This window comes from Escherichia sp. WS338 (assembly GCF_046486405.1).
In the GTDB taxonomy this organism is placed as follows: domain Bacteria; phylum Pseudomonadota; class Gammaproteobacteria; order Enterobacterales; family Enterobacteriaceae; genus Escherichia; species Escherichia coli.
In genome coordinates, this window is the sequence record NZ_JBJQLL010000024.1 from 1 (window position 1) to 57,671 (window position 57,671).

The following is a 57,671-nucleotide window of genomic DNA, read 5'->3' on the forward strand; positions in this document are numbered from 1 at the left end:
AACCATACGAATCGCCCGCTGACGGACTTCGGGGGAAAAACGAGTATTTTTAGTCATCCTGTTTACCTCTTTCTCAGGGAGTTTAGTCTCCAGGATTTCCGGGGCGGTTCAGTTACCGGTGCAGACGAAATCATAATTTTCGTCAGTTGCGAACGCTCAAAATTAGAGGACATACTCGTCTCCTGAAAATAAAAAACCCGCCAGCGGCGGGTGGGTAAAATCATTAACGACCTCAGGCTATTACCTGAAATTCAAGCGTGGCTCTGCTCAGACGGGAATCAGGATCATAACCCTGAGTTTTAGAAATAACGGAGGGTGCAAGTTGCCTTACCGCATCAAGCGCCTGCTCACGGATATCATCTGCGTCATCAGGTACTGTTGCCCAGACATCGATCTGCACGGTAATTCTGGATTCAGCCTGACCATCAAGCACATCAGACGCAGTGTCAGACACCACAGAAAATACCAGCCATGGCGGAGATACCGCAGGCTTTCCCTCCGTCAGCGGGACCACATAAGGATAAACCTGTCCTCCGGCCAGTTGAGACAGCAGGGAATACAGTGTGGTCTCTCTCATTTACTTAAGACCTCATCAATAGCCTGATTCATTCGCTGTATGGCAATCTGTGCTGCCAGTTCCTCTGTCGTATCGAAAGCCGGGCGAATGAACGGATGCGCGGGCATGTTTATCGTTCCCAGCTCCACAAAGCGCCAGTAAAACGCATTTCGGGGATCACTGGCTTTCATGCTGTTATCACTGTTTCCGGTCCGCAGGTTCCGTCCACGAATGTGGACACCCGAGATAATTTCCCCCCGACGCTTTGAACGCTGAGTGAGAACAACCACATTTTTCTTCAGTTTCCCGGTTCGCTCCGGCGCACGTTCAACAACTGCATCCCGCATAACTTCAGCACCGGCACGGGTGGCATCGCGCAGTACCTTATTGTTTTCTGCCCTGCTGAGCGTCTCCAGATCCCGTGCAATATCCGCCAGACCTGAAAAATCAAGACTGAAATCCATCACACATTCCCCTTCTGAGAACAGAGTATCTCAAGCCGTGTGGCACGAGCATCCGGTATCGGCGGACCGTCTATACTCAGAATCGCGCCTTTGAATGCACCAGTCAGCACTTTCAGACATGAAGTTGCTGTTACATCTCGCCGGAATCTCATCCAGACCCTCACTGTAGCCTGAGCAGTTTCTGCGCCTCCGGATATTCTCTCCCTGCCACTGATCCCCTTAACTTCTGCCCATATGGTTGCCCCCTCCGTCATTGTTTCCACAGGGTGCCCTGACGGAGACCGAACGGTGGTGGCATTCAGAATAACCACACGATCACGTAATCTTCCTGCCTGCATGAATCCTCCTATGTTCCGGGATGAAATCGATACATCCGCAGTCCGGTATAGAAAAAATCAGGCACTGCATCCTGCATTTCCCTGTTCTCGTACCAGTAGCCAACCAGTTGCATAAGACGCAGTTTTATCAGAGGTGTTATTACAAGCCCGGTCGTATCCTGCTCAGAAACAGTTTCATCGTAAAGCGTCCGGTTTAAAAACTTTTCAGCCTCTTCCCTGGCAGCAGCCAGATACATCATAAGAAGAGAATTCTCCTGTTCATTGTCATCATCAATCCGGCACTGAACACGAAGCTCTTCCAGAGTGGGCATCATTTGGGCAACCTCTATGAATGCTGTTTTTTAGACTTATCAGCCCCCCGCGCAACAGGTGTTCTCTTATCAGAGACAATCCCAGCTGCAGTGGCAATTTCGCGTACCCGTTCGGGTAATTCTTTATCTTCATACTCACCGGCCCGAATAATCTCAACACGCATACCGTCCGGTGACCATTTCAGATCTTGTTTCAGGATCATGATTCTTTCACCTGTCAGAACAGGGGCGCACTTCTGCGCCCCCTGAATGATTACGCTGCTGCAATCTTCAGCAGTTTGATGGCCTGCGAATCGACCAGCATCCCGCCGGTGCGCTTGGTGGTATAAAAACCGACAAACGGTTTATTGGTGTACGGGTCACGCAGAATGCGGGTGCCGATACGGTCAACGATGGTGTAACCCCGTTTGAAGTTACCAAATGCAATGGCTTTCGCATCAGCGGCGATATCCGGCATCTGTTCGTTTTCAGCGATACCGTAACCCGCCAGAGAGGACGGCTGCCCCAGTTCCAGCCCCGGACGCCACAGATAGTTACCCTCGCTGTCTTTAAGCAGACGGATGGCAAACAGGCTGTTGTTGTTCATCATGAACTTCGCGCCAGTGCGGTGTGCCTTACGCAGCGTGTAAATCAGTTTGATAATGGCATCTGCGGTCACTGCCGTCGCTTCGCCGGATACAATATGCTGAAGTTTGCCGAACGCCCGGACCTTGTCGGTTTCATCAGTGGACTCATACGCCAGGAACCCTTTCGGCTTCTTGGTACCATCGCCGGTGGTAAAGGCAATTTCTTCCTGTTCGGCAAATTCGGTTGCCAGCTCGCTGTTGATCCAGGCCTCCACGTTGAAGAAAGCATCATCTAGCATTTTCTGGGTGGCCTGCGGGTTACCGTAGATTTCCCCCATGAAAGGTTCAATCAGTCCCAGTTTTGAGGTGGCAGTCTGGGAGCGCGCGTCAGTCTCGCCAACCCATCCGGAAGCCGTGCCGCCCAGATTCACCAGTTTTTTGTAGTCGGAACCGCCAACGGTGATCACCGTGGCTTCCTGGCGCATCACCACTTCATCTTTCAGCAGATTGAGAATGTTGCGATCCAGTTCTTCCGGCACGGCATAGCCGCCGTCTTCATCGGTGCCCACCTGTAATGCCTTACGCTCCAGATCGCGCAGACCATCTTCACGGCCTTTACGCAGGAAGCCCACAAACGCTTCTTTATGCTCGGTGGCCAGTTTATTTTGCGCACCACCTGCCGGACGTTTCAGCTCAAGCAGCTCTTTTTCAAGATCGCTTTTGAGATTTTCCAGCTCGCTGAGTTTTCCGTTCAGGGTTTCCACCTGCCCGGCAAGTTTGCCTTTTTCCTGCTCAATCGCCTCAACGCGCTTGTCGTTCTTTGCTTTGAAGTCGTCAAACTTCTGCTGCAGCTCCTGCGCGACCTGTTCGACATCTTTAATATCAACCGCCATCGTATTTCTCCTGATTAGAAGTTCAGATTTTTCAGTGCATTCAGTGCAGAGCCCACATCCTCAGCGTCGCGCAGGGACAGTGCGCCATAGCCCCCGGCCATGAATGCTTTGGCCTGGGTACGGGAGAGTCCGACATCACGCAGGACTCTTTCGATTTTTTTCTGTTCGGGGATTTCCCCGCGGGCCAGTGCGTTCTTGACGTCGCTGATCCGCGCCTCGTCGTTAGACGGGAACGTCACCAGGCTGACTTCCCAGAGGTCGATTTCTTTCAGCAGAAAGGCTTCTTTGCTCCGGTCGTATTCCCAGTCTTTCAGGACGTACCCAATAGAAAGGCCGGTTAACGAACCGGCCTTCATGTGTGCATGTGCGCGTTTTGCGAGGGGATCATCATCAATAAGCAACCGTCCCCTGACGTAAAGCCCGACATCGTCTTCCTTCATTTCGGTGTAAACACCGATGGGTTCATCCATGCGGTGCTGCCAGAGCAGCGCAGGTAACGCTTTTCTGTCACTCCACGCCCGCAGGGAAGCAGCAAATGCCCCGGACATCACCACATCATCGTGGCTGTCCTTTACACCAAAGACGGAGCCATACCCTTCAAACTCACCGGAGTCACTGACAGATTTCAGACTCAGCGGTACATCAAGACGTTGTTTCGTCTGCATTGGCGTTATCCTTCTGCTTACCGGCTTTACTGCCATCGGAGGGTTTCGTGGTCATGTTCATCGGGGTGAGATAGACATCACCACCGGGACGCGGATTCATATCTTCCAGGTCGCGGCAGTCATTAGGAGAGTAAATTCCCCAGTTGATCCCGGTGGCGTAGGCTTCAAAACGGGACTTCATATCCCCGCGCAGTAACGCCCCGGCGTTAAATTTGGCGTAATAAACGCCCTGCTTACTTTTTCGTACCAGTCCGGTGTTGATCCGCTGCTCAATGCGGGTCAGATACGGCACCAGTGAATAGTTGATAAATCCCAGCCCCAGCTCTTCGATATTGTTGAAGGTGGCGCGATCGGTGTTCTGCACCATGTGCAACGGCACCCGAAACAGACGACAGATTTCTTCAAGCTGAAACTTGCGGGTTTCCAGGAACTGGCTGTCCTCGGCGTTCAGCGCCATCGACTTCCAGTCCAGCCCCATCTCAAGGATCATCGGGCGGTGAGCATTGCCAAGCCCGGTGTGACGCTCCTCAAAATCTTTCTTCAGGCGCTCGTAAGCCTGATCTGACAGCGTCTGCTCTGTACGCAACACACCGGACGTCACCGCACCATTGCTGAACAGTCTGGCCCCGTGCTCTTCGGTCGCTGCCGCCAGCGATATTGCCTCGCGGGCATAGGCGATGGGATTCAGCCCCACCAGTCCGTCCAGCGTCAGCGTGCGCACATGCCAGATATCCTCCTGGCTCAGTACATCCGTGGAGCCGTCCGGGAATGTGACCTGATAGACCGGCTCCCAGCTACTGTTAAGCTTCGGTACCACACAGCCAGGATCGACGGGCAGCAGTTCAGCCACTTCGCCAAATGCTTTCACTTTGTAGGCGTAAAAGTTTCCCCTCAGGCACAGACAGGTGACCACCAGCTCCCAGAACTCCTGCGGCGTCATATATCCATTGGGATGCGTGGAGATCAGCTTATGCAGACGTTCGCCGGTGGCTCTCTGTTTCAGGCTGCCGTTCAGGTGATACAGATTGCAGGGCAACATCCCGACCGACTCTGCCAGCACCCTGACGCAGGAAAAAACCGCCGTCAGTCGCATGGCCCGCTGGCTGCTGATCTGCTTTCCGGTATAGGTGTCGTATGACAGCCCGATAGCATCCGCCAGCTCTGCTGGCGTGGTCACCGGCGCGTCACTTTTTCGTTGAAATAATCCCGAAAAGAACACTATTTACCTCCGCCGACAGACGGCTGTGTACGGTCGAGATATCGCGCCACCAGCCACGACCAGAACAGGCACAGCGCCCCGGCAACAACAAAACCCGCCGGGGGATAAATCAGCCAGGCACCATACGCCAGCAAAAGCGCACCCAGCACGCCCACCAGTGGCGCGAGAATTATCAGAAACATAATGACCTCGGTTAAAGCGAGCGGATGCCCACGCTGACCAGATGTTCAGACAGATCCGGCTCCGGTTCACCACCATTGACCAGCATCCGGCTCATTGCTGTAAACATCGCAACAGGGCCGTCGATTTTGGCTTCCAGCGTGGATTTATTCGGGAAGATATTGTCGTTTTTGTCCGGTTTTACCGTAACGTTAGACATCATCCAGTTCATGACCGGATGATTGCTGTGATGGAAACGTCCGGCATAGACCAGTGATTCCGTTTCCTTCATGGCCTCTGACAGATTGCGAACCGTCTGCGGAACCTCCACCAGCGGTATCCCTTCTTCAGCCAGTGCTAGGCTGAACTGCATCGCGCTCCACGGGTCAAATCCCAGTTCCCTGAGGTTTTCACCACCAATCCATTCCAGTAAGTCACTTTTTATCTGAGCATGATCGATAACATCACCATCCGTCAGAATCAGCTTATCCATCTCCGCCCACTTCCGGTAAAGTTCTGCCTGCTGCCGCGAGCATCGTTCCAGCCGTCCTTCCGGGAGCCAGAATTTAAAATCGGCATGAACATGCCCGTTATCCGTTCGCCAGAGTTTTGCCGCCGCACAGATATCAATCTTATGAGCAAGGTCAACGCCGACCCACATGGGATACGTTTTCAGCTCATGTCGCGGGGCAATGTATTCGCACTTCTCCCACTTAATCATGTCCATCCAGGCAGACTCTGCTGTTACCCACACATTCATGTGTTTGGTAAAAAAATTCACCCGCGCAGAGACCTGTTCTTTCGCTTTTTTCGCCAGACGACGCAGATCATCCCAGCGTTTACAGATGCCCAGGCCAGGATTCGCTTTCTGCCAGACCGTTTCATCAAACGGATCATCTCCCTCATCGAGGGTGTAAATAATCGCAAAGTAGGAGTCGTCTTTTACAGCGCCCTCCACGTCGCTGTTATAGCCACGCAATACCTTGATGGCATAATCACGCTGCTCGTAACAAATCCCTTCCTTGTTAAACCCTGCCGTGGTGATACCAAATAAAAGGGACTGCAGACGGGCACCGGTTGCCGTTTCCAGAACGTCCCACACGTCACGGGTTTTATGTGCATGCAGCTCATCAATAATGGCGCAGTGGATGTTCAGACCATCCAGGTTGTTTGCATCCGAAGAAAGCGGTTCAAATTTTGATGCGCTCTGCTCCTGGTAAATCGCCAGCTTGTTGAAATCAAACAACCGCCCGAGTGTCGACCGGGCTTTTCTGACCATATTTTTGGCGTCTTCAAACACGATTCTGGCCTGGTCACGCGTGGTTGCGGCTGAATACACCTCAGCACCGCCTTCACCATCTGCCCCCGTCATATACAGACCGATACCCGATGACAGGGTTGATTTTGCGTTTTTACGGGCAACTTCGTTGTATGCTGTCCGGAACCGGCGCACCATCACCGGGCGCCCGCTGCCATCGCTGCGCATGACAACTTCCCCGGTCTCTTCATTGACCAGCGGAATGACAAAACCAAAAATATTAATGAGGATAAATACATGCCAGTCCATCAACTCAATAGGCTGGCCTGCCAGCGCCCCTTTTACATGAGGCACAAATTTGTAGAAATTCAGGATGTGCTGCGCACGTGGTTCACTGAAATAAATCCCCCGCTCTTCGCCGTACTTTAGATCATCAAGAAAACGCTGGCAGGCCAGGCGGACAAATTCGCCAGCAACAATTTCTCCTGCAACAACACGTTCGGCGTAGCGGATCCCGTCAGCCACTTTTGCCATCAGTCTCTCGCTTTTAAAAGCTCCGCCAGCGGATCAACATCATCCGGTCCGGCAATATTTACTTTAGCCCGGCTTGCCGGTGACATACCAAACTCTGCAAGCATTGCCCGGATCCGCTTCCAGGCATCCGCTTTCATTGCCGCCGCGGGGTGCGCCTTAATCAGTACATCACCGCTCTGCGTTTCCGTGCGGTAGGTATACCCCTCAACATCGAGTGTTTCGCAGTGATGCCGATATTCGGTATAGGCTTCCACCAGCAACTCGAGTGCACGCGCATCAAGCTGAGAAATGATCCCTTCCGCATTCAGCTCTTCCGCCATTCGCCTGAACCAGTACTTCCCCTGTGCCCCTAAATGCTGCGGAATTTTAGGGAGACCTTTTTCATCCTTTTTAGCGGTTTTTTTTGAGTCTTTAACGGGGCGCTTTGAGGGGTTGCCTCGTATCAAATGCAGGCGTGGCGGGGTTTTCGGAGGTCCTGACATAATCGGTCTTACCTATCAATCGTTTGTTCACATTTCCAAAAAAAGTTTTCGAACCTGCGGCGATGTGAGGAAGGGTCAGGCGGCGGTACTGAACAGCCAGGGTTGCAGAGATTTGACCCGCCCCTCCCCTGCAGATGGGAGCTGTTATCAATTGATGCGTTCGCGCGCTGTTTTTGCTTTATGACAGGGCCAGCACAGACTCTGCAGGTTACTGTCTGCATCCGTGCCACCATGAGCTTTCGGAATGATGTGGTCCACAGTTCTGGCTTCAACGGCTCTCCCATTGCGCAGGCAGTTCTGACACAGATGATTATCACGCTTCAGTATGCGCGCACGTATGGCATCCCATTTCGAGCCATAGCCACGCTGGTGGCGGCTCAGTCCGCGTTGATGCTGTACCCATCCTTCGCCACGATGTTTATCGCAGTAACCAGAACTGTCTGTGGTTGTACCTGCACATCCACGCTTACGGCAGGCGCGTGGGATTAGTGCTGGCATGTTTCGCCCTTATATAAATCAAAGGTGACCTGCATTGAGTATCTCCATGGAATAGATTTGCTGCTGATATGAGACAGATCAATAGACTTCATGAGCCAACGGGTGTAGATATTACTTTTTACTTCAGAGGGTTAACTCATGGATATTAAAGATAAAATCAATACCATTTTGTTATGTGACATTGCCATCCACCTAGGTATCGAAACTGATATTGATCCACAGCTTGTTAAATATGCTGTGTCATCTGGTAATGATTGGGTTATCAAGGCCGAATATTCACATTTGGATGTTGACGAACCAAGTAAAGAAGATCGTGATTTTGTTACTGCTGTCTTGAATATGTATCGCGGACTTTCCAATGCTTTCAGGAAACTTAGTGATGACGAGCAAAAAGAATTAGTCCGTGACCATCATCTAAAAATACATGATGGGGCAATTCAGCTCCCAGGTTTCGACGGTAATAATGAATGCGATTACTTCAGTATCATTGAGGCATATCAGAAAATTGATCGCTTCCCCGAACAGAAACAGCCCATTGCCAATACTCATTCACGTACAGAACATCTCTATAACGCAATGCTTGATGAGTTTAAGAAAATTGACGCTGTAAATCGAAGCTGGGATTTATCGAAGGAAGAACTGGCATCCATTCTTTCCACAGCTCCACGCAGTTTCTAAGTGCTTTAGGCGGGTTTCCAACCCGCCTTATTATGCTCGTATATAGAGAAGGAAGCACCCAAATTAACCAGCGCGGATTTCTTTTCCTCAATACGGCTGTTAAGTTCAGCAACTGCATGCGGGCGTATGGCCTCAAGAAAAGCACTATATTGATAGGCAGACTGGATTGTCACACCAAGCCCTGCACCACTTTCCAGTATACCTTTCTGTCGCTGTAGCTCTTTCATCTCGTTATAGATGTAATGTGCGTTACTTAGGTTTTCTACGTTCACGCCCTAAGTTCTTCCTGCAGTTAGCCTGCACTGATTTGTTATGCGCCAATATGTCCCGCTTCGTCTGTTGCATTATCATAAGTAATAGCGTAGGTTGACACCTTGGCTCTCTTTCGCCACCGGCGAATCTTTAGCGGATTATCCTTGGCCGGTTTTTATCTGAGACATTGCTCACGAATGTATAGCTGTGCCCCTTCCAGTTGCTTCTGCATCGTCATCAACCGTTCTCTGAGGGTGAAATAATCCCGTTCAGCTGTGTCTGCCAGTCTGGGGCTGGTTGCATTATCCACGCTGGTGGGTCCGGTGGCTTCACGCACGGCTGCGGAGCAACTGGCATTGACCCGCAGGCGCTTACGACCAGCGGCAACATCAGCGCGCAGAGTTTCATTTTCAGCTTTCGCATTGGCTAATTCTCTCGAGTACTTTGCATCGAGCGCAGCAACATCACGCTGACGCTGCTGCATGTCAGCGATGGTGGCGGTCAGCTGCTTCAGCTCACTGACTTTTTTATCACGCTGTTCTTTGTAGGTGATGGCGTTATCACGGTAATGATTGACCGCCCACGACAGGCAGACGATGATGCAGATAACCAGAGCATAAATAATCGCGGCGACTCTGCTCACTGATCTATTCCCCAACAGGCTAATGCGCTTTCTTGGTCACGACGAATAACCTGTCCATAGCAGTTATTTGAACGTATGCGGCAATCGCGCCCACCATCTTTTATCCACCAGCGAATCGCCTCGCATGCGCCCTTACGATCACCAGCATTCAGCCGCTTATAAAACGTCGATGGAAAACACTTACCGGGGCCAATGTTATAGGGACAAAATGACGCGATACCCGCTTTTTGTGGTTCGGTCAGTGGTACTTTAATATTGCGCTCCACCCATGCCAGCGCCTTATCACGCTCAATGGCGTTGACCTGGTCGCATTTTTCCTTCGACAGTTTCATACCGGGAAAAACGGGTTTTCCATCCACCATCGTGGCACCCCGACAGATGGTCCAGATGCCGGAACCATCGCGGTATGCCGTTGTGTGGTTACCTTCTTTTTCATCCAGAAACTGGTCGAGAATATCAGGCGCGGGCGCACCGACGGCAATCAGTGCCAGAACGGCAGCCGACAGGCCGTATCTGATTTTTGCGTTCATGGATATTTATCAGGATTTATCGGTTTCTGCCCACGGACAGGTTTATCTGTTCCGGTCAGTGACTTAAGGTTGTGATTCCGGAGGAGTCTTCAGAGAACCAGTAATTCTTCCTGGTAGCTTTCCTTTGTAGGTTATCCACACATTCTGCGCCTCTAAAATTACGGGGCGCGTTTCTGGCAACAGCTCGTCCCCTTCACATAACCCGGCAGCAACATCCAGGAAGACCTGTCTGATGCTCCTTCTGGCTGCTGCCTCATAAAACTCCAGCGCGGCACCTTCAACACGGTCCAGCGAGATGTCCAGGTCAAAAATTTCACCGTCAAAGCGTTTTTTGTCCCGTAACGCTAAAGTTACCGTAACTTTATTCTCAAAATTGCGGATCCCTTTCACAATCAGTTCATAGTTTTGAGTCATTGAATTACTCTCCCCGTGCAGCCTTACGCTTGTCTTCTCTGATTTTGAAGTACAGATTTGTCAGATAAGTCAGGAAGCCCAGAACCAGACTCCCCAGTACACCAATCGCAGCCCACTGTGACGGACTGACCTGATCAAGCCACTGTAAAAACCAGTAGCCAGCACTGCCTGCGGAGGTGCCGTAGGCAATGCCCGTTGAAATTTTGTCCATGGATTTCATAGCCTCACCTCCGCAAATAACGGATGGCGTAGTTTTACACTGAGAAATGAAAGGGATTTGAAAAGAAAAAACCGCAAAAACGGGCGAAACGATATATACAGTAAGGAAAGCACTCTATCCAACAAACCACCCACAGTTAATCGGAATAAAAGCAGAGTGCTTATGAATGATCGCCTGCCCGAAGGTTAGTATTTCTGCACAGCAATTTTGCAAAAAAAGCGATCATTCATAACTTAAACGTCTTTCAGTCACTCCGGGATTTCCCATCATCGCAGACTGAAAGACTCTAACTGGAGCGGGCAGCGGGAATCGAACCCGCATCATCAGCTTGGAAGGCTGAGGTAATAGCCATTATACGATGCCCGCATATGGTGCCGACTACCGGAATCGAACTGGTGACCTACTGATTACAAGTCAGTTGCTCTACCTACTGAGCTAAGTCGGCACTGGACCGCCACCGGGGACTCGAACCTCGCACACTCAACTTAAAGGGTTGACGCTCTTTCCTGATGAGCTAGTGGCGGTTGGTGGCCCTTGCTGGATTTGAACCAGCGACCTGGCGATTATGAGTCGCTCGCTCTCACCACTGAGCTAAAGGGCCGGGCGCAGGATAATAACGTTACGAAATCAATGTTGCAAGCATTCAAAAATCACCTGGTTAAAAATCACCCTTACCTCCTCCACCAGCGCATTCACCATAATTATCAGAGATAAACGACAAAAAAACGCACGGCAGCGGTTTTAAGCTGTATGCCGAAGTGACCACTCTTAACACAATAAACAAGAAAATGCGGACCGCGTTAGTGATTTTATCTTCTTTTCTAGGTAAATTAAGTCTCTACAAATTTAGCCATCAACAAGATATGCATTAATCAATGAGGCATAGCAAGGACCGTCATGGAGAAGTCAACTTCCTTTAAGGTGTTTTATGACGCCAATGATAAAGAATTGTCAAAGCATGCTATTGACGCTGAAACACTTGGTAAATCAATACTTTCCATGACAACTCTTATTAATAAAGCTGATAGCTTGTTAAATGAGGGCAACAAATCTGTAAAAATTTTAGTCACTGCCCCCATCCAGAAAGGATCTGTGGGTATTGCATATACTGTAGTGCAACTCCTACCGCATGCAATTGACGTTCTGCAAACTATCGGGATTGTTGGAACTGTGGGCGCAACAGCTCATGCCACCGCTTTATCGTTAATAAGACAATTAGGCTCAAAAAAAGTTGTTTCGATTACCAAAAAAGCAGGAACAGATAAGGCTGTTCTTGAATTTGAAGATGGTGAGATTGAATGCTCATCAGCAGTTGCAACCTTGGTAACTGAGCCAACAATTCGGGATGCGTTGATTTCTGTTGTTCAGGCTCCTTTAGATGGTAAAGACTCTCCCATTTTTAAAATTGTAGATGAGAATGATAAAGTTTTGCTCAAGCTTGAAGGAGAGCAAACTGAAGAGATTAAACCCCTTCCCAGAGGGACGCTTTTGACCAAAACAGTTGAAGAAAAAGAGGTTAATGTAAAATTTACCCAAGTTAACTTTCATAGTGAGAAGGGGTGGAGGATGGACTACAACCAAGATGAGCACTCCGTACTACTTACAGACTATGAGTTTTTAGCTAAAGTAAGGCAAGCAGAGGGAACGATCACTAGTGAAGATATGTTTTCTGTGCTTCTAGAAACAACACGTACAACTTCCGCACGAGGACAAACAGAAAAGTATGTTATCAAGAAAGTACTTCGTCATCGCGTGATTCAAGGGAAAAAATTGATCTAGCTTTGGTAGAAACTAATGATTCAGCAACAGCTTTTACAAATCGTTTTTTGGTTGGGGGTGCTTGTAAGTCTCCCGACCTTCTATCGCTTTGTTTATGCTGGTTCCGCGTTGTTGTGGCGTAAAATTTTTCCTACAAAAATCGTAGAACTAAGGTTTTACAGTGCTGAACGCATGCTTGAAAAAACGATTACTATCCACTTAGATGCTAAAGATGGAAAGAAGATCGTTGAGCTAATTGATGATGCAACCGCGCACAGGCAGTCAAATAATGAGCGGTGATAAAAAAAGCATTTTAAGTAGTAATTCTGGTCTAACAACAGGCGGGATTGGCGCAGTTCTAACTACATTGGTACCACTATTGGCGCCTGACCCTAATAGTGAATGGAGAGCTTTTTTGTATGCCCTCGCCCCATTAGTGTCAGCAATGCTAACCTACATTATGTTGTATGTTATCAATCGACATGGACTTGAGTCTCCAGCCGAAGCCGCCCTAAGAAATCGCCTTGAGCGAGATTTAAAAGGTATTGATGAGCAACTGAAAAGCCCTCATCTAAGCGAGAAATTTAAAGCTGAGCTTATTGCTGATCGGGAAGAAACTGTTAGAAAGATTGTTAACATTGGTAAGAATGTAGAAGTTTTACCTATTGAAGTTACTAAAGAAGAATAAAACGGCCCTTAGGCCGTTTAGAATATTCAAGAGGTTCACAATTCCATCTCGAGACGAACATCAAGCATTGAGAGACAGCCATCGATAAAGCCCTCTGCCATCTGGATCTCTATCCGTATCAATTTCTCATCTTTTTTACGTGCCTTTGCAATCTTCCGTTTCGAGATGCCGTATAGGTAATGAGCCACAATCAGAGAATGTTCGTACGGTTTTTTCTTTTTTAGTAAAGCAAGGCAGCTCTCAATGATAAGAGCGTCATCGTCTGTACAAGAAATTCGTGTTTTACTTATCTGCGGCATAAGCCCCTTAAAACCAGCTGCTATAGGTGAATAGTCTACCCCAGAGCTATCACTCGCAGCCCATGCCCCCCACCGCTCAAGAACCATCTGAATATCACGCACCATCTTTACTATCTCTTATTACGTAAATCTTCACGCCCAACCGACCACCAGGAACGAGCTGACCGCGCACAATATTGATTTCATCAAACTGCTCGTCGTCTATAAGTAGTCCGGCATGCGTCAGCGCATCCAGTGGTGCTTTCAGGATATTGTCCAGGTCACGACGGCGCTTATCCGGTGGCTCTGCAATCACCTTTATCGCCAGCCTTCCGGACAGGTTTGATTTTAACCGCTGCCGGCGAACAATTAGCGCCACATCACGGCGATAACGCTCACCGACTTTTGATACAAAATATGTGTTGCCACGACGTCGCCAGTAAGTATTCACCGTCGGCGGATAAGGCAAAACAAACTCAATACGCATCAATAACCTCTTTTACCCAAGCACGCCGGTTGCAAAGGCGTGATCAAGAAAACGAAAAATTAAATCAACCTGGGAACCATGCTTTTCTTCGAACGCCAGCGGATCCGCATGAAGTTCGTTGTGATGTTCCCGGCACAACGGTAGCGTGAAAATATCGTGGGCCTTTGTTCCCATCCCTCCCTGACCGTGACCAATCAGGTGATGGGGATCGTCGGCTGGCTGACCACAACACGCACACGGCTGTGTCTTCACCCAGCGCGTATATTTCTCATTTACCCAACGGCGACGTTTAGGTCGCCTCATGAAAGATTCCGGAGAGTCCGGATCAACGGCAATGCTGACCACCGCCTTTTCCAGTGGTGGGTTCTGTTGCTGGTGGAAGTGAGGCAACGGCGCAAGATTTTTTGTGCGCTGCTTTAGTATGCTGGTGGCGGTCTGCTCTCCCGGTACGATGTCGCTTTCGCGGTACACCGCGCGGATTTTTTCCGCACGTAACCCCAGAGAACGACGTAATACTGCCTCCGGAAGCGCGTCCGCCACTTGATTGCAGACCGCCCACCAGGATAATTCAGCCAGCGATAACTCCCGCTCCTGCGTGCCATTCATTGCATGGCGTATGACGTCAATCATCCATGCTGCCAGGTTTTGTTGAGCAAGTTGCTCAAGTGATTCGGATGTCTGGTCACGCAGCTGGTTATCGCAGTGCCAGCACAACACCATCGCGCCGGTGCCGTAACGATGTATGACGGTTTCACTGTGATGATAGTCACCATGAGGCCACTGGCAGGATTTGACATGACGCAACAGCCAGCCAGACAGTGCACCAGCGCCGCCAGCAGCACGAATCACACGCTCATTGCTGAAAAACCGCAGTAATGATTTATCCTCCGCCAGCGGCTGGCGAACGGCAGGGACGATGCCGGACGGCAGACCACGCATGCTTTTCGGTTCCGGCTCCACCAGCACTCGAGGGTTATGGAATACCTGCATGGATTCACGGCCTGGTTTAAGGACCACCAGCCCAAGTTCCGGTACCGGAACAGGTCGAAGTAATACCCGCACGTTACCTCCAGATGCGTTGCTGGAATGTGCGGGACGGACGCGGTGGGCGCTCGGAGTACGGCAGCCTGACGTAGATTATCCAGTGACGATAATCGAGGCTGAGGGCTTTCTTAACCTCGTATCCACGCCTGCGGTAACACTGAATTATCCATTCAGCCTGCTCTTCAGTGCATGGAGGATGCTGGAACCAGTCTGATTTGAATGCGTGAAAACGCCGTCCGCACCTACTGGCAAAGACGGCAGAATCATTAGAATTGTGTAATTTGGTATCGTGCGCCATCGGTTGTCTCTGCTGGCGCAGCAGGTGCCAGTTGTTCAGGCTGGCGTGCGAATTGTAAACCAGAATGCCAGGAAAAAACAAAACCCGCCGAAGCGGGTTACGTGCGGGTGCGTTGAGGATGCCTGACACATCAGAGGTGGCGAGGGATTTCTCCCCCGCCAGGTCTCTTACTCCTCAGGTTCGTAAGCTGTGAAGACAGCGACCTCCGTCTGGCCGGTTCGGATTCGTACCTCGCAGAGGTCTTTCCTCGTTACCAGTGCCGTCACAATGACGGTTAAACAGATGACGATCAGGGCGATTAGCATCGCCTTTTGCTGCTTCATAGCCTGCTTCTCCTTGCCTTTCGGCGCGTAAGAGGCTAACCTAGATTTGCCGTTCATAGATTGAGCCTCAGATTAATGTTAAGCGTCTTGCCGGACGCGTAATGTTAACTGGGGCTTTTCTCTATCTGCCTTTCAGTGTTCATGCCTGAGACAGATAGCCTCAAGCACCCGCAGCCATTCTACTTAACTCACGTCACCTCGCCAATATGAAATCAATCAGAAAGGTGATCCATAAAATCACTCCTTCTCTTCTTTTCCGTAGTGGAGTTGGCCAATTTTGATAAGAGGGCGTCCCTGAGATTTGCGGTGTAGATTGGTATCGCGCAGAGAATACACACAGCCACAATATTCCTGCTGATAGAATTTTTCGCGCTTGCTGATTTCAATCATACGGGACGAGCCGCCCTGCTTGCGCCAGTTATAATCCCAGTACACCATACCCGGATAATGCGCAACAGCTCGCCGCCCACACTCGTTAACCTGCTGCATATTTTTCCAGCGTGAAATGCCCAGTGAACTACTGATCACACTGAAACCATTTTCAGCAGCGTACAACGCTGTCCGCTCAAAACGCATGTCAAAACACATGGTACAACGGATCCCCCTCTCAGGCTCCCATTCCATTCCTTTGGCACGTTCAAACCAGTTGTCGGTGTCGTAATCAGCATCGATAAACGGCACGCCGTGTTGTTCAGCAAAGCGAATATTTTCATCCTTACGAATTAAATACTCTTTCTGAGGATGAATGTTCGGGTTGTAGAAAAAGATGGTGTAGTCGATTCCCGAGGCCTGAAGCGCCTCCATCACTTCACCGGAACATGGAGCACAGCAAGAGTGCAGTAGTAGTTTGTTTGCCCCGTTTGGGAGCTCCAATTTAGGCCGTTTGAAATCAGCAATAGTCATAAATATTTTTATTGGGGTCATGAAAATAGCACAGAGTGTAGCATCAGAGCAGGGCTATCGGGAATATATGTCTAAATCTGGTAATATCTGGTTTTGACGCAAAGCGGACAACCACGCTGGCTCTACCCTGCGCCATGAAAATGTCAATTCACATCTGAACTAATGCTCTTTAATCTAGTAACGTCTAAAATACCTAACATTTCCTTGATAAAATGCCAGTACACGCTGCATAGCTTCGCTCTTCCGGCACTCGCGACAGATTATGTTCATACGCCTGTCGTAGCGGCGTATTTCGCCGTCTGGTAACGACCAGATAAGGTCCGGATCAACCACTGCAGGTTTCTTCAGCTTTGCCCTTGAGAGCTTTTTACGGGCATTTTGCCAGTCCTTACGCGCCTGTTCAGACGGGAATAACCCGTAACCAGAGTTGTATACATCGCCACTGGCAACCAGTTCTCTGGCCAGAACGCTCATCAGATATCTTGTCGCACCTGTCTTGGCTTCCAGTTGCCGTAACGTCTCGCGCCCACTCCGGCGTACTAGCTCAACAACCTGCCCTTTAATTTTTTCCCGCTCTTCTTGTGTAAATACTTTTGCCATAAGCACCTCCGGCAATCACTTTTCCGATACAACACGGCGGGAAGAATCAGTAATCTGTCGAACAATATCCCGGTGCTTGTTCAACTCCCGCAGCGCGGCGCAGACTCGCTCCCACTTCTGAACATCACTTTTCGCCCTGCGCAGCGCCAGGTTTGCCCTGCGAAGGGACGGAAAAATCAGCTCATCTGCTTGCGTTTCGGTAAACGATGGCAACGGCTGCACAATGTCCGCCACAGTTTCTGTTTTAATTTCTTCCTGTGTTGCGGCTTCCCGGACTGGTAACGCAGCACCTGCTGGCTGAGGAAAGGCCTTACCATCACTTTCCGTTACCAGCGCGGCTTTCGGCTCTGCTGGTAAATTATCGCCCGGCATGCAGTAACGAAATTTACCGTTCTGATTAACGCGTGCCAGCCGCCCCGTTGCGGTTACCACCGCCAGCGTGGAAGCAACCTTGCGAGTACTGACACCGAACTTACCCGCCAGTTCCTCACACGTTTTAGCCCCATCCTGACCGATAAACTCAATCATCATGTCTGCGGTAACTTTTTGTTCGACCTCCCCGGTCAGCATATCCTGTGCTTCAGATTTTACTGGCCGCTCTTCGGTTACCCGGGATTCACCTTCGCCAGCCAGAAACCAGGTGTGACCAGTTTTATCAACGACGCCATTTCTTTTGAGTTCCCACAGCTCGTTAACAGCCTCTTCACGACTGATTCCAAGGCGAGCTGCCACCACATGTGAAGAGGCTTTTTTCAGTGCTTTCAGTGCGTCAGATACGGTTTCCATTAAAATTTCCTCCGGACAAAATTACTTCACAACCCTCATATTGCTGACATTTGGACGCCAGCTATCCCAGTTAAACGTCACCCATCGACCACCGTTCATGGTCATGCGGTCCATAATCCTCTCACCAAGAAGCGTACTCATTGCGGCATGATTCAGGTTTGTTAACATCCCGACACTGCACAGTGATGCTGTCCGGCGATCAATTATCTGGTGCAATACCACCTGCTCGTTTTTCGTCTCCCGCTGAACGCCTATTTCATCCAGGACCAGCAAATCAACCCCGCAAAGCTCCTGTAAAAATTTTTCCCCGGATTTGCCGTTGTCGTAGCTGTCATGCAACACGCTCATGACGTCAGACACGGTGACGATAATCACGCTGCGCCCCTTCACCATCAGCCGGTTGCCCATCGCCGCTGCAAGGTGATTTTTCCCGGTGCCGGTTTTACCGCTGAACACAAAATTCGTGCACCCGGTCATCAGTTCGTCAGCTATGGATTTGGCCTGGCTCAGCGCGTATTTTTGCCCGTCGTTCTGCACCTGATAATTTGCAAACGAGCATTTGCTGTGCAGAGGCTGGATGCCCGAACGATTCAGGATTTTTTCCACCCGCAACTGGCGATTCTGGCGGTTAATCTCCTCGCTGCGTTTTCGTCCTTCAGCAAGTTGCCATTCCCGCCACTCCTCCACCGTCCGGTACGGTGGAACCGACCCCTGTGGTGCAAGTCTGCGAATACGTTCAAGAACCCCAACTGCCGCAATGTTTTTCATGACACGTCACCCCCTGAATCCCGGCGGTATTTCAGTGTCCGGTTCAGAAATGTGATTCACGCAACGCTGCGCAGGCGAACGCCCCAGGCGGATAACCAGTTCATCCCATTTTTCCCGGAGTTTTGCCGGACTCATGATGTTTTTTACCCAGAACGAATCCCGCTGGAGACGCCCAAACATTTCACAAATTTGTCTGTGAGTTCTGCCATCCAGCATCCGCATTGTGCGAACGTCATTGGCCCATGCTGTCCAGTTGGGTTCTTTCGGTCTAGTGATCTCGCCATCATCGCTGGCCGCCTGCTCGTAAAGACTCACGATTCGTCCCCAGATCCACTGTGCGCACACCAAATCTTCCTGACTTCCCCACTGGCGTTTTTTCGCACTGAACACAACCGCGTCAGGGTGTCGGGTTAAAAAATCCTGTTCAGCCGTCTGCGGGTCCGGTTGCGAAGCGTCCGGACAAGAAGATCTTTTATCTGACGGATCAGGTTTTAATACTGACGGATCGGGGTCAATCATCGCCCCCCTAATCGGCAGTTTTTTATCAACAGTTGATCCATCAAAATTTGACGGGTCAACCGTTGAGGGGTCAATATTTGACGGGTCAACTGTTAACGGGTCATTTTTTGCCGGGCTAATTTTTCTTTTCGGTTTATATGACTCACGCGCCGCCGCCGCAGCTGCTTCGAGTTTTTCCACATTAAGCCGATAGATATTGCTTACATTACGCCCACCGACCTTACGCTCTTCCTTCGTCAGCCAGCCCTCTTTCGCCAGTTCTGCAATAGCCGATTTCACTGTGGATTCACTTCTTGCACCGATCTGACGCCGGATAGTTTCAATGGCAGGCCATGACACGCCCTCGTCATTGCTGTAGTCTGCAAGACGGGCCATAACCGCCACCCTGGATAAGATCATGCCGGTGAAGGCGCACCCTTCCCAGACAAGACCATGAAGCTTGCTGCTCATAAAACCCCCGAACACCGTGCTTTTAGTGCATCACCACAGCATTCCCTGCCGGGCCGCCGCGATTCATCTGGTCATACAAAACAACCGCTGACGCAACAAAATCATCGACATCCTTCACCAGCCGATCCCTCCGTTCGACGATCTCACGGTAATATTCAGAACTGTGGCTGCGCATACGGGCCACCAGCAAAGGCGGCATCGCCTTTTCGATCGCCGGTAACAGAGCCTGCATTTTTTCAACAGCATCAGGGGTGTCTTTATCCAGCCAACGGAAAATTTTCTGGGTATTACGGGCCAGGGCTTCCGGATGGCTGTCGTCATACAGTTCCGGGAACGTCATTCCCAGCTCGAAATACGCTTTGGTAATTTTCGCAGCCGGTACTTTTTCGCCGTCCGGATGCGCCCAGGCATTCATCGCCATGCGGATGTGTTCATGCTTGATTTTCATGAATCAACTCCCATCAGCTTTTTCGTAGTAGTTTTATTCCTGCCAATAGTTAAAATTGCATCGGCAGAAAATAATCCGTTTGATGCAAGAGCGATTTTTTCAGCGTAATTTGTTTCGCCGGTATATTCTGTGCGAGGCAATTTTCCGTTATCCATCCATTTATAGATTGCTCTTTGGCTGACACCACAAACGTCGGCCACAACAGCAACGCGAACAGTTTTGATTACATCTTCAAGTGTTTTCTGGTTCATATCACCCTCACAATGTGAACTTTGAGTACATGCTATAACAGAACTGACAGTACATTCAAGAGCGAATATCATTGAACTTATGGTTCATGAAGATAAAGCGCGTAAAGAGTTCGCCAGTAGGCTTGCGCTAGCCTGTGAAAACGCTGGTTATGAACAACATGGAAGGCAGGCAGAAATTGCCCGTCGAATGAAATTAACACCAAAAGCGGTTAGCAAATGGTTTAATGGCGAAACAATTCCTCGCCGGGAGAAATTAAGGGAATTAGCAACACTAATAGGAACAACACCAACCTATCTTTTGGGAGAGGATACAGAAGAAAGTGGACAGGTACGTTTCTATCAGGAGTTAAATCCAAGACAAAAAATCATCATTGACCTTCTGGACGAGCTCCCTGACAGTGAGACAGATGAACTTTTAAAAACTCTTGAAGAGAAAAAACAGAAGTACAATGCAATTTACGAAGAGTTAGCACGAAAGAAAAAACAAAAAGCCTCTTAAACCAGCATAAATCCGGTAGCGCCTTCCTCCGGGTTTGTGCTTCACTTTATCCCATCTCATTTTTTTACACACAAAATGTACTAAAAGTACTTTACAAAAATGAACGCAAAGTACATTATATACCTGCCACCCACCCCGCCCCACAGAATGCAGGGCAATACTTCGAGTTACCAGGCAGTGGTCAGGGGTTAAGTAGCCAGCCCGAGGCGTAAGAACATGACGGCAGGGTTCAACTTTAATAACTATGCAGCAGGTTTTTGTTCCGCTACCCCGGCGTTAAGGGGAAACAGAGGATTTCTCAGTGGGCGAAGTCAAACATCAGAATGGAAGGCATCCCGGGATCGGCAAAGAAGCAGCAATGGCGCTTTATATTGACATCAGCGCCATTGCCGGACAGGTAAGAATTATCAGAGCGGTAACTAAGCGGTATGCGCCTTTACTTCAGAAAGTCTCTGGTGAGTGCACCGAAGATATTGTCAACGATTTCGTCATCGAACTGCGAGGACTCATCTTCAGTTACAAGGTGACCACAATTTTTGCAGATGGCTCCCGCGAAACTGTCAGAGCCCTGCGGCTTAAAGGATGTGTCAAAGACTTCGCCACCACATTCTGGGCAAGAAAACTTGATTGTACTCATAACCAATTTCCTCTCGAGTAACAGACCCCTCAGAGGATACCACCTCGCCTGACGTGGTTAAAAGCAGGCAACGCTAACCACAAGGAGCCGACATGCAGAAACGAGAACCCGTCATCATCGCGCCAGACTATACCGATGATGAACTTTATGAGTGGATGCGCCAGAAAATTAATGCAGCGCAGGATCTGAAATGGGCCAATGAAGCCAGGGCTAAGCAGGCTGAAAATCTGTCCGCTCTGGAGCAGGATATCACCAATCTGGAAAAAGCAGCGGCATTAAGCATTGCCAGAATGATTACATACCCGCGTTAATAGCTAACCAACGAAGCTAAGGTTGGTAATTAAGGAGTTCTCCACGGGTGAAGTGGAGTGCGTGCGCCGGACACGGGTGAACATCCGGCACTGACAGTTTACTGAAAGGATATTTCTCTGAAAAGTCAGAGCATAACGCGAAAGCACACGGAGAAGCTCGTCTCTCTGTACTTTGTCGTTAAATTTAATTCGATCGTGCGCTTCCGGTTGTGGCAATCCGCGAAATGGCGCGGCGGTAAGTATGGCGGGGTTATTCCTTCCCCTTGAGGACACCGGGTTGTCAGGCTGACCATACGCTTAAGTGACAGCCCCGCCACAATATCCATGTGTAGTCTTTGGTGGCATCAGTTCTACTCCGTGACTGCTCTGCCACCCTTTTTAAAGTGAATTTTGTGATGCAGTGAATGCGGCTAAGCGCACGCGGAACAGTTAAAACCAAAAACAGTGTTATGGGTGGATTCTCTGTATCCGGCGTTAATTGTTAACTGGTTAACGTCACCTGGAGGCACCAGGCACCGCATCACAAAATTCATTGTTGAGGACGCGATAATGGAAACGTTATTACCAAACGTTAATACGTCTGAAGGTTGTTTTGAAATTGGTGTCACTATCAGTAACCCTGTATTTACTGAAGATGCCATTAACAAGAGAAAACACGAACGGGAGTTATTAAATAAAATATGCATTCTTTCAATGCTGGCCCGTTTACGTCCGATACAAAAAGGATGCTGGCAATGAATACAGCATTTGCACTTGTTCTGACAGTTTTTCTTGTTTCCGGAGAGCCAGTTGATATTGCAGTCAGTGTTCACAGGACAATGCAGGAGTGTGTGACTGCAGCAACCGAACAGAAAATTCCCGGTAACTGTTACCCTGTCGATAAAGTTATTCACCAGGATAATAGCGAAATCCCGGCAGGTCTTTAAAACAGTTCCGTAATAAACATCCGATTTCATTCTTATATGCCAGCAATGGCAGGGATTTGTTCACCCTTAAATCTGTAATGAGGTAAAACAAAATGAGTAAAGTCTTTATTTGCGCCGCCATTCCGGACGAACAGGCAATAAAGGAAGAAGGTGCAGTCGCTGTAGCCACTGCCATTGAAGCCGGTGATGAACGTCGCGCCCGCGCAAAATTTCACTGGCAATTCCTGGAGCATTATCCGGCTGCTCAGGACTGCGCTTATAAATTTCTTGTTTGCGAGGATAAACCCGGTATACCCCGCCCTGCCCTCGATTCATGGGATGCTGAATATATGCAGGAAAACCGCTGGGATGAGGGGGCTACTTCCTTTGTCCCGGTTGAGACTGAATCAGATCCGATGAACGTCCCTTTTGACAAGCTGGCCCCTGAAGTACAGAACGCTGTCATGGTTAAGTTCGACACATGTGAAAACATCACCGTTGATATGGTGATTAGCGCGCAGGAATTGTTGCAGGAAGACATGGCAACATTCGACGGACATATCGTTGAAGCGTTGATGAAAATGCCAGAAGTTAACGCCATGTATCCGGAGCTTAAGCTGCATGCCATCGGGTGGGTTAAGCATAAATGTAAGCCTGGTGCCAAATGGCCCGAAATTCAGGCAGAGATGCGCATCTGGAAAAAACGTCGCGAAGGTGAACGCAAGGAAACCGGAAAATACACGTCTGTTGTTGATCTCGCCCGCGCCAGAGTCCACCGACAGCACACTGAAAACTCAGCAGAAAAAATCCCCCCTGTCACTGCAGTCATTCGTCGCGAATATAAGCAGACATGGAAAACACTGGATGACGAACTGGCCTACGCTCTCTGGCCTGGTGATGTGGATGCCGGAAACATTGACGGCAGCATCCATCGCTGGGCAAAAAATGAAGTTATCGACAACGACCGCGAAGACTGGAAGCGTATCTCGGCATCAATGCGCAAACAGCCTGATGCCCTTCGCTACGACCGCCAGACTATTTTTGGCCTTGTCCGTGAACGTCCGATCGACATTCACAAAGACCCTGTGGCACTGAACAAATACATTACTGAATACCTGACTACAAAGGGCGTGTTTGAAGATGAAGGAAGAAATCAGAGCGCAACTGATACTCTCTCGTCGCCAGTACCAGAAACTGATGCAGTGGAAACGGCAATTCCGGACAACGAAAAAACCGAATGCAAAGTGGAAGTCGAACCATCTGTAGAGCGTGAGGGGCCGTTCTACTTCTTCTTCACCGACAAGGATTGCGAAAAATACGGTCGCGCAAACAAACTTTCTGGTCTGGATAAGGCGCTGGCTGCCGGGGCTACTGAAATCACAAAAGAAGAATATTTTGCCCGAAAAAATGGCACATACACAGGCTTACCGCAAAATGCAAATACCGCACAAAATTCTGAACAACCAGAACCGGTAAAAGTTACCGCTGACGAAGTAAAGAAAATTATGCAGGCAGCCAATATCAGCCAGCCTGACGCCAATCAGTTGCTCGCCGCATCACGTGGTGAATTTGTTGCAGGGATTAGCGACCCGAATGATCCGAAATGGGTGAAGGGGATTGAAACCCGCGATTCTGTGAACCAGAACCAGCAAGAAACGGAACAGAACGACCAGAAAGCGGAACAAAACAGCCCAAATGCGTTACAAAACGAGCCAGAAACGAAACAGCCTGAACCAGTGGCGCAACAGGAACCGGAAAAAGTCTGCACCGCCTGCGGTCAGACCGGCGGCGGCAACTGCCCTGATTGTGGCGCGGTGATAGGCGACGCAACATACCAGGAAATATTCGATGAAGAGAATCAGCCTGAAGTTCAGGAAAATGATCCGGAGGAAATGGAAGGTACTGCACATCAGCACAAGGAGAACACTGGCGGCAATCAGCATCATGCCAGCGATAGTGAAACTGGCGAGGCGTCAGACCCCTTAATTAAGGCGAACAGTCATCATAATCTCACATCCACCAGCAGAGCGGGGATTCATCTGATGATCGACCTTGAAACCATGGGAAAAAATCCCGATGCCCCGATTATCTCAATAGGTGCAATATTTTTCGATCCGCAAACCGGAGATATGGGACCGGAATTTAGTAAGACTATCGATCTGGAAACTGCTGGCGGAGTCATTGATCGGGACACCATTAAATGGTGGCTTAAACAATCACGCGAAGCGCAATCTGCCATTATGACCGATGAAATCCCGTTAGATGATGCACTGTTACAATTGCGGGAATTTATCGACGAAAACTCCGGTGAATTTTTTGTTCAGGTCTGGGGAAATGGAGCCAACTTCGACAACACGATTTTGCGCCGTTCATACGAACGGCAGGGGATCCCCTGCCCGTGGCGTTACTACAACGATCGCGATGTACGCACAATCGTTGAGCTGGGGAAAGCCATAGACTTCGATGCCAGAACGGCTATTCCATTCGAAGGTGAGCGCCATAATGCACTTGATGACGCCCGTTACCAGGCAAAATACGTTTCAGTTATCTGGCAAAAACTGATCCCGAGTCAGGCTGATTTTTAATGTTCAACCCTGATCGCCGCTAACCGCATATAGTTAGCGGCGGTTATGAGATATAGCCATGAGCAGCTTATTTTTAACCGAAGATGAATTGCTAATATTAACGGGCTGCAAATATGCAAGCCACCAGCGAAAATGGTTAATGGAAAACGGGCTTCCGTTCTATACCAATCGTAGTGGCAAACCGATTGTCAGCCGGGATCTATTTACCTGCAATAAAACTTTACCACCACGCGAGGTAGAGCCGAATTTTGGTGCGATCTGATGGGAAGACGAAGGAAAAATCCTGAACACGAAAAATTACCTCCAAATGTATACCCAAATAAATATAGTTATGTATGGAAACCAACATCCAGAGAATCTGTAACACTAACCGCCATCAAGGATAGTTTAGCTGCTTTATGGAAAAAGTATGAGGAAACTATAAATAATCGCGATCGTGCAATGACATTCGGTCGCTTGTGGGAAAAATTCCTCGCCAGCGCCTATTACAGTGACCTCAGTCCAAGAACACAAAAAGATTATCTGCAACATCAAAAAAAGTTGCTTGCCGTATTCGGTAAGGTGCCGGCAGATTCCATAAAACCAGAACACATCCGTCGATACATGGACAAGAGAGGGGAACAGAGTAAAACGCAAGCCAACCATGAAAAAAGCAGTATGTCCCGCGTTTACAGTTGGGGGTATGAGCGAGGGTACGTGAAGGCTAACCCATGTGCAGGTGTAAGTAAATTCAAGGCCAAAAACCGCGAACGATATGTAACCGACAAAGAATACCAGGCAGTATTAAGCGTTGCACCTCTTCCTGTTTTTATCGCAATGGAAATTGCCTATCTGTGTGCAGCGAGGGTTTCCGATGTGTTATCGCTGAAATGGGAGCAGATTGGAAACGACGGGATCTTTATCCAGCAAGGGAAAACAGGAAAAAAACAGATAAAAGCATGGAGTCCACGATTACAGGCGGCGATCGAAAAAGCAAAACAGTTACCAACATCCGCCTATGTAATCAGCAATCAATACGGCAACCGATATATGTACAAAGGCTTTAACGAAATGTGGGTAGAAGCAAGAAATCGCGCAGGCAAAATTTCAGGTATTTTAACCGACTTCACCTTTCATGATCTGAAGGCGAAAGGAATTTCAGACTATGAAGGAAGCAGTCGGGATAAGCAACTTTTCTCTGGTCACAAAACCGAGGGGCAAGTGCTAATCTATGACAGGAAGGTTAAAGTTTCACCGACACTTGATGTCCCGTTACCTGAAAATATTCCAAGAAAATATTCCAAGTAATTCCAAGTGTGATTTTTGTCACTGACTTAATGATGTATAAGTGATTGAATTTTGGCGGAGAGAGGGGGATTTGAACCCCCGGTGGAGTTGCCCCCACTCCGGTTTTCGAGACCGGTCCGTTCAGCCGCTCCGGCATCTCTCCGTTCAGATGGTTGCCATGATGTCAGGAAATTTGGCATTTTAACAGTCCCTGTCCGTGCAATTTTGTTCAAGTGACGAGTTTGCGAGCAAAACGATGATTAAGTGGCCCTGGAAAGTACAAGAATCAGCACATCAAACTGCCCTTCCCTGGCAGGAAGCACTATCGATCCCCCTTTTAACGGGTCTGACGGAACAGGAACAAAGCAAATTAGTCACTCTTGCCGAACGTTTTTTACAGCAAAAGCGGCTTGTTCCTTTACAGGGCTTTGAACTGGATTCATTAAGAAGCTGCCGGATAGCACTTCTATTTTGCCTGCCCGTTCTGGAGTTAGGACTGGAATGGCTGGATGGTTTTCATGAAGTCTTAATTTATCCTGCGCCATTTGTGGTCGATGATGAATGGGAAGACGATATCGGTCTGGTGCATAACCAACGTATTGTTCAGTCAGGTCAGAGCTGGCAGCAAGGGCCTATCGTTTTGAACTGGTTGGATATACAAGATTCTTTTGATGCATCTGGTTTTAACCTGATTATTCATGAAGTCGCTCATAAGCTGGACACCCGTAACGGCGATCGCGCCAGCGGAGTTCCCTTTATTTCGTTGCGTGAGGTTGCTGGCTGGGAACACGATCTTCATGCTGCAATGAACAACATTCAGGAAGAAATCGAATTAGTTGGTGAGAATGCGGCGAGCATTGATGCTTATGCTGCCAGTGATCCTGCTGAATGTTTTGCCGTACTTTCTGAATATTTCTTTAGCGCCCCAGAACTTTTTGCTCCTCGTTTCCCTTCATTGTGGCAACGTTTCTGTCAATTTTATCAACAAGATCCTTTGCAGAGACTGCATCACGCTAATGATACAGACTCGTTTTCGGCGACGAATGTTCATTAATTAACAACTTTGCAGATTAATTAACCAATTGAAATGGCTTATGAAATTTAGTGTTGACAGACAAGATACCGCTAAGTAATATGCGCTCCGTTCACACGATTCCTCTGTAGTTCAGTCGGTAGAACGGCGGACTGTTAATCCGTATGTCACTGGTTCGAGTCCAGTCAGAGGAGCCAATTTTCTGTTTTCATGCATCCTTGCAAATCTTTATCTGATGTTGATTCAACAGGTTAGTGTGAAAACTCTTCTCGGTGCATTTTGATTTTACCCTACGCATCGGGAAAAATTGGTGGTCAAATCTGGGGTCAGGTTAGTTCGATAATGGAGTGCCCCCCATATGTTCCTTACCGACGCAAAAATCCGCACCCTCAAGCCTTCTGATAAACCCTTTAAAGTCTCCGATTCTCACGGTCTGTATCTGCTGGTCAAGCCGGGTGGCTCCCGCCACTGGTATCTCAAATACCGTATTAGCGGTAAAGAATCCCGCATTGCGCTGGGTGCCTATCAAGCCATCTCCCTGTCTGATGCGCGACAGCAACGTGAAGGTATCCGTAAAATGCTGGCGCTGAATATCAACCCGGTACAGCAGCGGGCTGCTGAACGTGGCTCACGAACACCGGAGAAAGTTTTTAAAAACTTGGCGCTGGCGTGGCATAAAAGTAACAGGAAATGGTCGCAGAACACCGCCGACCGTCTGCTTGCCAGCCTGAACAATCACATCTTTCCGGTCATCGGGAACCTACCTGTATCAGAACTTAAACCCCGTCATTTCATTGACCTGCTGAAAGGGATCGAGGAAAAAGGTCTGCTGGAGGTTGCGTCCCGCACACGGCAGCACCTGAGTAACATAATGCGCCATGCGGTCCATCAGGAGTTAATCGATACGAACCCTGCAGCAAACCTTGGCGGCGTGACCACACCTCCTGTCAGACGGCACTATCCTGCCCTGCCGCTGGAGCGGCTGCCTGAACTGCTTGAACGTATTGGGGCATATCATCAGGGCCGTGAACTGACCCGGCATGCCGTTCTGCTGATGCTGCATGTGTTCATTCGCTCCAGTGAACTGCGTTTCGCCCGCTGGTCAGAGATTGATTTCACAAACCGAGTCTGGACGATACCCGCGACGCGAGAACCCATTATTGGCGTGCGTTATTCCGGCCGCGGGGCAAAAATGCGAATGCCGCATATCGTCCCCCTCTCAGAACAGTCCATCGCCATTCTGAAACAGATTAAGGATATCACCGGTAATAATGAACTGATCTTCCCCGGCGACCATAACCCGTATAAGCCAATGTGTGAAAACACGGTCAATAAGGCACTGCGGGTGATGGGTTACGACACGAAAAAGGATATCTGCGGTCACGGCTTCCGGGCAATGGCATGCAGTGCGCTGATGGAATCGGGTTTATGGGCAAAGGACGCAGTAGAACGCCAGATGAGTCATCAGGAGCGCAATACCGTGCGCATGGCTTATATTCATAAGGCAGAGCACCTAGAAGCCCGCAAAGCGATTATGCAGTGGTGGTCGGATTATCTGGAAGCATGCCGAGAATCTTATGCACCGCCTTATACAATTGGTAAAAATAAGTTTATCCCATAGTATACTAACGAATCCCTCACTCTGGCAAATTACCACCACCTCCACAGGAGGTGGTTCTATATAGACTTTTATCAACTTCATGACGAAAAACACCTATTTTATCCCAAAAGAAGACAATAGAGTCACAGAGGAATCAAAGAGCGACTCAATTGTCTTTGGACAGTCTGGTTGTGAGGTTAGAAAACAGTTACTCCTACACCATTAAATAGGGCGCAATGCTCGCTAATTTCTCCCGGGTTTCTGTCAGTTCGCGTTCCGGCGTAGATTGCGCGATGATTCCCGCCCCCGCCTGTATCCAGCTGCGCTGGCTATCCTGAAATACGGAACGCAGAACTAGCGCCGCATCAAAGCGCGTATCGTCCAGCAGCAAGATTGCGCCGGAATAAAGCTCTCGCGGCGTCTTCTCAATTTGCATAATCGCGTTCAGAGCAGCATTTTTAGGGATACCTGAGGCGGTAATCGACGGAAACAGCACGGTAAACGCATCCCAGGCATCCTTGTTTTCCGAAAGCTGACCGCTCACGCCAGACCCCAGATGCTGAACGCTGCCGCGCTGGCGAACCGACATTAAATCTTCAACCACCACGCTGCCCGGCTGGCAAACAGCCTCCAGTTCAGCAATAGCTTCTTTGACAGAAAGGATATGCTCAAGCACCTCTTTACTGTCGTGCAGCAGTTCTGCCTCTTTCGCCTTATTATGCTCCGGGTTTCCCATGCGATCGCGGGTGCCCGCAAGCGGTTCAGTGACCACTTTATTGCCCGTCACTGACATCACCAGTTCCGGGCTAAAGCCCAGCGCTTCGCGTCCTTCCTGACGGAACATAAACGAGCGCACAGGCGTGTTTGCCTGCCGCCCGTATAACAGCGTGGCGGGCATATCAATCCGCGATGGCAGGGGAATGGCGCGCGAGACAATCACTTTGACATACTCGCCACGGCGGATCTCCGCAACGGCGCGCGCAACCTGTTGTTTATATGCCTCACCATTGAGGGCGGTATCCACCGCCAGTGGTGCGTTCTGCGTCGTTGTACCGGCCTCTTTTACCCACTCGCACAAACGTCGGCACCCGTCGGCGGAGTCCGCATAAACGGTGACATTTCCCTTTTCAAAAATAAGTTCTTCACGGGGAACGGTTAACGTCAGCAGCGGCCACTCCCCGGCGTTAAAGGCAATCCCCCGCGCATGCGCCGCAAAGTTGAACCCAACCTGTCCATATACCCGACGTCCTTTCACCTGAGGATGCGCCATAAAACGACGCGCGCAGTCGGCAATGGAATCCACCGCCCATTTTTGCTCCCCGGCATCATCAATAAATGTCGCCTGCGTTCCGTCGGCATCAATGTGCAGCCGTGCCTGGCACCCTTTGCCTAAATACCAACAGGGTTGACGCTCATAGACATAACACTCTTCTTCTGCGAACTGGCGTAAAACGCCAGAAATCGTCGGCAGCCATTGTTCCTCTGGTAACGCCAGATGTAGAAATTCACTGATTTTCATCCCTTACCTCTCTGTGTTATTCCCGGATCAATCAATTGCGCTTGTCATCAGTTCTCTTGCCGAATGCAGCCGGATATAAGCAACCCACGCCGCCAGCAACGTGAATGCCCCGGCAAACAGGAAGCAGGCCGCATAGCCAAAATGTTGAGCAACAACGCCACCGATAACGCCTGCCAGAATGGCGATTGCCGCATCAGTACATTGAAAGAGGGTGAAGTCGACACCGGCCTGCAAAGGCGATGAAAGCGACATCAGCGTGGCGTAAAGACAGACCAGCGCGCAGGCCAGCGAAATGGACTGGACAAGGACCAGACACTGGAGAATCTGCAGCAGCAGATGACCCGGCGCCATCATGAGAGTCATCACCACCGCCAGCAGCGCGATCCCCTGGACGCCATAAGCCGTCAACAGCGCTCTGCCGGGTGAGGTGTATTTCATCAGCAATCCGCCGGCCAGCGTTCCTGCTATGCCCGCTGCAATATTGCCGCCGCTGAACAGCGCGCCCAATGCGGACATGCTCAACCCATGATCCAACAACAGCGGTGCCAGAAGAGGCAGCACAAACCGCATGCCTGAATTCAGCATCAATACCAGCAGTAAGCCCAGGCGAGCCTGCTTCCTCCTTAGCGCATAACCTAACGCCGGAACATGCGGGATAGTCGCTGTTCGCGTCGGCTCCGTAATGCGCCACAGCGGGAGTGACAGCGCCATAATCAGCACCGCCATCATCAGCATGGCGACAGGCCAGCCGGATGCCGCCGACAGCATCAGGAACACCCCGCCGCCGCACATCATTCCCAGATAGCTGCCGCCGACCTGCACGCTGTTTCCCCAGCCGTAACCCGTGCGGGTCAGTTGATCGACACAAAAACCGTCGCTGGCGATATCAATGGTGGAGGCGACCGTGCCTGCCACCATAAACAGAACAAATAACGCGACGATTTGCGTATCGGGGAATCCCCCTTCTCGCCCAAACCAGCCAATCGCTGCGACAATAGTCAGGATCGCCGCTAGCGCGACCTGACCACGCAGGATTAACATGCGGGAACGGCGTTCCTGGCTACCGGGCGGAAGCCGCCAGCGCTCGATCCACGGCGCCCAAATAAACTTCAGCGCCCAGGGCAGCATAAACAGGGTTGTCGCACCGGCAAGCGCCAGCGAACCGCCAGCAGCGCGCACCAGCGCGGGTAAGGACTGCATAGACAGCGCCGATACCAGACTCTGCGTCACATAGACGCCGGCAATAGCAAAAATCACCCGCCCGGTCGTCAACGTCAGCGGTTTCACATTCGACTGAACATCACTCATGCACCCACTCTCCAGACGCGGAAACCCCGTCGTCGCGCCACACGCGCGCGGCCATTTGCGCCTGCCACAGCGCCTGATAACGTCCATGATGTGAGAGCAATTGCGCATGAGTACCCTGCTCAACCACCTGTCCCTCTTCCATCACCAGAATGTTTCCGGCCCCGGCGATGGTGGATAAACGGTGAGCGATGATAATCACCGTCCGGTTGTGAACCAGGTTATCGATCGCTTTTTGCACCGCCAGCTCGCTTTCAATATCCAGCGCGGCAGTCGGTTCATCGAGAATGACGACCGGCGCGTTTTTCAATAACGCTCTGGCAATGGAAATCCGCTGGCGCTCGCCGCCCGATAGCTGGCCGCCCATCTCTCCCATTGGCGTCAGCCAGCCTTGCGGAAGACGGGAAATAAACTCAAGGCACTGCGCCGCGCGGGCGGCCTCTTCTACCTCCTGCCGCGTCGCCTGTGGGCGCGCGATACGGATATTCGCCAGCAGCGTGTCATCAAACAGCCAGACATCCTGGAAAACAACAGAAATCAGGCTATTGAGCTGTTCCGGCGTCAGGCGGCGAATATCGACGCCGCCAATAGAAATCTGCCCTTGCTGCGGATCGGCATAGCGCATTAACAGTTTGGTGACCGTAGTTTTGCCTGCGCCGGAGGCACCCACCAGCGCGCTCATACTGGCTGCCGGGAACGTCAAAGAAACATGATTAAGCGCGTAGCCGTCGCCTTCTTCGTAGCGATAGCTGACGTTGTCAAAGCGGATATCGTAACGTTCCGGCATCTCGCTTTGCTCTGCGACGGGAAGCGGTGCTATCGCCATAAACTGCTCAATCCGTTGCAGGGCGCTGGCGATCAGTTCCACAACCGAGGTGTAGCTGATAAACATCGCCATCGGTTCTGCGAAGCGCATAATCATCGCGACGGCGGCAATCAAAAAGGCGAGGTTCAGAGTGCCCGTCACTACCCAGACGATCCCGGATAACACCACCACCTGTAGGCCCAACTCCACGACGCTGGCGATCAGCATCGTTGCGCCAGCGCCCTGACGGTGAGTGCGGGTCTGTAAGTTTTCCAGCGCATTGAAATGCGCCAGCAGCGCCCGGCTTTTATCGGCATCGCTGCCGCAGGTGCGCAATACCATCATCCCCTGAGCAAATTCAACGATATCGCCGCTCAGACGCTGGTGCGCTTCCCCCAGCGTCTGCATTTGTCGCCGCATCGCCGGGCGGCGCCAGTAATAAAACGGCACCAGCAGAGGGAAGATCAGCAACATCACCAGCCCCAGCCGCCAGTCTATCCACAATGTCGCCAGCGACGCCGTCAGCGGCGTGACAATGGTGAGCAGCAAAATATTGGCTATCGCAATAACATAATTGAGGTTTTCATCCACGCTGCCCAGCAGCAAGGCGTTCATTTCACCCGCCCTGCCGCGCTGGAGCTTCTCCAGCGGCACGCGGCGTAACTGCTCGCCAAGTCGCAGGCGCAACTCATGGGTAGCCTGCGCCAGATGACCACGGTATTCAAAGCCCAGGCCATACCAGCGTAGCACCAGCGTCACAATTGCGGCGACGCTGAAGGCCATAGCCCAGTTAAGAAGTTGCGGCGCGTCTCCCCGTAACAGCGCATCAATGATCGGATAAAGACAGGCAAAGGCGATCCCCTGCATGAATGCCGCCAGCAACAGCGCCAGCATACTGCGTCGCAGCATCCTGGCCTGACTGCCAACGCTGGAGATAAGCTGGCGCCAGATGACGCGCCAGGCCAGGTTATCCGCAGGATTATTGTCTTTCATTTTCCACCACCTCTTCCTGTGTTCCACCCGGCACCCAATGCTGCGCCTGCTGATAGTGTTGCCAGAGCCGTTGATACAGGCCGCCCTGCGCCAACAGTTGCGTATGGTTCCCCATTTCCCTGAGCTGTCCGTCGGAAAACAGCAATATCACATCGGCCTGAGTCACCATTGAGAGACGATGCGCGACCATGATGACCGTCCGGCCACGCATGGCCGCCGCGAGCGCCTTGATAAGCGCCGCTTCGTTTTCCGGGTCAGCAAACGCCGTCGCCTCATCGAGCACCAGGATGGGGCGATCCTGCAAAAGCGCCCGGGCGATAGTAATGCGCTGCCGCTGGCCGCCGGAGAGAAATACCCCACGTTCCCCGACTCGAGTGTTGTAACCTTCTGGCAGAGCGCTAATAAAATCATGGGCCTGCGCCACTCTGGCCGCCGCTATAACCGCCTCCAGCGGCGTATCCGGCGCGCCCAGACGAATGTTATTGGCTATCGTGTCGGCAAAAAGGAAGTTGTCCTGAAACACAAACGAGAGTTGCTTCATCAGGGTGTCCGTCTGCATATCACGCAGATCCACGCCGCCAATACGGATATGGCCTTTGTCCGGGTCGGCGTAACGCAGCAGCAAGCGCGCCACGGTGCTTTTTCCGGCGCCGCTTGGCCCGACCAGCGCCACAATTTGCCCGGCAGGCACATGAAAGCTCACCTCCTGCAACGCGGCGCCAGTACGCGCTTGCGGATAATGAAAGCTCACCTGCTCAAAGGTAATGCTCGCCTCTTGCGGCTGCTGGTCAGACTGCGGCAGCGATAACTCCGGCATCGCGAGAACCTGATAAATACGCTGAATGCTTAAACGCGTTTGCGCGACCAGGTTATTGAGCATCATCATTGGCATTACGGCTTCGGCCATTCCGCTGCCCAGCAGTAAAACGGCCACCCACGCGATAAAATCGAAACTGCCATAGTGCAACAGGCCGTATCCCGACCAGATCAGGACAAACAGGGTCGGGAGAGGATTCAGAATCGAGAAGGAAAAACGCGCTGAAAAACCGGCTTTGCGATACCAGGTTTTGAGCACATCGACCCACTCTTCAAGGGCGCGTTGATAGCGCAAAAAACTGGTGCTGCCGCTATCAAACGTTCTCACCACGGGCATGGCCTGCACGAACTCAATAACCGCCGCGCTAACCTGCTCGCGCGCCTTATGATAACGCTGAGCCATATTTTCCGAACGCTGGCGGGCGAGCACGAGAATAACCGATCCAAACGCCAGTACCCCCAGCGTCGCGATTGCCAGCCGCCAGTCCAGCCAGAACAAGATAACGATTGTCGCCAGCGGCATGATGATCGCGCGGGCATAGAGCGGCGTGCTGTCGGCCACAAAAATATGTAACGACTTCACGTCATCCAGCATCACTTTCGCCACTGACCCGCTGCCCATTTGCTGTAACACGCCAGGCGGAAGCTGCAATGCTTTACGGGCTAACCTGCTGCGCAGAATGTTCTCCAGATGAAAAGCCGCGTAATGAGAGGTGTTGAACGCCTGTAAGCGCAGAACAAAAGTTAAGACCACGCAGCCGATCACGCCGCCCAGCGGCCAGGCCGGAATAGCGTCAGGCGTCGCGCGAATGTCACGCAGGCTCCACGCCAGAAAAAGGAGCGCCCCCAGGCTGGTTAATGCCGCCAGCCCCGCCAGCGCCATAGCTAAAATAACCTTCCTGCGAACCGGTGTAATCACCTGCCAGAGAGGAAATCGGGACAGCGATTCAGTATTGGATGATTGAGATGACATGGGAGTAACTGAATTTCCTGATGAATTTTTACGGACGCCAAAAACGACAATTCAGGGTGGCGTTCTGAGAATTAATGTGAATAATAACCATTATCAATAACTCATCTACCCCATTCGGTTCTATTTATACCCGCATTGGTCTAAGCCACAGGGAGATAACCAGGTCATGACGGAGTCACCGCAAACGCAATCTGAAATCTCTATTCACCAGTTGGTGGTCGGGAAACCTGCAAACGATGGCAATATTCCTGCTCAGTGTGAACTGCTGCGCTGTTCGTTGCAGGAAGGTATGGATATTTTGCTCTGGAGGGGCCATTTTGCGCGGCCAGAGACGTTGCAGCTACACGACGATCTGGGCAGGATTAACTTCTCGTGCATCCTGGAAGGCACATCGCGCTTTGCGATTCAGGGACTCCGGCGCCACACCGACTGGGAGCTTGCGCGCAATCGCCATTACATTACCCATACGCCAGACTGTCGCGGCAGCGCCTCCTATTGTGGCCGATTCGAGAGCATTACCCTCTCCTTCAGCCCTGAAACCCTCGCGCTGTGGGTGCCGGATATTAGCGCGGTCATTAAGAATAAGATCGACTCCCACTGCTGTTGCCAGCAGCAGCGTTGTAATGCTGAAACCCACTTAACGGCTCAGGCCTTGCGTCACGCGCTGATGCGCATGCACGGCGGCTTCAGTCATGAACAAAAGCCGTCGACGCTATGGTTGCAGGGGCAAAGTCTGGTCATGCTCAGTCTGGTGCTGGATGAACATCGCGAAGACGCCAGTTGCCTCTCCTGCCACTTCAACCCGATGGAACGCCAGAAACTGCTGCGGGCGAAGGATCTGCTGCTGGCTGATCTGACGCAAGCGCCGGGCGTCGCGGAGCTGGCCAGAGAGTCCGGTCTGAGCGTTCTCAAAATTAAGCGAGGCTTCCGCGTTCTGTTCAACAACAGCGTCTATGGCCTGTTTCAGGCTGAACGAATGCAGGAAGCCAGAAGACGCCTGGCCAACGGCAATACCTCCGTCATGACGGTGGCGGCCGATCTGGGCTATGCCAACGCCAGCCATTTCTCTGCCGCCTTCCAGAAACAGTTTGGCGTAACTCCTTCGACCTTTAAACGCGGGATGTAACCGGGGTCGCGCCCCCCTAAACTCCTCCCTGACAGAGGCCCGGATACCCCATCCGGGCCTCTGTTCTTTCCGCCTGTTACCAACCCGAAACGGGCATAAATAAACCCGTTTCGGGTAGCATTCAATTGTTAATAATTATTATTCTCATATGAGTAATGCTTTTCGGTAAGACGTGCCATCAGGAGGAAGAATGATTTCTGGCGCACCATCTCAGGATTCGCTGTTACCGGACAACCGCCACGCGGCTGATTACCAACAATTACGCGAGCGGCTCATACAGGAACTGAATTTAACGCCGCAGCAGTTACATGAAGAGAGCAACCTGATCCAGGCCGGCCTGGATTCCATAAGATTGATGAGATGGTTACACTGGTTTCGTAAAAATGGCTACCGCCTTACCCTTCGCGAGCTGTATGCCGCCCCCACGCTGGCGGCATGGAACCAGTTAATGCTCAGCCGGTCGCCGGAGAACGCGGAAGAAGAAACGCCGCCCGACGAATCATCCTGGCCGAACATGACCGAAAGTACCCCCTTCCCATTGACGCCAGTACAGCACGCCTACCTGACGGGCCGCATGCCGGGGCAGACGCTTGGCGGCGTGGGTTGCCACCTGTATCAGGAGTTTGAAGGCCATTGTCTGACGGCGTCGCAGCTGGAGCAGGCCATCACGACCTTGCTGCAACGCCACCCAATGCTGCATATCGCCTTTCGCCCCGACGGGCAGCAGGTCTGGCTACCGCAACCTTACTGGAACGGCGTCACCGTTCATGATTTACGCCATAACGACGCTGAAAGCCGCCAGGCCTATCTGGACGCACTGCGCCAGCGCCTGAGCCACCGTCTTTTACGCGTGGAAATCGGCGAAACGTTTGATTTTCAGCTGACGCTCTTGCCGGACAATCGCCACCGCCTCCATGTCAATATTGACCTGCTGATTATGGATGCCTCCAGCTTTACGCTTTTCTTCGATGAGCTTAACGCCCTGCTGGCCGGAGAATCGCTGCCGGCTATCGACACCCGCTATGATTTCCGCTCGTATTTGCTGCACCAGCAGAAGATCAATCAACCACTGAGAGACGTCGCGCGCGCTTACTGGCTGGCGAAAGCATCGACGCTTCCCCCCGCGCCCGTCTTGCCGCTGGCCTGCGAACCCGCCACGCTACGTGAAGTCCGTAATACCCGACGCCGCATGATTGTCCCGGCAACACGCTGGCACGCCTTTAGCAACCGGGCCGGCGAGTATGGCGTGACGCCGACAATGGCACTGGCGACCTGTTTTTCTGCCGTGCTGGCTCGCTGGGGCGGCCTGACGCGTCTGCTGCTTAACATCACCTTATTCGACCGCCAGCCGCTGCAACCGGCGGTTGGCGCGATGCTTGCCGACTTCACCAATATTCTTCTGCTGGATACCGCCTGCGATGGCGATACCGTCAGCAACCTGGCGCGTAAAAACCAGCTCACGTTTACGGAGGACTGGGAGCATCGCCACTGGTCCGGCGTCGAATTACTCCGTGAACTCAAACGCCAGCAGCGCTACCCCCACGGCGCCCCGGTGGTATTTACCAGCAATCTGGGGCGTTCCCTCTACAGCAGCCGCGCAGAATCGCCGTTGGGCGAGCCGGAATGGGGCATCTCGCAAACGCCGCAGGTCTGGATAGATCATCTGGCGTTCGAGCATCACGGCGAGGTCTGGCTACAATGGGACAGCAACGACGCGCTGTTCCCTCCGGCGTTAGTCGAAACATTGTTCGACGCCTACTGCCAGTTGATTAACCAACTCTGCGATGACGAAAGCGCCTGGCAAAAGCCGTTCGCAGATATGATGCCCGCCAGCCAGCGCGCGATACGCGAACGGGTCAACGCCACCGGCGCCCCCATTCCCGAAGGCTTGCTGCATGAAGGCATTTTCCGTATCGCTCTGCAACAGCCGCAGGCGCTGGCGGTAACGGACATGCGTTATCAGTGGAATTATCATGAGCTGACAGACTATGCCCGCCGTTGCGCGGGCAGGTTAATCGAGTGCGGGGTTCAGCCCGGCGATAATGTGGCTATCACGATGTCGAAAGGCGCAGGACAACTTGTTGCGGTTCTGGCCGTCCTGCTGGCCGGGGCGGTTTACGTTCCGGTTTCGCTGGATCAGCCTGCCGCACGGCGCGAGAAAATCTACGCTGACGCCAGCGTCCGGCTGGTGCTCATTTGTCAGCACGACGCCAGCGCCGGGTCAGACGATATTCCCGCCCTTGCCTGGCAGCAGGCCATTGAGGCGGAGCCGATCGCCAACCCGGTAGTACGCGCCCCCACGCAACCGGCCTACATTATCTACACCTCCGGCTCTACCGGTACGCCGAAAGGGGTAGTCATTTCTCACCGGGGAGCGCTTAACACCTGTTGCGATATCAATACCCGCTATCAGGTTGGCCCGCATGACAGGGTGCTGGCCCTCTCCGCCCTACATTTTGATTTATCGGTTTACGACATTTTTGGCGTACTGCGCGCGGGCGGCGCGCTGGTGATGGTGATGGAAAATCAACGGCGCGATCCTCACGCATGGTGTGAGCTGATCCAGCGCCATCAGGTCACGCTCTGGAACAGCGTCCCGGCGCTGTTCGATATGCTGCTGACCTGGTGTGAAGGTTTCGCCGACGCCACGCCGGAAAACCTGCGCGCAGTGATGCTTTCCGGCGACTGGATCGGGCTTGACCTCCCCGCCCGTTATCGGGCCTTCCGGCCACAAGGACAATTTATCGCGATGGGCGGCGCCACCGAGGCGTCTATCTGGTCTAACGCCTGCGAAATTCACGACGTCCCCGCCCACTGGCGCTCCATCCCTTACGGTTTTCCGCTAACCAACCAACGCTACCGGGTGGTGGATGAACAGGGCCGGGACTGCCCTGACTGGGTGCCGGGTGAATTATGGATTGGCGGCATTGGGGTCGCGGAAGGCTATTTCAACGATCCCCTGCGTAGCGAGCAGCAATTTTTGACGCTCCCGGACGAGCGCTGGTATCGCACCGGCGATCTCGGCTGCTACTGGCCAGATGGCACAATCGAGTTCCTCGGTCGTCGCGACAAGCAGGTCAAAGTCGGAGGATATCGCATCGAGCTGGGCGAAATCGAAAGCGCGCTCAGCCAGCTGGTGGGGGTGAAACAAGCAACCGTTCTGGCGATCGGCGAAAAAGAAAAAACGCTGGCGGCATACGTTGTTCCTCAGGGCGAGGCTTTTTGCGTTACCGATCATCGGAACCCGGTACTGCCGCAGGCGTGGCACACGCTTGCGGGAACGTTGCCCTGTTGCGCCATCTCGCCAGAGATCTCCGCAGAACAGGTAGCCGATTTCCTTCAGCATCGCCTGCTAAAACTGAAGCCGGGTCACACCGCTGGCGCCGATCCTCTCCCCCTGATGAACTCACTCGCTATCCAGCCGCGCTGGCAGGCCGTGGTGGAACGCTGGTTAGCATTTCTGGTGACACAACGGCGACTGAAGCCCGCTGCTGAAGGTTATCAGGTCTGCGCTGGTGAAGAACGCGAGGATGAGCACCCGCACTTCAGCGGACATGATTTAACGTTATCGCAAATTCTTCGCGGTGCCCGTAACGAACTGTCGTTACTGAACGACGCGCAGTGGTCGCCGGAAAGCCTGGCCTTTAACCATCCGGCCAGCGCCCCGTATATTCAGGAACTGGCGACAATTTGCCAACAGCTTGCACAGCGCTTACAGCGCCCGGTACGCCTGCTTGAGGTGGGAACCCGCACTGGCCGCGCCGCAGAATCGCTGTTAGCACAGCTCAACGCCGGACAGATTGAGTATGTCGGGCTTGAGCAGAGCCAGGAGATGCTGCTGAGCGCCCGGCAGAGGCTCGCCCCCTGGCCTGGCGCCCGTCTGTCCCTCTGGAATGCAGACACGCTGGCGGCGCACGCTCACTCGGCGGACATTATCTGGCTTAATAACGCCCTGCATCGTCTGCTGCCGGAAGATCCCGGGCTCCTTGCGACATTACAACAGCTTGCCGTTCCCGGCGCGCTGCTCTACGTGATGGAGTTTCGCCAGTTAACGCCGTCCGCCCTACTCAGCACGCTCCTGTTAACCAATGGGCAGCCGGAGGCCTTGCTGCATAACAGCGCCGACTGGGCGGCATTATTTAGCGCGGCCGGCTTCAACTGTCAGCATGGCGATGAGGTCGCGGGGTTACAACGCTTCCTCGTACAATGTCCTGACAGGCAGGTGCGCCGCGATCCCCGTCAACTTCAGGCCGCCCTCGCCGGGCGTCTGCCGGGGTGGATGGTGCCGCAACGGATCGTCTTCCTCGACGCCTTACCGCTGACAGCTAACGGGAAAATTGACTACCAGGCGCTGAAGCGTCGTCATACCCCTGAAGCGGAAAACCCGGCCGAAGCGGATTTACCCCAGGGCGACATTGAAAAACAGGTTGCCGCCCTCTGGCAGCAACTCTTATCAACTGACAATGTCACCAGAGAAACCGACTTCTTCCAGCAAGGCGGCGATAGCCTGCTGGCGACCCGTCTGACCGGGCAACTTCATCAGGCAGGTTATGAAGCGCAATTAAGCGACCTGTTTAATCATCCCCGGCTGGCGGATTTTGCCGCCACGCTGCGGAAAACCGACGTCCCGGTCGAACAACCATTCGTCCACTCCCTTGAAGATCGCTACCAGCCCTTTGCGCTTACCGACGTGCAGCAGGCTTACCTGGTGGGGCGTCAGCCGGGCTTTGCCCTGGGCGGCGTCGGCTCACATTTATTTGTTGAATTTGAAATTGCCGATCTGGACCTCACCCGGCTGGAGACGGTCTGGAACCGATTAATCGCCCGCCACGATATGCTGCGCGCCATCGTGCGTGATGGACAGCAACAGGTGCTCGAACAGACGCCCCCCTGGGTGATACCCGCACACACCCTCCATACGCCTGAAGAGGCGTTGCGGGTGCGCGAAAAACTGGCGCATCAGGTACTCAACCCCGAAGTGTGGCCGGTATTCGATCTCCAGGTCGGATACGTGGACGGGATGCCTGCCCGCCTGTGGCTGTGTCTGGATAACCTGTTGCTTGACGGTCTGAGCATGCAGATCCTGCTGGCGGAGCTGGAGCACGGCTACCGCTACCCGCAACAGCTGCTTCCGCCGCTGCCCGTCACCTTCAGGGATTATCTGCAACAACCCTCGCTACAGTCGCCCAATCCAGATTCTCTGGCATGGTGGCAGGCGCAGCTTGATGATATTCCTCCGGCGCCTGCGTTGCCGCTGCGCTGCTTGCCTCAGGAGGTTGAAACACCGCGCTTCGCCCGCCTGAACGGCGCACTGGACAGCACGCGCTGGCATCGGCTGAAAAAACGGGCGGCTGACGCCCATCTCACCCCGTCGGCCGTACTGTTGTCGGTGTGGTCAACGGTTCTCTCTGCATGGAGTGCACAGCCTGACTTCACGCTTAACCTTACGCTTTTCGACAGGCGACCGCTGCACCCGCAAATCAACCAGATTCTGGGCGATTTCACCTCGCTGATGCTGCTGAGCTGGCATCCCGGCGAAAGCTGGCTGCACAGCGCGCAGTCACTACAGCAGCGGCTGAGCCAGAACCTCAACCACCGCGATGTGTCAGCCATCCGCGTGATGCGTCAACTGGCGCAACGGCAAAACGTGCCAGCCGTTCCGATGCCCGTCGTCTTTACCAGCGCGCTGGGCTTTGAGCAGGATAACTTCCTCGCCCGGCGTAATCTGCTCAAACCGGTCTGGGGCATCTCCCAGACGCCGCAGGTCTGGCTCGATCACCAGATTTATGAATCCGAAGGCGAACTGCGCTTTAACTGGGATTTTGTCGCCGCGCTGTTTCCTGCCGGGCAGGTGGAGCGCCAGTTTGAACAGTATTGCGCATTGCTAAACCGAATGGCCGAGGATGAAAGCGGCTGGCAACTGCCGCTCGCCGCGCTGGTGCCTCCCGTTAAACACGCAGGGCAATGCGCAGAGCGCTCACCGCGCGTATGCCCTGAGCACTCTCAGCCACACATTGCGGCGGACGAGAGCACCGTCAGCCTGATTTGCGACGCCTTCCGCGAGGTGGTTGGCGAGTCTGTCACGCCCGCAGAAAACTTCTTTGAGGCGGGCGCAACGTCGCTGAATCTGGTGCAACTGCACGTTTTGTTACAACGTCACGAATTTTCCACCCTGACGTTGCTTGACCTCTTCACCCACCCTTCTCCTGCTGCCCTGGCCGATTATCTGGCCGGCGTCGCCACGGTGGAGAAAACACAACGACCTCGCCCTGTTCGCCGTCGTCAGCGGCGGATATAGCGCGAAGCAAACTGATTTTCCCCGGAACGCCATCGCGAACGCATGGCGTTCCATTGACTTTGTGAATCTTAGGAAACGGGACCGATTATAGATAACTTGCGCTTCTCTTCTGCGCCGACAGCAGATTCCATTGATGCATCGATCGCTCAACACTACCCGGACTGCGAACCTGTCGCGGTTATCGGCTACGCCTGCCATTTTCCTGAATCGCCGGATGGCGAAACGTTCTGGCAAAATCTGCTGGAAGGTCGTGAATGCAGCCGACGCTTTACGCGCGAAGAGCTTCTGGCCGTCGGTCTGGATGCCGCCATCATTGACGATCCTCATTATGTCAATATCGGTACGGTGTTAGACAACGCCGACTGCTTCGACGCCACCCTGTTTGGCTATTCGCGACAGGAAGCGGAGTCGATGGACCCGCAGCAGCGCCTGTTTTTGCAGGCGGTCTGGCATGCGCTGGAACATGCCGGTTATGCCCCCGGCGCCGTCCCCCATAAGACCGGCGTTTTCGCCTCTTCCCGGATGAGTACCTACCCCGGTCGCGAAGCATTGAACGTGACAGAAGTCGCGCAGGTAAAAGGTCTGCAATCTCTGATGGGCAATGATAAAGACTATATTGCCACCCGCGCCGCGTACAAACTCAACCTGCACGGCCCGGCGTTATCGGTACAGACCGCCTGCTCCAGCTCGCTGGTTGCCGTGCATCTGGCCTGTGAAAGCCTGCGCGCTGGCGAATCCGATATGGCGGTTGCCGGCGGCGTGGCGCTCTCTTTCCCCCAGCAGGCAGGCTACCGCTACCAGCCCGGAATGATTTTCTCTCCTGATGGTCACTGTCGTCCCTTTGACGCCTCGGCTGAGGGCACCTGGGCCGGTAACGGTCTCGGCTGCGTGGTGCTGCGTCGCCTGAGAGACGCGCTGCTGTCAGGCGATCCGATTATCTCGGTGATCCTCTCCAGCGCGGTCAACAACGACGGCAACAGAAAGGTCGGCTATACCGCCCCTTCCGTCGCAGGGCAACAGGCAGTCATCGAAGAGGCGTTAATGCTGGCGGCCATCGACGACAGGCAGGTAGGTTACATTGAAACCCACGGCACCGGCACACCGCTGGGCGACGCGATTGAAATTGAAGCGTTACGCAACGTCTATGCGCCTCGCCCGCAGGATCAGCGCTGTGCGCTCGGTTCCGTGAAAAGTAACATGGGCCATCTGGATACCGCGGCGGGCATTGCCGGACTGCTGAAAACCGTTCTGGCAGTCAGTCGCGGGCAAATTCCTCCCTTACTGAATTTTCACACCCCCAACCCGGCGCTGAAACTTGAAGAGAGCCCCTTTACCATACCGGTGTCGGCACAGGCATGGCAGGACGAAATGCGCTATGCGGGCGTCTCCTCCTTTGGTATTGGCGGCACCAACTGCCATATGATCGTCGCCTCGCTGCCCGACGCGCTCAACGCGCGCCTCCCCAATACGGATAGCGGCAGAAAAAGTACCGCGCTGCTGCTCAGCGCCGCCAGCGACAGCGCGTTGCGGCGGCTGGCGACGGATTATGCCGGGGCGCTGAGAGAGAATGCGGATGCCAGCTCTCTGGCCTTCACAGCCCTGCACGCGCGCCGTCTCGATCTCCCCTTCCGCCTGGCGGCGCCATTAAACCGTGAAACCGCCGAGGCGCTCAGCGCCTGGGCTAGTGAGAAATCGGGGGCGCTGGTTTACAGCGGCCACGGCGCCAGCGGCAAGCAGGTGTGGCTGTTTACCGGCCAGGGCTCGCACTGGCGCACTATGGGTCAAACGATGTACCAGCACTCAACGGCGTTTGCCGACACGCTGGATCGCTGTTTTTCCGCCTGTAGCGAAATGCTCACGCCGTCACTGCGCGAAGCGATGTTTAACCCCGATTCGGCGCAGCTGGACAATATGGCCTGGGCGCAGCCGGCGATTGTCGCGTTTGAAATCGCGATGGCGGCGCACTGGCGTGCTGAAGGACTGAAGCCAGACTTCGCCATTGGGCATTCCGTCGGTGAATTTGCCGCTGCCGTTGTCTGCGGACACTATACGATTGAACAGGTCATGCCACTGGTTTGTCGGCGCGGCGCGCTAATGCAGCAGTGCGCAAGCGGCGCGATGGTGGCGGTATTTGCAGACGAAGACACGCTGATGCCGCTGGCTCGCCAGTTTGAGCTGGATCTCGCCGCCAACAACGGTACGCAACATACGGTATTTTCCGGGCCGGAAGCCCGTCTCGCGGTATTTTGCGCCACGCTCTCGCAGCATGACATTAACTATCGTCGCCTGAGCGTAACCGGTGCGGCGCACTCCGCTTTACTGGAGCCGATACTCGATCGGTTCCAGGACGCCTGCGCGGGACTGCACGCGGAGCCGGGGCAAATACCGATTATTTCCACGCTCACCGCCAACGTCATTGATGAGTCAACGCTCAACCAGGCGGATTACTGGCGCCGACACATGCGCCAGCCGGTGCGTTTTATCCAGAGTATTCAGGTGGCGCATCAGCTCGGCACCCGCGTTTTTCTGGAGATGGGGCCCGATGCCCAGTTGGTTGCTTGCGGGCAGCGCGAATACCGCGATAACGCATACTGGATAGCCAGCGCCCGGCGTAACAAAGAGGCGAGCGATGTCCTCAATCAGGCCCTGCTCCAGCTTTACGCTGCCGGCGTCGCCCTACCGTGGGCCGACCTGCTGGCGGGCGATGGACAACGTATCGCTGCGCCATGTTATCCGTTTGATACTGAACGTTACTGGAAAGAGCGCGTCTCCCCGGCCTGCGAGCCTGCCGACGCAGCGCTGTCTGCCGGGCTGGAGGTGGCGAGTCGCGCCGCGACAGCGCTCGATCTCCCTCGCCTGGAAGCGCTTAAACAGTGCGCCACGCGACTGCACGCCATCTACGTCGATCAACTGGTACAACGCTGTACCGGCGATGCCATAGAGAACGGCGTGGACGCCATGACCATCATGCGCCGTGGACGTCTGCTGCCCCGCTACCAGCAGCTACTCCAGCGCCTGCTGAATAACTGCGTGGTCGACGGCGATTACCGCTGCACCGACGGGCGATACGTCCGCGCCCGCCCCATTGAACATCAACAGCGGGAATCACTGCTGACGGAACTTGCCGGTTATTGTGAAGGTTTTCAGGCTATTCCCGACACCATCGCCCGTGCCGGCGATCGGTTATATGAAATGATGAGCGGCGCGGAAGAACCGGTGGCGATTATCTTCCCGCAAAGCGCCTCCGACGGCGTGGAAGTGCTGTATCAGGAATTCAGCTTTGGCCGCTATTTCAACCAAATCGCCGCCGGGGTATTACGCGGCATTGTCCAGACGCGTCAGCCCCGCCAGCCGTTGCGTATTCTTGAAGTTGGCGGCGGAACCGGCGGCACCACCGCGTGGCTGCTGCCGGAACTCAACGGCGTTCCGGCACTGGAGTACCATTTCACCGATATCTCGGCGCTGTTCACCCGTCGCGCCCAGCAGAAATTCGCCGACTATGATTTTGTGAAGTATAGCGAGCTGGATCTCGAAAAAGAGGCGCAGTCTCAGGGTTTCCAGGCACAGTCTTACGATCTTATCGTGGCAGCGAACGTGATTCACGCCACCCGCCATATTGGCCGCACGCTCGATAATCTGCGCCCCCTGCTCAAGCCGGGCGGGCGCCTGCTGATGCGCGAAATCACCCAGCCAATGCGTCTGTTTGACTTCGTTTTCGGCCCGCTGGTTCTTCCGCTACAGGATCTCGACGCCCGCGAAGGTGAGTTATTCCTCACCACCGCTCAGTGGCAACAACAGTGCCGCCACGCCGGATTCAGCAAAGTGGCGTGGCTACCGCAGGATGGCAGCCCGACCGCCGGGATGAGCGAACATATCATTCTCGCCACGCTGCCCGGTCAGGCGGTTAGCGCCGTAACATTCACCGCGCCATCAGAACCCGTGTTGGGGCAGGCGCTGACGGATAACGGTGATTATCTCGCCGACTGGTCTGATTGCGCAGGTCAGCCCGAACAGTTTAACGCCCGCTGGCAGGAGGCCTGGCGTCTGCTTTCACAGCGTCATGGCGACGCTCTGCCTGTGGAACCGCCCCCCGTCGCCGCCCCGGAGTGGCTGGGGAAGGTTCGCTTAAGCTGGCAAAACAAAGCCTTTTCCCGCGGTCAGATGCGCGTTGAAGCCCGTCATCCTGCTGGCGAGTGGCTGCCGCTATCGCCCGCCGCGCCTCTTCCTGCGCCGCAAACGCATTATCAATGGCGCTGGACGCCCCTCAACGTCGCCAGCATTGACCATCCGCTTACCTTTAGCTTCAGCGCCGGTACGCTTGCGCGCAGCGACGAGCTGGCGCAATACGGCATCATTCACGATCCGCACGCCTCTTCACGACTGATGATTGTTGAGGAGAGCGAGGATACGCTGGCCTTAGCGGAGAAAGTGATAGCAGCGCTCACCGCCAGCGCAGCCGGATTGATTGTGGTTACTCGCCGCGCGTGGCGAGTCGAGGAAAATGAAGCACTCTCTGCATCCCATCACGCGCTATGGGCCTTGCTTCGCGTCGCGGCCAACGAACAGCCGGAACGGTTGCTTGCCGCCATCGATCTCGCCGAAAACACCCCGTGGGAAACGCTGCATCAAGGGTTGAGCGCAGTCTCACTATCACAGCGCTGGCTCGCCGCACGGGGTGACACCCTTTGGCTCCCTTCACTATCGCCCAATACGGGATGCGCCGCTGAATTACCGGCAAACGTGTTTACCGGCGATAGCCGCTGGCATCTGGTGACCGGAGCGTTTGGCGGATTAGGCCGCCTTGCCGTGAACTGGCTCAGAGAAAAAGGGGCGCGACGCATCGCCCTGCTGGCGCCGCGCGTGGATGAGTCATGGCTACGCGACGTGGAGGGCGGGCAGACGCGCGTCTGCCGTTGTGATGTGGGCGATGCCGGGCAACTGGCCACGGTTCTTGACGATCTGGCGGCCAACGGCGGCATTGCCGGAGCGATTCATGCCGCTGGCGTATTGGCTGACGCGCCCTTGCAGGAGCTTGATGACCACCAGCTGGCTGCCGTTTTCGCGGTAAAAGCGCAGGCGGCAAGCCAGCTGTTGCAAACCCTGCGCAACCACGACGGACGCTATCTTATTCTCTACTCTTCCGCTGCCGCCACCCTCGGCGCGCCGGGTCAGAGCGCCCATGCGCTGGCCTGCGGCTACCTGGACGGGCTGGCCCAGCAGTTTTCCACCCTTGATGCGCCGAAAACGCTCTCTGTCGCCTGGGGCGCATGGGGAGAAAGCGGTCGGGCGGCCACGCCGGAAATGCTGGCGACGCTCGCCAGCCGAGGTATGGGCGCGTTAAGCGATGCCGAAGGCTGCTGGCACCTGGAACAGGCGGTGATGCGCGGCGCCCCGTGGCGACTGGCGATGCGCGTTTTTACCGACAAAATGCCCCCGTTACAACAGGCTCTGTTTAACATCAGCGCCACAGAAAAAGCCGCAACGCCGGTCATTCCTCCTGCTGATGACAACGCCTTTAACGGCAGCCTGAGCGATGAAACAGCGGTGATGGCATGGCTGAAAAAGCGGATTGCGGTTCAGCTAAGGCTGAGCGATCCGGCGTCACTGCATCCAAACCAGGATCTGTTGCAACTCGGCATGGACTCGCTGCTCTTCCTTGAACTCAGTAGCGATATTCAGCACTACCTGGGCGTACGCATCAATGCGGAACGGGCGTGGCAGGATCTGTCTCCTCATGGACTCACGCAGCTTATCTGTTCTAAGCCAGAGGCGACGCCTGCCGCTTCGCAGCCGGAAGTGTTGCGGCACGACGCCGACGAGCGTTATGCGCCCTTCCCTTTGACGCCCATTCAGCACGCCTACTGGCTGGGGCGAACCCACCTCATTGGCTATGGCGGCGTCGCCTGTCACGTCCTGTTTGAGTGGGATAAACGCCACGATGAGTTCGATCTCGCCATACTGGAGAAAGCATGGAACCAGCTCATCGCACGCCACGATATGTTGCGTATGGTGGTTGATGCCGACGGGCAGCAGCGAATCCTGGCGACAACGCCGGAGTATCACATCCCGCGTGACGATCTGCGCGCGCTTTCCCCGGAAGAACAGCGCATCGCGCTGGAAAAACGGCGGCATGAACTGAGCTATCGCGTTTTGCCTGCCGACCAGTGGCCTCTTTTTGAGCTGGTGGTCAGCGAAATCGACGATTGCCATTACCGTCTGCATATGAACCTCGACCTTTTGCAGTTTGATGTGCAGAGTTTTAAAGTCATGATGGACGACCTGGCGCAGGTCTGGCGCGGTGAAACGCTGGCGCCGCTCGCTATTACCTTCCGTGATTATGTGATGGCTGAACAGGCGCGCCTACAGACATCGGCATGGCACGATGCCTGGGATTACTGGCAGGAAAAACTGCCGCAACTGCCCTTAGCGCCAGAGCTGCCGGTGGTTGAGACGCCCCCGGAAACGCCACACTTCACCACCTTCAAATCGACGATCGGCAAGACAGAATGGCAGGCCGTGAAACAGCGCTGGCAGCAGCAAGGCGTCACACCGTCTGCCGCGCTGCTCACGCTGTTTGCCGCTACCCTTGAGCGCTGGAGCCGTACCACAACATTTACGCTGAACCTGACGTTCTTCAATCGCCAGCCGATCCATCCGCAAATCAACCAGTTGATTGGTGATTTTACCTCCGTCATGCTGGTTGATTTTAACTTCTCAGCGCCGGTGACGTTGCAAGAGCAGATGCAACAGACCCAACAGCGCCTCTGGCAAAACATGGCGCACAGTGAAATGAACGGTGTTGAGGTGATCCGTGAGCTGGGCCGCCTGCGCGGATCACAACGTCAACCGCTGATGCCGGTAGTGTTTACCAGTATGCTGGGGATGACGCTGGAAGGCATGACTATCGATCAGGCGATGAGCCATCTGTTCGGCGAACCCTGCTATGTATTCACGCAAACGCCGCAGGTCTGGCTGGATCATCAGGTCATGGAGAGCAACGGCGAGTTGATGTTTAGCTGGTACTGCATGGACAACGTGCTGGAACCCGGCGCTGCCGAGGCGATGTTTAATGACTATTGCGCCATCCTGCAAGCCGTCATCGCCGCCCCTGAAAGCCTGAAGACTCTCGCCAGCGGCATCGCCAGGCACATTCCCCGCCGACGCTGGCCGCTGAACGCGCAGGCGGACTACGACCTGCGGGATATTGAGCAGGCGACGCTCGAATACCCCGGCATCCGGCAGGCCAGAGCGGAAATAACCGAACAGGGCGCGTTGACGCTGGATATCGTGATGGCCGACGATCCTTCGCCATCAGCGGCGATGCCTGATGAGCACGAACTTACCCAACTGGCGCTGCCGTTGCCTGAGCAGGCGCAGCTTGATGAGCTGGAGGCGACCTGGCGCTGGCTGGAGGCGCGTGCGCTACAGGGGATCGCGGCTACGCTAAATCGTCACGGCCTGTTTACCACGCCGGAGATCGCCCATCGCTTTAGCGCAATAGTACAGGCGCTGTCCGCGCAAGCGTCTCACCAGCGTCTGCTGCGCCAGTGGCTACAGTGTCTGACGGAAAGAGAGTGGTTAATCCGCGAAGGTGAAAGCTGGCGCTGCCGCATTCCGCTCAGCGAGATTCCTGAGCCTCAGGAAGCGTGCCCGCAAAGCCAATGGAGCCAGGCGCTGGCGCAGTATCTGGAAACCTGCATCGCCCGGCACGACGCCCTCTTCTCCGGGCAGTGTTCTCCGCTGGAATTGCTGTTCAACGAGCAGCATCGCGTTACCGACGCGCTGTATCGCGACAACCCCGCCAGCGCCTGTCTGAATCGCTATACCGCGCAGATTGCCGCCTTGTGCAGCGCAGAACGGATTCTGGAGGTTGGCGCCGGAACCGCAGCCACTACCGCGCCGGTGCTGAAGGCCACGCGGAACACGCGACAGTCGTACCACTTCACGGACGTCTCCGCGCAGTTCCTCAATGACGCCAGAGCCCGTTTCCATGATGAATCGCAGGTGTCTTATGCCTTGTTCGACATCAACCAGCCGCTGGATTTCACCGCCCACCCGGAGGCGGGTTACGACCTGATCGTTGCCGTCAATGTGCTCCACGACGCCAGCCATGTCGTCCAGACGTTGCGCAGATTAAAACTGTTGCTGAAAGCCGGCGGACGTTTGCTGATCGTTGAAGCGACGGAGCGAAACAGCGTATTCCAGCTGGCGAGCGTGTGCTTTATTGAGGGATTAAGCGGATACCGCGATTTCCGCCGCCGGGATGAGAAACCGATGCTCACCCGCTCCGCATGGCAGGAGGTTCTCGTTCAGGCCGGGTTTGCAAACGAGCTGGCGTGGCCCGCGCAGGAATCGTCGCCGCTGCGCCAGCATCTGCTGGTAGCGCGTTCGCCTGGCGTAAATCGCCCGGATAAAAAAGCCGTGAGCCGCTATTTACAGCAGCGCTTTGGCACCGGTCTGCCCATTTTACAGATCCGGCAAAGAGAAGCGTTATTTACGCCGCTGCATGCCCCGTCTGATGCGCCGACTGAGCCAGCCAAACCCACGCCAGTTGCCGGGGGGAATCCGGCGCTGGAAAAACAGGTGGCTGAACTCTGGCAATCGCTGCTGTCTCGCCCCGTGGCAAGGCATCACGACTTTTTCGAACTGGGCGGCGACAGCCTGATGGCGACAAGGATGGTCGCGCAGCTAAACCGGAGAGGGATTGCCAGGGCTAACCTTCAGGATCTGTTCAGCCATTCGACGCTGAGCGACTTCTGCGCCCATCTACAGGCGGCTACGTCAGGAGAGGACAACCCGATACCCCTTTGCCAGGGCGACGGTGAGGAAACCCTGTTTGTCTTCCACGCTTCAGACGGCGATATCAGCGCCTGGCTGCCGCTCGCTAGCGCGTTGAACAGGCGCGTTTTCGGCCTGCAAGCAAAATCGCCGCAGCGCTTTGCCACGCTCGACCAGATGATCGATGAGTATGTCGGGTGCATCCGTCGTCAGCAGCCTCACGGCCCTTATGTGCTGGCGGGTTGGTCGTATGGCGCGTTTCTTGCGGCGGGCGCCGCACAACGCCTGTACGCCAAAGGCGAGCAGGTTCGGATGGTGTTAATCGATCCCGTGTGCCGACAGGATTTCTGTTGCGAAAACCGGGCGGCCCTGCTGCGCCTGTTAGCCGAAGGACAAACGCCTCTGGCACTGCCCGAACATTTCGACCAGCAGACGCCCGACAGCCAGCTTGCCGACTTTATCAGCCTCGCTAAAACGGCCGGTATGGTGTCGCAAAACCTGACGCTGCAAGCGGCAGAAACGTGGCTCGACAACATCGCGCATCTGCTGCGTTTACTGACTGAGCATACGCCGGGCGAAAGCGTTCCGGTCCCCTGTCTCATGGTGTATGCCGCCGGGAGACCCTCGCGCTGGACGCCAGCAGAAACCGAGTGGCAGGGCTGGATAAACAACGCCGACGACGCTGTGATTGAAGCCAGCCACTGGCAAATCATGATGGAAGCCCCCCACGTTCAGGCTTGTGCGCAACACATTACGCGCTGGCTTTGCGCAACCTCAACGCAACCGGAGAACACGTTATGATGCCGTCCGCCTCCCCAAAACAACGCGTACTGATTGTGGGCGCCAAATTTGGCGAAATGTACCTGAATGCCTTTATGCAGCCCCCGGAGGGGCTGGAACTGGTCGGCCTGCTGGCGCAGGGAAGCGCCCGTTCAAGAGAGCTGGCTCATGCGTTTGGCATTCCGCTGTATACCTCGCCGGAACAGATAACCAGGATGCCGGATATCGCCTGTATTGTCGTGCGTTCGACCGTCGCCGGAGGAACCGGTACGCAGCTTGCCAAACACTTTCTGACGCGCGGCGTACACGTCATTCAGGAGCATCCCCTCCACCCGGATGACATCAGTTCCTTACAAACGCTGGCGCAGGAACAGGGCTGCTGCTATTGGGTAAACACGTTTTATCCGCATACGCGCGCGGGACGCACATGGCTTCGCGATGCGCAGCAGCTGCGTCGCTGCCTGGCTAAGACGCCGCCGGTAGTCCACGCCACCACCAGCCGACAGTTGCTCTACTCCACTCTGGATTTGTTGTTGCTGGCTCTGGGCGTTGATGCCGCCGCCGTGGAGTGCGACGTGGTTGGCAGCTTTAGCGATTTTCACTGTCTGAGACTCTTCTGGCCGGAGGGAGAAGCCTGCCTGCTGCTTCAGCGCTATCTCGATCCTGACGATCCAGATATGCATAGCCTTATCATGCACCGCCTGCTGCTGGGCTGGCCGGAAGGTCATCTTTCGCTGGAGGCGAGCTACGGCCCCGTCATCTGGTCATCCAGCCTGTTTGTCGCAGACCATCAGGAGAACGCCCACAGCCTCTACCGCAGACCGGAGATCCTGCGCGATCTGCCGGGTCTGACGCGCAGCGCGGCGCCCCTGAGCTGGCGCGACTGCTGCGAAACCGTCGGGCCGGAGGGCGTCAGTTGGTTGCTACACCAGTTGCGCAGCCATCTGGCGGGCGAACATCCACCAGCGGCCTGCCAAAGCGTACATCAGATCGCGTTATCACGTTTATGGCAGCAGATTTTACGTAAGACCGGCAATGCGGAGATCAGACGCCTGACGCCGCCGCACCACGACCGGTTAGCCGGTTTCTACAACGATGATGATAAGGAGGCGCTGTGACGCAATCTGCAATGTGCATCCCGCTGTGGCCCGCCCGGAACGGCAATACTGCGCATCTGGTCATGTGCCCTTTCGCTGGCGGCAGCAGTAGCGCGTTTCGCCACTGGCAAGCTGAGCAACTGGCTGATTGCGCGCTTTCTCTGGTGACCTGGCCGGGGCGCGATCGCCTTCGCCATCTGGAACCGCTCAGAAGCATTACACAACTGGCGGCACTGCTGGCGAACGAGCTGGAAGCATCCGTATCGCCTGACACGCCGCTTTTACTCGCCGGGCACAGCATGGGGGCGCAGGTGGCGTTTGAAACCTGCCGACTTCTGGAGCAACGGGGGCTTGCGCCACAAGGACTGATTATTTCCGGGTGCCATGCCCCGCATCTGCATTCTGAACGCCAGCTCAGCCATCGCGATGATGCCGACTTTATCGCTGAGCTGATAGACATTGGCGGATGTTCTCCTGAACTGCGGGAAAACCAGGAATTAATGTCGCTGTTTCTTCCTCTTCTGCGCGCTGATTTTTACGCCACCGAGAGCTATCACTACGACTCGCCCGACGTCTGTCCGCCGCTGCGCACGCCTGCGCTGTTATTGTGCGGCAGCCACGATCGCGAAGCCTCCTGGCAGCAGGTCGATGCCTGGCGTCAGTGGCTGAGCCACGTTACAGGCCCGGTGGTGATTGACGGCGATCATTTCTATCCCATTCAACAAGCCCGGTCCTTTTTTACGCAGATTGTCCGCCATTTTCCCCACGCATTTTCTGCAATGACCGCGTTGCAAAAACAGCCCAGTACTTCAGAAAGGTGACGCATGAATTCTTCCTTTGAATCTCTGATTGAACAGTATCCCTTACCCATTGCCGAACAGTTGCGCCACTGGGCGGCCCGTTATGCCTCGCGAATTGCCGTCGTTGATGCAAAGGGGTCGTTAACCTACAGCGCGCTTGATGCACAAGTTGACGAACTTGCCGCAGGTCTGTCATCACTGGGTTTGCGTTCGGGGGAGCATGTAATTGTGCAGCTTCCCAACGACAACGCGTTTGTTACCCTGCTGTTCGCCTTGTTAAGACTGGGCGTTATCCCCGTGCTGGCGATGCCCTCGCAACGGGCTCTGGATATCGACGCGCTGATTGAGCTGGCGCAACCCGTCGCTTACGTTATTCACGGGGAAAACCACGCAGAGCTGGCCCGACAGATGGCGCACAAACACGCCTGCTTGCGTCATGTTCTGGTCGCTGGAGAGACCGTGAGCGACGATTTTACGCCGCTCTTCTCCCTTCACGGTGAGCGACAGGCATGGCCGCAGCCTGATGTTTCCGCCACCGCGTTGTTGTTGCTCTCAGGCGGCACAACCGGCACGCCCAAACTCATCCCGCGCCGACATGCCGACTATAGCTATAACTTCAGCGCTTCTGCTGAACTGTGCGGCATCAGCCAACAGAGCGTGTATCTCGCCGTCCTCCCGGTGGCGCATAACTTTCCGCTGGCCTGCCCCGGTATTCTGGGAACGCTTGCCTGCGGCGGAAAAGTGGTGCTGACCGACAGCGCCAGCTGTGATGAGGTGATGCCTTTAATCGCGCAGGAAAGAGTGACTCACGTCGCCCTGGTTCCGGCGCTGGCGCAATTATGGGTGCAGGCCAGGGAGTGGGAAGACAGCGACCTTTCGTCGCTGCGCGTCATTCAGGCAGGCGGCGCCCGGCTCGACCCGACGCTTGCTGAGCAGGTTATCGCCACCTTTGACTGTACCCTGCAACAGGTTTTCGGTATGGCGGAAGGCCTGCTCTGTTTTACCCGGCTGGACGATCCGCATGCCACCATTCTCCACAGCCAGGGGCGCCCGTTGTCCCCTCTGGATGAAATCCGCATCGTTGATCAAGACGAGAACGACGTCGCGCCGGGCGAAACCGGGCAATTGTTAACGCGCGGCCCTTATACCATTTCGGGCTATTACCGCGCTCCTGCCCACAACGCGCAGGCCTTTACCGCGCAAGGGTTTTACCGCACAGGCGACAATGTCAGGCTGGATGAGGTGGGGAACCTGCACGTTGAGGGACGCATAAAAGAGCAGATCAACCGCGCCGGAGAAAAAATAGCCGCGGCTGAAGTGGAATCGGCACTGCTGCGTTTAGCGGAAGTGCAAGATTGCGCGGTGGTCGCCGCGCCGGACACGCTGCTTGGCGAGCGGATTTGCGCGTTTATCATCGCGCAGCAGGTGCCAACTGACTATCAGCAGTTGCGTCAACAACTGACCCGTATGGGGCTCAGCGCGTGGAAAATTCCTGACCAAATCGAGTTTCTGGACCACTGGCCGCTCACCGCCGTCGGCAAGATAGACAAAAAACGCCTGACGGCTCTCGCCGTCGACCGTTATCGCCATTCTGCCCAATAAGCGCAAACCGACCCGAAACAGGTTGAAATAAACCCGTTTCGGGTAGCACTACTATTAGAAATAGTTATCATTTTCAATTCACCATTGTCGGTATTTTTGGCGTTTCGCCGTCTTACAGGGACTCACAACAATGAAAATGACACGGCTTTATCCTCTGGCCTTGGGGGGATTATTGCTCCCCGCCATTGCTAATGCCCAGACTTCACAGCAAGACGAAAGCACGCTGGTGGTTACCGCCAGTAAACAATCTTCCCGCTCGGCATCAGCCAACAACGTCTCGTCTACTGTTGTCAGCGCGCCGGAATTAAGCGACGCCGGCGTCACCGCCAGCGACAAACTCCCCAGAGTCTTGCCCGGGCTCAATATTGAAAATAGCGGCAACATGCTTTTTTCGACGATCTCGCTACGCGGCGTCTCTTCAGCGCAGGACTTCTATAACCCCGCCGTCACCCTGTATGTCGATGGCGTCCCTCAGCTTTCCACCAACACCATCCAGGCGCTTACCGATGTGCAAAGCGTGGAGTTGCTGCGAGGCCCACAGGGAACGTTATATGGCAAAAGCGCTCAGGGCGGGATCATCAACATCGTCACCCAGCAGCCGGACAGCACGCCGCGCGGCTATATTGAAGGCGGCGTCAGTAGCCGCGACAGTTATCGAAGTAAGTTCAACCTGAGCGGCCCCATTCAGGATGGCCTGCTGTACGGCAGCGTCACCCTGTTACGCCAGGTTGATGACGGCGACATGATTAACCCCGCGACGGGAAGCGATGACTTAGGCGGCACCCGCGCCAGCATAGGGAATGTGAAACTGCGTCTGGCGCCGGACGATCAGCCCTGGGAAATGGGCTTTGCCGCCTCACGCGAATGTACCCGCGCCACCCAGGACGCCTATGTGGGATGGAATGATATTAAGGGCCGTAAGCTGTCGATCAGCGATGGTTCACCAGACCCGTACATGCGGCGCTGCACTGACAGCCAGACCCTGAGTGGGAAATACACCACCGATGACTGGGTTTTCAACCTGATCAGCGCCTGGCAGCAGCAGCATTATTCGCGCACCTTCCCTTCAGGTTCGTTAATCGTCAATATGCCTCAGCGCTGGAATCAGGATGTGCAGGAGCTGCGCGCCGCAACCCTGGGCGATGCGCGTACCGTTGATATGGTGTTTGGGCTGTACCGGCAGAACACCCGCGAGAAGTTAAATTCAGCCTACGACATGCCGACAATGCCTTATTTAAGCAGTACCGGCTATACCACCGCTGAAACGCTGGCCGCATACAGTGACCTGACCTGGCATTTAACCGATCGTTTTGATATCGGCGGCGGCGTGCGCTTCTCGCATGATAAATCCAGTACACAATATCACGGCAGCATGCTCGGCAACCCGTTTGGCGACCAGGGTAAGAGCAATGACGATCAGGTGCTCGGGCAGCTATCCGCAGGCTATATGCTGACCGATGACTGGAGAGTGTATACCCGTGTAGCCCAGGGATATAAACCTTCCGGGTACAACATCGTGCCTACTGCGGGTCTTGATGCCAAACCGTTCGTCGCCGAGAAATCCATCAACTATGAACTTGGCACCCGCTACGAAACCGCTGACGTCACGCTGCAAGCTGCGACGTTTTATACCCACACCAAAGACATGCAGCTTTACTCTGG

General features: G+C 54.0%; 54 protein-coding genes, 6 tRNA genes and 1 pseudogene (1 of these 61 running past the window's edge). 23 read left to right on the plus strand and 38 right to left on the minus strand.

The genetic code is table 11. From position 1 onward, the window contains the following. On the plus strand, positions 1–186 hold a 186-nt coding region (locus tag ACJHWT_RS18395; protein WP_410232350.1), incomplete at its 5' end, for a hypothetical protein. Between the two features lie 46 nt (positions 187–232). On the opposite strand, the gene ACJHWT_RS18400 is transcribed toward ACJHWT_RS18395, so the two are convergent. From ACJHWT_RS18400 to ACJHWT_RS18455, 12 genes are all read right to left on the minus strand, one after another. Further along, on the minus strand, positions 233–577 hold the full coding sequence (locus ACJHWT_RS18400; RefSeq protein WP_001209399.1) for a DUF3168 domain-containing protein: 345 nt from the start codon (positions 575–577) through the stop codon (positions 233–235). Continuing rightward, complete coding sequence (locus tag ACJHWT_RS18405; protein WP_000347790.1) at positions 574–1,020, minus strand: HK97-gp10 family putative phage morphogenesis protein; 447 nt, start codon at positions 1,018–1,020, stop codon at positions 574–576. Before ACJHWT_RS18405 ends, ACJHWT_RS18400 begins: the two co-directional genes overlap by 4 nt. After that, positions 1,020–1,358, minus strand: a complete 339-nt coding sequence (locus tag ACJHWT_RS18410; protein ID WP_001147820.1) for a phage head closure protein — start codon at positions 1,356–1,358, stop codon at positions 1,020–1,022. Before ACJHWT_RS18410 ends, ACJHWT_RS18405 begins: the two co-directional genes overlap by 1 nt. 8 nt (positions 1,359–1,366) lie before the next feature. Continuing rightward, complete coding sequence (locus ACJHWT_RS18415; RefSeq protein ID WP_000983037.1) at positions 1,367–1,672, minus strand: head-tail connector protein; 306 nt, start codon at positions 1,670–1,672, stop codon at positions 1,367–1,369. A gap of 11 nt (positions 1,673–1,683) precedes the next feature. Continuing rightward, positions 1,684–1,872, minus strand: coding sequence for a hypothetical protein (locus tag ACJHWT_RS18420; protein WP_000601355.1), 189 nt, complete (start codon positions 1,870–1,872; stop codon positions 1,684–1,686). A 50-nt stretch (positions 1,873–1,922) separates the two neighbouring features. Further along, complete coding sequence (locus tag ACJHWT_RS18425; protein WP_000257522.1) at positions 1,923–3,128, minus strand: phage major capsid protein; 1,206 nt, start codon at positions 3,126–3,128, stop codon at positions 1,923–1,925. Positions 3,129–3,142: 14 nt separating this feature from the next. Continuing rightward, positions 3,143–3,793, minus strand: a complete 651-nt coding sequence (locus ACJHWT_RS18430; protein WP_001193631.1) for an HK97 family phage prohead protease — start codon at positions 3,791–3,793, stop codon at positions 3,143–3,145. Beyond that, entirely contained in the window at positions 3,771–5,012 is a 1,242-nt protein-coding gene (locus ACJHWT_RS18435) for a phage portal protein (protein WP_000466255.1), read from the minus strand. The genes ACJHWT_RS18430 and ACJHWT_RS18435 overlap by 23 nt, the downstream gene beginning before the upstream one ends. Continuing rightward, a complete protein-coding gene (locus ACJHWT_RS18440) occupies positions 5,012–5,194 on the minus strand; it encodes a hypothetical protein (protein ID WP_000478564.1) in 183 nt (60 codons plus the stop codon). The genes ACJHWT_RS18435 and ACJHWT_RS18440 overlap by 1 nt, the downstream gene beginning before the upstream one ends. An 11-nt stretch (positions 5,195–5,205) precedes the next feature. After that, complete coding sequence (locus ACJHWT_RS18445) at positions 5,206–6,963, minus strand: terminase large subunit (RefSeq protein ID WP_001140903.1); 1,758 nt, start codon at positions 6,961–6,963, stop codon at positions 5,206–5,208. Further along, complete coding sequence (locus ACJHWT_RS18450; RefSeq protein WP_001312917.1) at positions 6,963–7,445, minus strand: phage terminase small subunit P27 family; 483 nt, start codon at positions 7,443–7,445, stop codon at positions 6,963–6,965. The genes ACJHWT_RS18445 and ACJHWT_RS18450 overlap by 1 nt, the downstream gene beginning before the upstream one ends. A 147-nt stretch (positions 7,446–7,592) precedes the next feature. Further along, complete coding sequence (locus tag ACJHWT_RS18455) at positions 7,593–7,943, minus strand: HNH endonuclease (RefSeq protein ID WP_001111090.1); 351 nt, start codon at positions 7,941–7,943, stop codon at positions 7,593–7,595. Positions 7,944–8,081: 138 nt separating this feature from the next. Here ACJHWT_RS18455 and ACJHWT_RS18460 point away from each other — a divergent pair, with 138 nt between their 5' ends. Then, the gene (locus ACJHWT_RS18460; protein ID WP_000351660.1) at positions 8,082–8,621 is read left to right on the plus strand and encodes a YfbU family protein; all 540 of its coding nucleotides are present in this window, start codon (positions 8,082–8,084) and stop codon (positions 8,619–8,621) included. A gap of 5 nt (positions 8,622–8,626) precedes the next feature. On the opposite strand, the gene ACJHWT_RS18465 is transcribed toward ACJHWT_RS18460, so the two are convergent. The 9 genes from ACJHWT_RS18465 to ACJHWT_RS18505 all read right to left on the minus strand — a co-directional run bounded on the left by ACJHWT_RS18465 (position 8,627) and on the right by ACJHWT_RS18505 (position 11,281). Then, complete coding sequence (locus tag ACJHWT_RS18465; protein ID WP_001100260.1) at positions 8,627–8,893, minus strand: hypothetical protein; 267 nt, start codon at positions 8,891–8,893, stop codon at positions 8,627–8,629. Positions 8,894–9,048: 155 nt separating this feature from the next. Then, the gene (locus tag ACJHWT_RS18470; RefSeq protein ID WP_000091915.1) at positions 9,049–9,516 is read right to left on the minus strand and encodes a lysis protein; all 468 of its coding nucleotides are present in this window, start codon (positions 9,514–9,516) and stop codon (positions 9,049–9,051) included. Then, positions 9,513–10,046 carry a lysozyme gene (locus tag ACJHWT_RS18475; RefSeq protein WP_000992100.1) on the minus strand — a complete coding sequence of 178 codons (534 nt, stop codon included), beginning with the start codon at positions 10,044–10,046 and terminating at the stop codon, positions 9,513–9,515. Before ACJHWT_RS18475 ends, ACJHWT_RS18470 begins: the two co-directional genes overlap by 4 nt. Positions 10,047–10,109: 63 nt before the next feature. Next, positions 10,110–10,460, minus strand: a complete 351-nt coding sequence (locus tag ACJHWT_RS18480; protein ID WP_042068861.1) for a YdfR family protein — start codon at positions 10,458–10,460, stop codon at positions 10,110–10,112. A gap of 4 nt (positions 10,461–10,464) precedes the next feature. Beyond that, complete coding sequence (locus ACJHWT_RS18485; RefSeq protein WP_000839572.1) at positions 10,465–10,680, minus strand: class II holin family protein; 216 nt, start codon at positions 10,678–10,680, stop codon at positions 10,465–10,467. A 291-nt stretch (positions 10,681–10,971) separates the two neighbouring features. Beyond that, positions 10,972–11,046: transfer RNA gene (locus tag ACJHWT_RS18490), tRNA-Gly, on the minus strand. Between the two features lie 3 nt (positions 11,047–11,049). Then, positions 11,050–11,125 (minus strand) — tRNA-Thr (locus ACJHWT_RS18495). Between the two features lie 2 nt (positions 11,126–11,127). Then, positions 11,128–11,204 (minus strand) — tRNA-Lys (locus ACJHWT_RS18500). A 1-nt stretch (position 11,205) separates the two neighbouring features. Next, positions 11,206–11,281 (minus strand) — tRNA-Ile (locus ACJHWT_RS18505). Positions 11,282–11,577: 296 nt separating this feature from the next. Here ACJHWT_RS18505 and ACJHWT_RS18510 point away from each other — a divergent pair. From ACJHWT_RS18510 to ACJHWT_RS18520, 3 genes are read left to right on the plus strand one after another with little or no spacing between them, the layout of a single operon-like run. After that, positions 11,578–12,459, plus strand: coding sequence for a hypothetical protein (locus ACJHWT_RS18510; RefSeq protein ID WP_021526742.1), 882 nt, complete (start codon positions 11,578–11,580; stop codon positions 12,457–12,459). Between the two features lie 15 nt (positions 12,460–12,474). Beyond that, positions 12,475–12,738, plus strand: a complete 264-nt coding sequence (locus ACJHWT_RS18515) for a hypothetical protein (protein WP_021526743.1) — start codon at positions 12,475–12,477, stop codon at positions 12,736–12,738. Next, entirely contained in the window at positions 12,728–13,126 is a 399-nt protein-coding gene (locus tag ACJHWT_RS18520; protein ID WP_024190350.1) for a hypothetical protein, read from the plus strand. The genes ACJHWT_RS18515 and ACJHWT_RS18520 overlap by 11 nt, the downstream gene beginning before the upstream one ends. 35 nt (positions 13,127–13,161) lie before the next feature. Here the strand turns inward: ACJHWT_RS18520 and ACJHWT_RS18525 are convergent, their stop codons facing one another. From ACJHWT_RS18525 to ACJHWT_RS18580, 12 genes are all read right to left on the minus strand, one after another. Next, complete coding sequence (locus ACJHWT_RS18525) at positions 13,162–13,530, minus strand: antiterminator Q family protein (protein WP_021526745.1); 369 nt, start codon at positions 13,528–13,530, stop codon at positions 13,162–13,164. Next, entirely contained in the window at positions 13,520–13,891 is a 372-nt protein-coding gene (locus ACJHWT_RS18530) for a RusA family crossover junction endodeoxyribonuclease (protein WP_061091385.1), read from the minus strand. The genes ACJHWT_RS18525 and ACJHWT_RS18530 overlap by 11 nt, the downstream gene beginning before the upstream one ends. A gap of 12 nt (positions 13,892–13,903) precedes the next feature. Then, on the minus strand, positions 13,904–14,953 hold the full coding sequence (locus ACJHWT_RS18535; protein ID WP_061091384.1) for a DUF968 domain-containing protein: 1,050 nt from the start codon (positions 14,951–14,953) through the stop codon (positions 13,904–13,906). A gap of 1 nt (position 14,954) precedes the next feature. Beyond that, positions 14,955–15,233, minus strand: coding sequence for a hypothetical protein (locus ACJHWT_RS18540; protein WP_024193993.1), 279 nt, complete (start codon positions 15,231–15,233; stop codon positions 14,955–14,957). Between the two features lie 167 nt (positions 15,234–15,400). Continuing rightward, on the minus strand, positions 15,401–15,556 hold the full coding sequence (hokD, locus tag ACJHWT_RS18545) for a type I toxin-antitoxin system toxin HokD (protein ID WP_000813254.1): 156 nt from the start codon (positions 15,554–15,556) through the stop codon (positions 15,401–15,403). A 237-nt stretch (positions 15,557–15,793) separates the two neighbouring features. Next, a complete protein-coding gene (locus tag ACJHWT_RS18550; protein WP_000150294.1) occupies positions 15,794–16,459 on the minus strand; it encodes an epoxyqueuosine reductase QueH in 666 nt (221 codons plus the stop codon). A gap of 174 nt (positions 16,460–16,633) precedes the next feature. Further along, a complete protein-coding gene (locus ACJHWT_RS18555; RefSeq protein ID WP_021543289.1) occupies positions 16,634–17,059 on the minus strand; it encodes a DUF977 family protein in 426 nt (141 codons plus the stop codon). A gap of 15 nt (positions 17,060–17,074) precedes the next feature. Then, on the minus strand, positions 17,075–17,845 hold the full coding sequence (locus ACJHWT_RS18560) for a DUF1627 domain-containing protein (protein WP_000451007.1): 771 nt from the start codon (positions 17,843–17,845) through the stop codon (positions 17,075–17,077). 21 nt (positions 17,846–17,866) lie between these two features. Beyond that, entirely contained in the window at positions 17,867–18,613 is a 747-nt protein-coding gene (locus ACJHWT_RS18565) for an ATP-binding protein (RefSeq protein WP_000788950.1), read from the minus strand. A 6-nt stretch (positions 18,614–18,619) separates the two neighbouring features. After that, a complete protein-coding gene (locus tag ACJHWT_RS18570) occupies positions 18,620–19,582 on the minus strand; it encodes a helix-turn-helix domain-containing protein (protein WP_000095671.1) in 963 nt (320 codons plus the stop codon). Between the two features lie 22 nt (positions 19,583–19,604). Then, a complete protein-coding gene (locus ACJHWT_RS18575; protein ID WP_000693845.1) occupies positions 19,605–20,030 on the minus strand; it encodes a toxin YdaT family protein in 426 nt (141 codons plus the stop codon). Next, the gene (locus ACJHWT_RS18580) at positions 20,027–20,281 is read right to left on the minus strand and encodes a helix-turn-helix transcriptional regulator (RefSeq protein ID WP_001072337.1); all 255 of its coding nucleotides are present in this window, start codon (positions 20,279–20,281) and stop codon (positions 20,027–20,029) included. Before ACJHWT_RS18580 ends, ACJHWT_RS18575 begins: the two co-directional genes overlap by 4 nt. A 79-nt stretch (positions 20,282–20,360) precedes the next feature. On the opposite strand from ACJHWT_RS18580, the gene ACJHWT_RS18585 reads away from it, so the two are divergent. From ACJHWT_RS18585 to ACJHWT_RS18620, 8 genes and pseudogenes are all read left to right on the plus strand, one after another. Then, complete coding sequence (locus ACJHWT_RS18585; RefSeq protein WP_000233320.1) at positions 20,361–20,780, plus strand: helix-turn-helix domain-containing protein; 420 nt, start codon at positions 20,361–20,363, stop codon at positions 20,778–20,780. Positions 20,781–21,138: 358 nt separating this feature from the next. Then, complete coding sequence (locus ACJHWT_RS18590; protein WP_042030300.1) at positions 21,139–21,438, plus strand: hypothetical protein; 300 nt, start codon at positions 21,139–21,141, stop codon at positions 21,436–21,438. A gap of 71 nt (positions 21,439–21,509) precedes the next feature. Next, a complete protein-coding gene (ydfC, locus tag ACJHWT_RS18595; RefSeq protein WP_001171942.1) occupies positions 21,510–21,728 on the plus strand; it encodes a protein YdfC in 219 nt (72 codons plus the stop codon). A 549-nt stretch (positions 21,729–22,277) separates the two neighbouring features. Next, complete coding sequence (gene dicB / locus ACJHWT_RS18600) at positions 22,278–22,466, plus strand: cell division inhibition protein DicB (RefSeq protein ID WP_000449192.1); 189 nt, start codon at positions 22,278–22,280, stop codon at positions 22,464–22,466. Further along, complete coding sequence (locus ACJHWT_RS18605) at positions 22,463–22,654, plus strand: DUF1482 family protein (RefSeq protein WP_016235603.1); 192 nt, start codon at positions 22,463–22,465, stop codon at positions 22,652–22,654. The genes dicB and ACJHWT_RS18605 overlap by 4 nt, the downstream gene beginning before the upstream one ends. A 92-nt stretch (positions 22,655–22,746) precedes the next feature. Beyond that, positions 22,747–25,218 carry an exonuclease gene (locus tag ACJHWT_RS18610; RefSeq protein ID WP_065203452.1) on the plus strand — a complete coding sequence of 824 codons (2,472 nt, stop codon included), beginning with the start codon at positions 22,747–22,749 and terminating at the stop codon, positions 25,216–25,218. A 58-nt stretch (positions 25,219–25,276) separates the two neighbouring features. Next, the gene (locus ACJHWT_RS18615) at positions 25,277–25,480 is read left to right on the plus strand and encodes a DUF4224 domain-containing protein (RefSeq protein WP_000096344.1); all 204 of its coding nucleotides are present in this window, start codon (positions 25,277–25,279) and stop codon (positions 25,478–25,480) included. Next, positions 25,480–26,530: pseudogene (locus ACJHWT_RS18620) on the plus strand (tyrosine-type recombinase/integrase). The gene ACJHWT_RS18615 and the pseudogene ACJHWT_RS18620 overlap by 1 nt, the downstream one beginning before the upstream one ends. 27 nt (positions 26,531–26,557) lie before the next feature. Here ACJHWT_RS18620 and ACJHWT_RS18625 read toward each other — a convergent pair. Beyond that, positions 26,558–26,647 (minus strand) — tRNA-Ser (locus ACJHWT_RS18625). Positions 26,648–26,740: 93 nt separating this feature from the next. Here ACJHWT_RS18625 and mtfA point away from each other — a divergent pair. The 3 genes from mtfA to ACJHWT_RS18640 all read left to right on the plus strand — a co-directional run bounded on the left by mtfA (position 26,741) and on the right by ACJHWT_RS18640 (position 29,138). Continuing rightward, positions 26,741–27,538 (plus strand): DgsA anti-repressor MtfA, encoded by a 798-nt coding sequence (gene mtfA, locus ACJHWT_RS18630; protein WP_001300801.1) that lies wholly within the window; start codon positions 26,741–26,743, stop codon positions 27,536–27,538. 100 nt (positions 27,539–27,638) lie between these two features. Further along, positions 27,639–27,714 (plus strand) — tRNA-Asn (locus tag ACJHWT_RS18635). A gap of 161 nt (positions 27,715–27,875) precedes the next feature. Continuing rightward, positions 27,876–29,138: a tyrosine-type recombinase/integrase gene (locus ACJHWT_RS18640; RefSeq protein ID WP_000480162.1), complete on the plus strand. Its 1,263-nt coding sequence runs from the start codon at positions 27,876–27,878 to the stop codon at positions 29,136–29,138. A 193-nt stretch (positions 29,139–29,331) separates the two neighbouring features. Here the strand turns inward: ACJHWT_RS18640 and ybtS are convergent, their stop codons facing one another. From ybtS to ybtP, 4 genes are read right to left on the minus strand one after another with little or no spacing between them, the layout of a single operon-like run. Then, on the minus strand, positions 29,332–30,636 hold the full coding sequence (ybtS, locus tag ACJHWT_RS18645) for a yersiniabactin biosynthesis salicylate synthase Irp9/YbtS (protein ID WP_000703035.1): 1,305 nt from the start codon (positions 30,634–30,636) through the stop codon (positions 29,332–29,334). Positions 30,637–30,663: 27 nt separating this feature from the next. After that, complete coding sequence (gene ybtX, locus ACJHWT_RS18650; RefSeq protein ID WP_001286292.1) at positions 30,664–31,944, minus strand: yersiniabactin-associated zinc MFS transporter YbtX; 1,281 nt, start codon at positions 31,942–31,944, stop codon at positions 30,664–30,666. Further along, the gene (ybtQ, locus tag ACJHWT_RS18655; protein ID WP_000654453.1) at positions 31,937–33,739 is read right to left on the minus strand and encodes a yersiniabactin ABC transporter ATP-binding/permease protein YbtQ; all 1,803 of its coding nucleotides are present in this window, start codon (positions 33,737–33,739) and stop codon (positions 31,937–31,939) included. Before ybtQ ends, ybtX begins: the two co-directional genes overlap by 8 nt. Continuing rightward, positions 33,726–35,438 carry a yersiniabactin ABC transporter ATP-binding/permease protein YbtP gene (gene ybtP / locus ACJHWT_RS18660; RefSeq protein ID WP_001317926.1) on the minus strand — a complete coding sequence of 571 codons (1,713 nt, stop codon included), beginning with the start codon at positions 35,436–35,438 and terminating at the stop codon, positions 33,726–33,728. Before ybtP ends, ybtQ begins: the two co-directional genes overlap by 14 nt. 256 nt (positions 35,439–35,694) lie before the next feature. Here ybtP and ybtA point away from each other — a divergent pair, with 256 nt between their 5' ends. The 7 genes from ybtA to fyuA all read left to right on the plus strand — a co-directional run. Continuing rightward, the gene (ybtA, locus tag ACJHWT_RS18665; protein WP_000140405.1) at positions 35,695–36,654 is read left to right on the plus strand and encodes a yersiniabactin transcriptional regulator YbtA; all 960 of its coding nucleotides are present in this window, start codon (positions 35,695–35,697) and stop codon (positions 36,652–36,654) included. 190 nt (positions 36,655–36,844) lie between these two features. After that, positions 36,845–42,952 carry a yersiniabactin non-ribosomal peptide synthetase HMWP2 gene (gene irp2 / locus ACJHWT_RS18670; RefSeq protein WP_000623056.1) on the plus strand — a complete coding sequence of 2,036 codons (6,108 nt, stop codon included), beginning with the start codon at positions 36,845–36,847 and terminating at the stop codon, positions 42,950–42,952. An 87-nt stretch (positions 42,953–43,039) separates the two neighbouring features. After that, the gene (irp1, locus tag ACJHWT_RS18675) at positions 43,040–52,531 is read left to right on the plus strand and encodes a yersiniabactin polyketide synthase HMWP1 (RefSeq protein WP_065203454.1); all 9,492 of its coding nucleotides are present in this window, start codon (positions 43,040–43,042) and stop codon (positions 52,529–52,531) included. Then, positions 52,528–53,628, plus strand: a complete 1,101-nt coding sequence (gene ybtU, locus ACJHWT_RS18680) for a yersiniabactin biosynthesis oxidoreductase YbtU (RefSeq protein WP_000982854.1) — start codon at positions 52,528–52,530, stop codon at positions 53,626–53,628. Before irp1 ends, ybtU begins: the two co-directional genes overlap by 4 nt. Next, a complete protein-coding gene (gene ybtT / locus ACJHWT_RS18685; RefSeq protein ID WP_000194282.1) occupies positions 53,625–54,428 on the plus strand; it encodes a yersiniabactin biosynthesis thioesterase YbtT in 804 nt (267 codons plus the stop codon). Before ybtU ends, ybtT begins: the two co-directional genes overlap by 4 nt. Positions 54,429–54,431: 3 nt before the next feature. After that, positions 54,432–56,009: a yersiniabactin biosynthesis salycil-AMP ligase YbtE gene (gene ybtE, locus ACJHWT_RS18690; protein WP_001088826.1), complete on the plus strand. Its 1,578-nt coding sequence runs from the start codon at positions 54,432–54,434 to the stop codon at positions 56,007–56,009. A 130-nt stretch (positions 56,010–56,139) separates the two neighbouring features. Continuing rightward, positions 56,140–57,671, plus strand: partial view of a siderophore yersiniabactin receptor FyuA gene (gene fyuA / locus ACJHWT_RS18695; protein ID WP_000784547.1) — the 5' portion only. The gene runs 490 nt beyond the window's last position; the window shows 1,532 of its 2,022 coding nt (coding positions 1–1,532); it begins with the start codon at positions 56,140–56,142; its stop codon lies beyond the right edge, outside the window.

Bases quoted from the DNA above. Each gene is read 5' to 3' on its own strand.
- ACJHWT_RS18565 (WP_000788950.1), bottom strand. From the start codon at position 18,613: ATGAAAAACATTGCGGCAGTTGGGGTTCTTGAACGTATTCGCAGACTT.
- mtfA (WP_001300801.1), top strand. From the start codon at position 26,741: ATGATTAAGTGGCCCTGGAAAGTACAAGAATCAGCACATCAAACTGCC.
- ACJHWT_RS18550 (WP_000150294.1), bottom strand. From the start codon at position 16,459: ATGACTATTGCTGATTTCAAACGGCCTAAATTGGAGCTCCCAAACGGG.
- ACJHWT_RS18520 (WP_024190350.1), top strand. From the start codon at position 12,728: ATGAGCGGTGATAAAAAAAGCATTTTAAGTAGTAATTCTGGTCTAACA.
- ACJHWT_RS18580 (WP_001072337.1), bottom strand. From the start codon at position 20,281: ATGAACCAGAAAACACTTGAAGATGTAATCAAAACTGTTCGCGTTGCT.
- ACJHWT_RS18525 (WP_021526745.1), bottom strand. From the start codon at position 13,530: ATGGTGCGTGATATTCAGATGGTTCTTGAGCGGTGGGGGGCATGGGCT.
- ACJHWT_RS18420 (WP_000601355.1), bottom strand. From the start codon at position 1,872: ATGATCCTGAAACAAGATCTGAAATGGTCACCGGACGGTATGCGTGTT.
- ACJHWT_RS18585 (WP_000233320.1), top strand. From the start codon at position 20,361: ATGGTTCATGAAGATAAAGCGCGTAAAGAGTTCGCCAGTAGGCTTGCG.
- ACJHWT_RS18485 (WP_000839572.1), bottom strand. From the start codon at position 10,680: ATGAAATCCATGGACAAAATTTCAACGGGCATTGCCTACGGCACCTCC.
- ACJHWT_RS18460 (WP_000351660.1), top strand. From the start codon at position 8,082: ATGGATATTAAAGATAAAATCAATACCATTTTGTTATGTGACATTGCC.
- ACJHWT_RS18440 (WP_000478564.1), bottom strand. From the start codon at position 5,194: ATGTTTCTGATAATTCTCGCGCCACTGGTGGGCGTGCTGGGTGCGCTT.
- ACJHWT_RS18555 (WP_021543289.1), bottom strand. From the start codon at position 17,059: ATGGCAAAAGTATTTACACAAGAAGAGCGGGAAAAAATTAAAGGGCAG.
- ACJHWT_RS18575 (WP_000693845.1), bottom strand. From the start codon at position 20,030: ATGAAAATCAAGCATGAACACATCCGCATGGCGATGAATGCCTGGGCG.
- ACJHWT_RS18415 (WP_000983037.1), bottom strand. From the start codon at position 1,672: ATGATGCCCACTCTGGAAGAGCTTCGTGTTCAGTGCCGGATTGATGAT.
- ACJHWT_RS18510 (WP_021526742.1), top strand. From the start codon at position 11,578: ATGGAGAAGTCAACTTCCTTTAAGGTGTTTTATGACGCCAATGATAAA.
- ACJHWT_RS18475 (WP_000992100.1), bottom strand. From the start codon at position 10,046: ATGAACGCAAAAATCAGATACGGCCTGTCGGCTGCCGTTCTGGCACTG.
- ACJHWT_RS18405 (WP_000347790.1), bottom strand. From the start codon at position 1,020: ATGGATTTCAGTCTTGATTTTTCAGGTCTGGCGGATATTGCACGGGAT.
- ACJHWT_RS18605 (WP_016235603.1), top strand. From the start codon at position 22,463: ATGAATACAGCATTTGCACTTGTTCTGACAGTTTTTCTTGTTTCCGGA.
- ACJHWT_RS18430 (WP_001193631.1), bottom strand. From the start codon at position 3,793: ATGCAGACGAAACAACGTCTTGATGTACCGCTGAGTCTGAAATCTGTC.
- ACJHWT_RS18530 (WP_061091385.1), bottom strand. From the start codon at position 13,891: ATGCGTATTGAGTTTGTTTTGCCTTATCCGCCGACGGTGAATACTTAC.
- ACJHWT_RS18615 (WP_000096344.1), top strand. From the start codon at position 25,277: ATGAGCAGCTTATTTTTAACCGAAGATGAATTGCTAATATTAACGGGC.
- ybtX (WP_001286292.1), bottom strand. From the start codon at position 31,944: ATGAGTGATGTTCAGTCGAATGTGAAACCGCTGACGTTGACGACCGGG.
- ACJHWT_RS18540 (WP_024193993.1), bottom strand. From the start codon at position 15,233: ATGGCGCACGATACCAAATTACACAATTCTAATGATTCTGCCGTCTTT.
- hokD (WP_000813254.1), bottom strand. From the start codon at position 15,556: ATGAAGCAGCAAAAGGCGATGCTAATCGCCCTGATCGTCATCTGTTTA.
- dicB (WP_000449192.1), top strand. From the start codon at position 22,278: ATGGAAACGTTATTACCAAACGTTAATACGTCTGAAGGTTGTTTTGAA.
- ACJHWT_RS18450 (WP_001312917.1), bottom strand. From the start codon at position 7,445: ATGTCAGGACCTCCGAAAACCCCGCCACGCCTGCATTTGATACGAGGC.
- ACJHWT_RS18570 (WP_000095671.1), bottom strand. From the start codon at position 19,582: ATGAGCAGCAAGCTTCATGGTCTTGTCTGGGAAGGGTGCGCCTTCACC.
- ybtE (WP_001088826.1), top strand. From the start codon at position 54,432: ATGAATTCTTCCTTTGAATCTCTGATTGAACAGTATCCCTTACCCATT.
- ybtS (WP_000703035.1), bottom strand. From the start codon at position 30,636: ATGAAAATCAGTGAATTTCTACATCTGGCGTTACCAGAGGAACAATGG.
- ybtP (WP_001317926.1), bottom strand. From the start codon at position 35,438: ATGGCGCTGGCGGGGCTGGCGGCATTAACCAGCCTGGGGGCGCTCCTT.
- ybtQ (WP_000654453.1), bottom strand. From the start codon at position 33,739: ATGAAAGACAATAATCCTGCGGATAACCTGGCCTGGCGCGTCATCTGG.
- ACJHWT_RS18610 (WP_065203452.1), top strand. From the start codon at position 22,747: ATGAGTAAAGTCTTTATTTGCGCCGCCATTCCGGACGAACAGGCAATA.
- ACJHWT_RS18640 (WP_000480162.1), top strand. From the start codon at position 27,876: ATGTTCCTTACCGACGCAAAAATCCGCACCCTCAAGCCTTCTGATAAA.
- ACJHWT_RS18480 (WP_042068861.1), bottom strand. From the start codon at position 10,460: ATGACTCAAAACTATGAACTGATTGTGAAAGGGATCCGCAATTTTGAG.
- ACJHWT_RS18425 (WP_000257522.1), bottom strand. From the start codon at position 3,128: ATGGCGGTTGATATTAAAGATGTCGAACAGGTCGCGCAGGAGCTGCAG.
- ACJHWT_RS18590 (WP_042030300.1), top strand. From the start codon at position 21,139: ATGGCGCTTTATATTGACATCAGCGCCATTGCCGGACAGGTAAGAATT.
- ybtA (WP_000140405.1), top strand. From the start codon at position 35,695: ATGACGGAGTCACCGCAAACGCAATCTGAAATCTCTATTCACCAGTTG.
- irp2 (WP_000623056.1), top strand. From the start codon at position 36,845: ATGATTTCTGGCGCACCATCTCAGGATTCGCTGTTACCGGACAACCGC.
- ACJHWT_RS18410 (WP_001147820.1), bottom strand. From the start codon at position 1,358: ATGCAGGCAGGAAGATTACGTGATCGTGTGGTTATTCTGAATGCCACC.
- ACJHWT_RS18515 (WP_021526743.1), top strand. From the start codon at position 12,475: ATGATTCAGCAACAGCTTTTACAAATCGTTTTTTGGTTGGGGGTGCTT.
- ACJHWT_RS18400 (WP_001209399.1), bottom strand. From the start codon at position 577: ATGAGAGAGACCACACTGTATTCCCTGCTGTCTCAACTGGCCGGAGGA.
- ACJHWT_RS18560 (WP_000451007.1), bottom strand. From the start codon at position 17,845: ATGGAAACCGTATCTGACGCACTGAAAGCACTGAAAAAAGCCTCTTCA.
- ydfC (WP_001171942.1), top strand. From the start codon at position 21,510: ATGCAGAAACGAGAACCCGTCATCATCGCGCCAGACTATACCGATGAT.
- ACJHWT_RS18455 (WP_001111090.1), bottom strand. From the start codon at position 7,943: ATGCCAGCACTAATCCCACGCGCCTGCCGTAAGCGTGGATGTGCAGGT.
- ybtU (WP_000982854.1), top strand. From the start codon at position 52,528: ATGATGCCGTCCGCCTCCCCAAAACAACGCGTACTGATTGTGGGCGCC.
- ACJHWT_RS18445 (WP_001140903.1), bottom strand. From the start codon at position 6,963: ATGGCAAAAGTGGCTGACGGGATCCGCTACGCCGAACGTGTTGTTGCA.